At 65.7% G+C, this 55210-nt stretch carries 61 protein-coding genes and 1 tRNA gene (2 of these 62 only partly in view); 35 read left to right on the top strand and 27 right to left on the bottom strand.

Features of this window, described 5'->3' with window-relative positions:
• The 7 genes in view from J0J06_RS08720 to J0J06_RS08690 are tightly spaced (at most 53 nt apart) and all read left to right on the top strand, a layout consistent with a single transcriptional unit that may run on beyond the window.
• Positions 1–702: the 3' portion of an enoyl-CoA hydratase/isomerase family protein gene (locus J0J06_RS08720; protein ID WP_294041123.1), read on the top strand. The gene continues 336 nt to the left of window position 1, outside the view; the window shows 702 of its 1038 coding nt (coding positions 337–1038); its start codon lies beyond the left edge, outside the window; the stop codon is at positions 700–702.
• The gene (locus tag J0J06_RS08715; RefSeq protein ID WP_294041122.1) at positions 699–1475 is read left to right on the top strand and encodes an enoyl-CoA hydratase; all 777 of its coding nucleotides are present in this window, start codon (positions 699–701) and stop codon (positions 1473–1475) included. Before J0J06_RS08720 ends, J0J06_RS08715 begins: the two co-directional genes overlap by 4 nt.
• Before the next feature lie 7 nt (positions 1476–1482).
• Positions 1483–1752, top strand: coding sequence for a hypothetical protein (locus J0J06_RS08710; protein ID WP_294041121.1), 270 nt, complete (start codon positions 1483–1485; stop codon positions 1750–1752).
• Positions 1752–2636 carry a 3-hydroxyisobutyrate dehydrogenase gene (gene mmsB, locus J0J06_RS08705; RefSeq protein WP_294041120.1) on the top strand — a complete coding sequence of 295 codons (885 nt, stop codon included), beginning with the start codon at positions 1752–1754 and terminating at the stop codon, positions 2634–2636. The genes J0J06_RS08710 and mmsB overlap by 1 nt, the downstream gene beginning before the upstream one ends.
• Positions 2633–3088 (top strand): GreA/GreB family elongation factor, encoded by a 456-nt coding sequence (locus J0J06_RS08700; RefSeq protein ID WP_294041118.1) that lies wholly within the window; start codon positions 2633–2635, stop codon positions 3086–3088. The genes mmsB and J0J06_RS08700 overlap by 4 nt, the downstream gene beginning before the upstream one ends.
• Positions 3089–3141: 53 nt before the next feature.
• Positions 3142–4746, top strand: coding sequence for an MFS transporter (locus J0J06_RS08695; protein WP_294041117.1), 1605 nt, complete (start codon positions 3142–3144; stop codon positions 4744–4746).
• A 33-nt stretch (positions 4747–4779) separates the two neighbouring features.
• Complete coding sequence (locus tag J0J06_RS08690; protein ID WP_294041115.1) at positions 4780–5802, top strand: alanine racemase; 1023 nt, start codon at positions 4780–4782, stop codon at positions 5800–5802.
• A gap of 1 nt (position 5803) precedes the next feature.
• Here the strand turns inward: J0J06_RS08690 and J0J06_RS08685 are convergent, their stop codons facing one another.
• Entirely contained in the window at positions 5804–6979 is a 1176-nt protein-coding gene (locus tag J0J06_RS08685; RefSeq protein ID WP_294041113.1) for an acetyl-CoA C-acetyltransferase, read from the bottom strand.
• A gap of 188 nt (positions 6980–7167) precedes the next feature.
• On the opposite strand from J0J06_RS08685, the gene phaR reads away from it, so the two are divergent.
• Together phaR and J0J06_RS08675 are read left to right on the top strand one after the other, a co-directional pair.
• Positions 7168–7713: a polyhydroxyalkanoate synthesis repressor PhaR gene (phaR, locus tag J0J06_RS08680; protein ID WP_294041111.1), complete on the top strand. Its 546-nt coding sequence runs from the start codon at positions 7168–7170 to the stop codon at positions 7711–7713.
• A 4-nt stretch (positions 7714–7717) separates the two neighbouring features.
• On the top strand, positions 7718–7915 hold the full coding sequence (locus J0J06_RS08675; protein WP_294041110.1) for a hypothetical protein: 198 nt from the start codon (positions 7718–7720) through the stop codon (positions 7913–7915).
• Positions 7916–8003: 88 nt separating this feature from the next.
• Here the strand turns inward: J0J06_RS08675 and J0J06_RS08670 are convergent, their stop codons facing one another.
• From J0J06_RS08670 to J0J06_RS08660, 3 genes are all read right to left on the bottom strand, one after another.
• The gene (locus J0J06_RS08670; RefSeq protein WP_294041108.1) at positions 8004–9200 is read right to left on the bottom strand and encodes an aspartyl protease family protein; all 1197 of its coding nucleotides are present in this window, start codon (positions 9198–9200) and stop codon (positions 8004–8006) included.
• A 218-nt stretch (positions 9201–9418) separates the two neighbouring features.
• The gene (locus J0J06_RS08665) at positions 9419–10954 is read right to left on the bottom strand and encodes a CpaF family protein (protein ID WP_294041106.1); all 1536 of its coding nucleotides are present in this window, start codon (positions 10952–10954) and stop codon (positions 9419–9421) included.
• A gap of 102 nt (positions 10955–11056) precedes the next feature.
• A complete protein-coding gene (locus tag J0J06_RS08660) occupies positions 11057–12928 on the bottom strand; it encodes an ABC-F family ATP-binding cassette domain-containing protein (protein WP_294041104.1) in 1872 nt (623 codons plus the stop codon).
• 132 nt (positions 12929–13060) lie between these two features.
• On the opposite strand from J0J06_RS08660, the gene J0J06_RS08655 reads away from it, so the two are divergent.
• Positions 13061–13966: an alpha-L-glutamate ligase gene (locus J0J06_RS08655; RefSeq protein ID WP_294041102.1), complete on the top strand. Its 906-nt coding sequence runs from the start codon at positions 13061–13063 to the stop codon at positions 13964–13966.
• A gap of 43 nt (positions 13967–14009) precedes the next feature.
• On the opposite strand, the gene J0J06_RS08650 is transcribed toward J0J06_RS08655, so the two are convergent.
• From J0J06_RS08650 to J0J06_RS08625, 6 genes are all read right to left on the bottom strand, one after another.
• Entirely contained in the window at positions 14010–14417 is a 408-nt protein-coding gene (locus tag J0J06_RS08650; protein WP_294041100.1) for a response regulator, read from the bottom strand.
• Entirely contained in the window at positions 14414–14890 is a 477-nt protein-coding gene (locus J0J06_RS08645; RefSeq protein WP_294041098.1) for a JAB domain-containing protein, read from the bottom strand. Before J0J06_RS08645 ends, J0J06_RS08650 begins: the two co-directional genes overlap by 4 nt.
• Positions 14891–14973: 83 nt before the next feature.
• Positions 14974–15426, bottom strand: coding sequence for a hypothetical protein (locus J0J06_RS08640; protein ID WP_294041096.1), 453 nt, complete (start codon positions 15424–15426; stop codon positions 14974–14976).
• Positions 15427–15469: 43 nt separating this feature from the next.
• Entirely contained in the window at positions 15470–15841 is a 372-nt protein-coding gene (locus tag J0J06_RS08635; protein ID WP_294041094.1) for a hypothetical protein, read from the bottom strand.
• A gap of 56 nt (positions 15842–15897) precedes the next feature.
• Positions 15898–16542 carry a helix-turn-helix transcriptional regulator gene (locus J0J06_RS08630; protein WP_294041092.1) on the bottom strand — a complete coding sequence of 215 codons (645 nt, stop codon included), beginning with the start codon at positions 16540–16542 and terminating at the stop codon, positions 15898–15900.
• A 90-nt stretch (positions 16543–16632) separates the two neighbouring features.
• Positions 16633–16709: transfer RNA gene (locus tag J0J06_RS08625), tRNA-Pro, on the bottom strand.
• Positions 16710–16878: 169 nt separating this feature from the next.
• On the opposite strand from J0J06_RS08625, the gene yajC reads away from it, so the two are divergent.
• Genes yajC through J0J06_RS08600 form a run of 5 tightly spaced genes read left to right on the top strand, consistent with a single transcriptional unit; the run spans position 16879 to position 21559 of the window.
• Positions 16879–17217: a preprotein translocase subunit YajC gene (gene yajC / locus J0J06_RS08620; RefSeq protein WP_294041090.1), complete on the top strand. Its 339-nt coding sequence runs from the start codon at positions 16879–16881 to the stop codon at positions 17215–17217.
• The gene (gene secD / locus J0J06_RS08615; RefSeq protein ID WP_294041088.1) at positions 17217–18893 is read left to right on the top strand and encodes a protein translocase subunit SecD; all 1677 of its coding nucleotides are present in this window, start codon (positions 17217–17219) and stop codon (positions 18891–18893) included. Before yajC ends, secD begins: the two co-directional genes overlap by 1 nt.
• Positions 18894–18905: 12 nt before the next feature.
• Complete coding sequence (secF, locus tag J0J06_RS08610; RefSeq protein ID WP_294041086.1) at positions 18906–19874, top strand: protein translocase subunit SecF; 969 nt, start codon at positions 18906–18908, stop codon at positions 19872–19874.
• The gene (locus tag J0J06_RS08605) at positions 19874–20248 is read left to right on the top strand and encodes an MTH938/NDUFAF3 family protein (RefSeq protein ID WP_294041084.1); all 375 of its coding nucleotides are present in this window, start codon (positions 19874–19876) and stop codon (positions 20246–20248) included. Before secF ends, J0J06_RS08605 begins: the two co-directional genes overlap by 1 nt.
• A gap of 57 nt (positions 20249–20305) precedes the next feature.
• A complete protein-coding gene (locus tag J0J06_RS08600) occupies positions 20306–21559 on the top strand; it encodes a DUF3089 domain-containing protein (protein ID WP_294041082.1) in 1254 nt (417 codons plus the stop codon).
• A 15-nt stretch (positions 21560–21574) separates the two neighbouring features.
• Here the strand turns inward: J0J06_RS08600 and J0J06_RS08595 are convergent, their stop codons facing one another.
• Together J0J06_RS08595 and J0J06_RS08590 are read right to left on the bottom strand one after the other, a co-directional pair.
• The gene (locus tag J0J06_RS08595) at positions 21575–22744 is read right to left on the bottom strand and encodes a glycosyltransferase (protein WP_294041080.1); all 1170 of its coding nucleotides are present in this window, start codon (positions 22742–22744) and stop codon (positions 21575–21577) included.
• Between the two features lie 56 nt (positions 22745–22800).
• Positions 22801–23625 carry a class I mannose-6-phosphate isomerase gene (locus tag J0J06_RS08590; RefSeq protein ID WP_294041078.1) on the bottom strand — a complete coding sequence of 275 codons (825 nt, stop codon included), beginning with the start codon at positions 23623–23625 and terminating at the stop codon, positions 22801–22803.
• 129 nt (positions 23626–23754) lie between these two features.
• On the opposite strand from J0J06_RS08590, the gene J0J06_RS08585 reads away from it, so the two are divergent.
• The 3 genes from J0J06_RS08585 to J0J06_RS08575 are packed head-to-tail and all read left to right on the top strand — an operon-like array spanning position 23755 to position 26709.
• Entirely contained in the window at positions 23755–24699 is a 945-nt protein-coding gene (locus tag J0J06_RS08585) for an outer membrane protein assembly factor BamD (protein WP_294041076.1), read from the top strand.
• Between the two features lie 40 nt (positions 24700–24739).
• The gene (recN, locus tag J0J06_RS08580) at positions 24740–26404 is read left to right on the top strand and encodes a DNA repair protein RecN (RefSeq protein WP_294041074.1); all 1665 of its coding nucleotides are present in this window, start codon (positions 24740–24742) and stop codon (positions 26402–26404) included.
• Entirely contained in the window at positions 26401–26709 is a 309-nt protein-coding gene (locus tag J0J06_RS08575) for a hypothetical protein (RefSeq protein WP_294041072.1), read from the top strand. Before recN ends, J0J06_RS08575 begins: the two co-directional genes overlap by 4 nt.
• On the opposite strand, the gene J0J06_RS08570 is transcribed toward J0J06_RS08575, so the two are convergent.
• Complete coding sequence (locus J0J06_RS08570; protein WP_294041070.1) at positions 26706–27023, bottom strand: hypothetical protein; 318 nt, start codon at positions 27021–27023, stop codon at positions 26706–26708. The genes J0J06_RS08575 and J0J06_RS08570 overlap by 4 nt on opposite strands.
• Positions 27024–27123: 100 nt before the next feature.
• On the opposite strand from J0J06_RS08570, the gene ligA reads away from it, so the two are divergent.
• Together ligA and J0J06_RS08560 are read left to right on the top strand one after the other, a co-directional pair.
• On the top strand, positions 27124–29202 hold the full coding sequence (ligA, locus tag J0J06_RS08565; protein ID WP_294042440.1) for an NAD-dependent DNA ligase LigA: 2079 nt from the start codon (positions 27124–27126) through the stop codon (positions 29200–29202).
• 159 nt (positions 29203–29361) lie between these two features.
• Positions 29362–32127, top strand: a complete 2766-nt coding sequence (locus J0J06_RS08560) for a TonB-dependent receptor (protein ID WP_294041069.1) — start codon at positions 29362–29364, stop codon at positions 32125–32127.
• A 65-nt stretch (positions 32128–32192) separates the two neighbouring features.
• Here the strand turns inward: J0J06_RS08560 and J0J06_RS08555 are convergent, their stop codons facing one another.
• Together J0J06_RS08555 and J0J06_RS08550 are read right to left on the bottom strand one after the other, a co-directional pair.
• Positions 32193–34496, bottom strand: coding sequence for a TonB-dependent receptor (locus J0J06_RS08555; RefSeq protein ID WP_294041067.1), 2304 nt, complete (start codon positions 34494–34496; stop codon positions 32193–32195).
• A 50-nt stretch (positions 34497–34546) separates the two neighbouring features.
• Positions 34547–34975: a hypothetical protein gene (locus tag J0J06_RS08550; RefSeq protein ID WP_294041065.1), complete on the bottom strand. Its 429-nt coding sequence runs from the start codon at positions 34973–34975 to the stop codon at positions 34547–34549.
• Between the two features lie 113 nt (positions 34976–35088).
• Between J0J06_RS08550 and J0J06_RS08545 the strand changes: the two genes are divergently transcribed.
• From J0J06_RS08545 to J0J06_RS08530, 4 genes are read left to right on the top strand one after another with little or no spacing between them, the layout of a single operon-like run.
• Positions 35089–36267 (top strand): histidine kinase, encoded by a 1179-nt coding sequence (locus tag J0J06_RS08545; RefSeq protein WP_294041063.1) that lies wholly within the window; start codon positions 35089–35091, stop codon positions 36265–36267.
• Positions 36264–37064: a LytTR family DNA-binding domain-containing protein gene (locus tag J0J06_RS08540; RefSeq protein ID WP_294041061.1), complete on the top strand. Its 801-nt coding sequence runs from the start codon at positions 36264–36266 to the stop codon at positions 37062–37064. The genes J0J06_RS08545 and J0J06_RS08540 overlap by 4 nt, the downstream gene beginning before the upstream one ends.
• 15 nt (positions 37065–37079) lie before the next feature.
• A complete protein-coding gene (locus J0J06_RS08535; RefSeq protein ID WP_294041059.1) occupies positions 37080–37829 on the top strand; it encodes an isocitrate lyase/phosphoenolpyruvate mutase family protein in 750 nt (249 codons plus the stop codon).
• Between the two features lie 52 nt (positions 37830–37881).
• Complete coding sequence (locus tag J0J06_RS08530) at positions 37882–38238, top strand: hypothetical protein (protein WP_294041057.1); 357 nt, start codon at positions 37882–37884, stop codon at positions 38236–38238.
• On the opposite strand, the gene pyrE is transcribed toward J0J06_RS08530, so the two are convergent.
• The 5 genes from pyrE to nusB all read right to left on the bottom strand — a co-directional run bounded on the left by pyrE (position 38235) and on the right by nusB (position 42636).
• Positions 38235–38825, bottom strand: coding sequence for an orotate phosphoribosyltransferase (gene pyrE, locus J0J06_RS08525; RefSeq protein WP_294041055.1), 591 nt, complete (start codon positions 38823–38825; stop codon positions 38235–38237). The genes J0J06_RS08530 and pyrE overlap by 4 nt on opposite strands.
• A 73-nt stretch (positions 38826–38898) precedes the next feature.
• Positions 38899–41010 carry a sodium-translocating pyrophosphatase gene (locus J0J06_RS08520; protein WP_294041053.1) on the bottom strand — a complete coding sequence of 704 codons (2112 nt, stop codon included), beginning with the start codon at positions 41008–41010 and terminating at the stop codon, positions 38899–38901.
• A 99-nt stretch (positions 41011–41109) separates the two neighbouring features.
• Complete coding sequence (gene thiL / locus J0J06_RS08515; protein ID WP_294041051.1) at positions 41110–42003, bottom strand: thiamine-phosphate kinase; 894 nt, start codon at positions 42001–42003, stop codon at positions 41110–41112.
• Complete coding sequence (locus J0J06_RS08510; protein ID WP_366931202.1) at positions 42000–42269, bottom strand: DUF4169 family protein; 270 nt, start codon at positions 42267–42269, stop codon at positions 42000–42002. Before J0J06_RS08510 ends, thiL begins: the two co-directional genes overlap by 4 nt.
• A complete protein-coding gene (gene nusB / locus J0J06_RS08505) occupies positions 42178–42636 on the bottom strand; it encodes a transcription antitermination factor NusB (RefSeq protein WP_294041049.1) in 459 nt (152 codons plus the stop codon). The genes J0J06_RS08510 and nusB overlap by 92 nt, the downstream gene beginning before the upstream one ends.
• A gap of 29 nt (positions 42637–42665) precedes the next feature.
• Here nusB and J0J06_RS08500 point away from each other — a divergent pair, with 29 nt between their 5' ends.
• Positions 42666–43124: a hypothetical protein gene (locus J0J06_RS08500; RefSeq protein ID WP_294041047.1), complete on the top strand. Its 459-nt coding sequence runs from the start codon at positions 42666–42668 to the stop codon at positions 43122–43124.
• Here the strand turns inward: J0J06_RS08500 and hisD are convergent.
• Together hisD and hisG are read right to left on the bottom strand one after the other, a co-directional pair.
• Complete coding sequence (hisD, locus tag J0J06_RS08495) at positions 43121–44410, bottom strand: histidinol dehydrogenase (protein WP_294041046.1); 1290 nt, start codon at positions 44408–44410, stop codon at positions 43121–43123. The genes J0J06_RS08500 and hisD overlap by 4 nt on opposite strands.
• Positions 44407–45057, bottom strand: a complete 651-nt coding sequence (gene hisG, locus J0J06_RS08490) for an ATP phosphoribosyltransferase (RefSeq protein WP_294041044.1) — start codon at positions 45055–45057, stop codon at positions 44407–44409. The genes hisD and hisG overlap by 4 nt, the downstream gene beginning before the upstream one ends.
• 59 nt (positions 45058–45116) lie before the next feature.
• Between hisG and J0J06_RS08485 the strand changes: the two genes are divergently transcribed.
• On the top strand, positions 45117–46220 hold the full coding sequence (locus J0J06_RS08485; protein ID WP_294041042.1) for a DUF2332 family protein: 1104 nt from the start codon (positions 45117–45119) through the stop codon (positions 46218–46220).
• Here J0J06_RS08485 and J0J06_RS08480 read toward each other — a convergent pair.
• Positions 46217–47116, bottom strand: a complete 900-nt coding sequence (locus J0J06_RS08480; protein ID WP_294041040.1) for an alpha/beta hydrolase — start codon at positions 47114–47116, stop codon at positions 46217–46219. The genes J0J06_RS08485 and J0J06_RS08480 overlap by 4 nt on opposite strands.
• A 167-nt stretch (positions 47117–47283) precedes the next feature.
• Here J0J06_RS08480 and J0J06_RS08475 point away from each other — a divergent pair, with 167 nt between their 5' ends.
• Together J0J06_RS08475 and J0J06_RS08470 are read left to right on the top strand one after the other, a co-directional pair.
• Positions 47284–47709, top strand: coding sequence for a DUF5990 family protein (locus tag J0J06_RS08475; RefSeq protein ID WP_294041039.1), 426 nt, complete (start codon positions 47284–47286; stop codon positions 47707–47709).
• A gap of 62 nt (positions 47710–47771) precedes the next feature.
• A complete protein-coding gene (locus tag J0J06_RS08470) occupies positions 47772–48851 on the top strand; it encodes a type I restriction enzyme HsdR N-terminal domain-containing protein (protein WP_294041038.1) in 1080 nt (359 codons plus the stop codon).
• Between the two features lie 36 nt (positions 48852–48887).
• On the opposite strand, the gene J0J06_RS08465 is transcribed toward J0J06_RS08470, so the two are convergent.
• From J0J06_RS08465 to J0J06_RS08455, 3 genes are all read right to left on the bottom strand, one after another.
• Positions 48888–49790, bottom strand: coding sequence for a pirin family protein (locus tag J0J06_RS08465; protein WP_294041035.1), 903 nt, complete (start codon positions 49788–49790; stop codon positions 48888–48890).
• A complete protein-coding gene (locus tag J0J06_RS08460) occupies positions 49787–50227 on the bottom strand; it encodes an NUDIX domain-containing protein (RefSeq protein ID WP_294041033.1) in 441 nt (146 codons plus the stop codon). Before J0J06_RS08460 ends, J0J06_RS08465 begins: the two co-directional genes overlap by 4 nt.
• An 81-nt stretch (positions 50228–50308) precedes the next feature.
• On the bottom strand, positions 50309–50605 hold the full coding sequence (locus J0J06_RS08455) for a BolA family transcriptional regulator (protein ID WP_294041032.1): 297 nt from the start codon (positions 50603–50605) through the stop codon (positions 50309–50311).
• A 44-nt stretch (positions 50606–50649) separates the two neighbouring features.
• On the opposite strand from J0J06_RS08455, the gene J0J06_RS08450 reads away from it, so the two are divergent.
• From J0J06_RS08450 to J0J06_RS08420, 7 genes are all read left to right on the top strand, one after another.
• Positions 50650–51267 (top strand): J domain-containing protein, encoded by a 618-nt coding sequence (locus J0J06_RS08450; RefSeq protein WP_294041031.1) that lies wholly within the window; start codon positions 50650–50652, stop codon positions 51265–51267.
• Positions 51268–51385: 118 nt separating this feature from the next.
• Positions 51386–51730, top strand: a complete 345-nt coding sequence (locus J0J06_RS08445) for a PilZ domain-containing protein (RefSeq protein WP_294041029.1) — start codon at positions 51386–51388, stop codon at positions 51728–51730.
• 84 nt (positions 51731–51814) lie between these two features.
• Entirely contained in the window at positions 51815–53023 is a 1209-nt protein-coding gene (locus tag J0J06_RS08440; protein WP_294041027.1) for an aminotransferase class I/II-fold pyridoxal phosphate-dependent enzyme, read from the top strand.
• Positions 53024–53031: 8 nt separating this feature from the next.
• Positions 53032–53430, top strand: coding sequence for a Co2+/Mg2+ efflux protein ApaG (apaG, locus tag J0J06_RS08435; protein ID WP_294042436.1), 399 nt, complete (start codon positions 53032–53034; stop codon positions 53428–53430).
• Positions 53427–54218: a LysR family transcriptional regulator gene (locus J0J06_RS08430; RefSeq protein ID WP_294041025.1), complete on the top strand. Its 792-nt coding sequence runs from the start codon at positions 53427–53429 to the stop codon at positions 54216–54218. The genes apaG and J0J06_RS08430 overlap by 4 nt, the downstream gene beginning before the upstream one ends.
• Positions 54215–54772 (top strand): GNAT family protein, encoded by a 558-nt coding sequence (locus tag J0J06_RS08425; protein ID WP_366931201.1) that lies wholly within the window; start codon positions 54215–54217, stop codon positions 54770–54772. Before J0J06_RS08430 ends, J0J06_RS08425 begins: the two co-directional genes overlap by 4 nt.
• Positions 54745–55011 carry a hypothetical protein gene (locus J0J06_RS08420; RefSeq protein ID WP_294041024.1) on the top strand — a complete coding sequence of 89 codons (267 nt, stop codon included), beginning with the start codon at positions 54745–54747 and terminating at the stop codon, positions 55009–55011. Before J0J06_RS08425 ends, J0J06_RS08420 begins: the two co-directional genes overlap by 28 nt.
• A 3-nt stretch (positions 55012–55014) precedes the next feature.
• Here J0J06_RS08420 and J0J06_RS08415 read toward each other — a convergent pair whose 3' ends face one another.
• Positions 55015–55210 carry the 3' end of a serine hydrolase gene (locus J0J06_RS08415; RefSeq protein ID WP_294041022.1) on the bottom strand. Its footprint extends 1109 nt past the window's final position, so only the last 196 of its 1305 coding nucleotides appear in the window; the start codon falls outside the window, past its right edge; its stop codon occupies positions 55015–55017.

Raw genomic sequence — 55210 nt, 5'->3', positions numbered from 1 at the left:
GGCGTCGGGATCAGCCAGCCCGCGCGGTATCGCGTCGCGACGGAGAATACGCGGCTGGCGATGCCGGAAACCGGGATCGGCCTGTTCCCCGATGTCGGTGGCGGCTGGTATCTGTCGCGGCTGCCGGGGCGGATGGGGCAGTATCTCGCGCTGACCGGGCATCGGCTCGACGGGGCGGAGTGCCTCAACCTCGGGCTTGCGAGCGACTATTTGACCAGCGATACGCTTGACGCGGCCAAGGCGGGGATCATAGCCACGCCGACCGAGATTGACGACATCCTGACCGACCTGGCCGCGCCGGTTCCCGAGGCGAAGATCGTCGCGAGGCAGATGGCGATCGACGAACTGTTCGCGTCCGACCGGCTCGAGGACATTTACGACGCGCTGAACGCGGGCGATGCCTGGGCGCACGAAACGCTCAAGATACTCAAGACCAAGTCGCCGCAGACGATGAAAGTCTCGCTTCGCCTGCTCGCGGAAGGCGTCGGGATGCGCGACTTCGCCGCAGAGATGACGCAGGAATATGCGGTCGGCGCGCGCGTCGTGGTGCGTCATGATTTTCTGGAGGGGGTGCGCGCCGTCATTGTCGACAAGGACAATGCACCGGTCTGGAACCCGGCCACGCCGGAGGGCGTCACCGACGACCTGATCAACGCGATCTTCACTCCCCTTCCCCCCGAACAGGCATGGACCCCGGCATGAACTACGAAACGATTCTGGTCGAACAGCGCGCGGGCGGCGTCACCCTCATCACGCTCAACCGGCCGCAGGCGCTCAACGCGCTCAACAATCAGGTGCTCGGCGAACTCGTTGCGGCGTGCCAGGCGTTCGACGCCGACCCGTCGCAGGGCTGTGCCGTGCTCACCGGCAGCGAGAAGGCATTCGCGGCCGGGGCTGACATCAAGGAGATGCAGCCGCAATCGTTTGGCGACATGTACGGCAGCAACTATTTCGCCGGGTGGGAGGCGTTCACGCGGACGCGGAAACCCGTGATCGCCGCGGTCGCCGGCTTCGCGCTCGGCGGCGGGTGCGAACTGGCGATGATGTGCGACTTCATCCTCGCCGCCGACACAGCGAAGTTCGGCCAGCCCGAGATCAAGCTCGGCGTGGCGCCGGGCATGGGCGGGTCGCAACGCCTGACGCGCGCCGTAGGAAAATCGAAGGCGATGGAGATGTGCCTGACCGGCCGCTTCATGGATGCGGAGGAAGCGGAGCGTGCAGGCCTCGTGTCACGCATCATCCCCGCCGCCGACCTGGTCGAGGAGGCGTTGAAGGTCGCGACGCAGATCGCCGGCATGGCCCCGCTCGCGGTCAAGGCGAACAAGGAAATGGTCAACGCCGCGTTCGAGACGATGCTCGGCCAGGGCGTCCAGTTCGAACGCCGGCTATTCCATGGCCTGTTCGGGACAGAGGACCAAAAGGAAGGCATGACCGCGTTCGTCGAGAAGCGTCAGGGGACGTGGAAGGGTAAATAACATGGGAATGGGCATGATTGTCGTCGGCTGCACGCTGCTGGGCAGTCTGATCGGGATGCTCATTGCGCTCAGCGGGCGTAGACGGATTTTCGTCGGATTTGCGATCGGCCTCGTTACTGTATTGGTCATTGCCCAGTTGGGCTTTCAGCCAGTTGAGTTTGGTGATCCGTTCTTTGCGGGGTCACAGGTCCGCCTAGCCGCCATTGCCAGTTTACCTGTCCTGATTTCTGCGGTTTTTGGATTTTTGCTTCGTAAGCGATTTGAGAGAGTAAGTTGATGGCGCGCGTCGCATTCATCGGGCTGGGCAATATGGGCGGCGGGATGGCCGCGAACCTGGCAAAGAAGGGCCATGACGTCCGCGCGTTCGATCTGTCGGCGGAGGCGCTGGACAAGGCGAAGGCGGCGGGGTGCCTACCTGTCACTAGCGCCACGGAGGCGTGCGACGGGGCTGAGGCGGTGGTGACGATGCTGCCCGCCGGCAAGCATGTCGAGGGCGTCTATGCCGACAGCGTGTTCGGCGCGGCGCCGGTATCGGCGATCCTGATGGATTGCTCGACGATCGACGTCGCGACCGCCAAGCGCGTCGGCGAAGCGGCGCTCGCCAAGGGCCTGACGATGGTCGACGCACCGGTCTCCGGCGGGATCGCCGCGGCCAATGCCGGCACGTTGACTTTCATGGTCGGCGGCAGCGCGGAAGGCTTCGAGCGCGCCGAGCCGTTCCTGTCCGCGATGGGCAAGGCGGTGATCCATGCCGGCGCGAGTGGGGCGGGGCAAGCGGCCAAGATCTGCAACAACATGGTGCTGGGCGCGGAGATGATCGCGACGTGCGAGGCGTTCGTGCTCGCCGACAAGCTCGGCCTCGATCCGCAGAAATTCTTCGAGATCGCCAGCGTCTCGTCCGGACAGAGCTGGTCGCTGACGAGCTACGCGCCGTGGCCGGGTGTCGGGCCGGAAACCCCCGCCGACCGCGATTATCAAGGCGGCTTCGCGACCGCGCTGATGCTCAAGGATTTGCGGCTGGCGATGGAGGCGGCCTCATCAGTCAACGCCGATACCCCGATGGGCGCGAAGGCGGCGGAACTGTACCAAGCGTTCAATGACGCCGGGAACGGCGGGCTCGATTTCTCCGCGATCATCCGCGCGCTGGGCAAAGAGGGATGAGTGTCGCCTTCCGCCGCGAGTCGGACGAGGAGCATAAGGAACCGCGCTTCGAACTGCCGATCCCGCCGGGGCCGAACCTCGTTACCGAAGGCGGCCCCGCGCTGATCGACGCGCGCATCGCCTCACTCGAGGCCGAATCGGCCACCGCCGAGGAGCCGCGCCGCGAGGAGATCGCCCGGAGCTTGCGCTACTGGCACACGCGCCGCGTCACTGCGATCGTCGCGCCGCCGCCACCCACCGACGAAATCGCGTTCGGCAGCCGCGTGCGCATCCGGATGGACGGAGCCACGCGCGACATCCGAATCGTCGGCGATGATGAGGCTGATCCAGCCACCGGCCTGATCGCTTTTTCCGCTCCGCTCGCGCGCGCATTGATCGGCGCGGAGGAGGGTGAAACCGTTTCGCTGCCCGGCCGTGACGAGGCGATCGAGGTGGTCGCGATCATCGCATAGCTTGCCGCGGCTGCGCTTCGCGCTAATCCTTCACTGAAATGGGGGAGTGACGCATGGCGACGATGGCACCGGAAGAGTTGCGGCCCGATCCGAGTCCTGCCGACGTGCGGCTGGTGATCGCGGCATCGTCGCTCGGTACGCCGTTCGAGTGGTACGACTTCTTCATCTACGGAACGCTGGCCGTCATCATCGGCAAGACCTTCGTGCCTTCGGACAACGAGACCGTGCGCATGGTGCTGGTCTGGGCGGGATTCGCGGTCGGGTTCGGGTTCCGGCCGTTCGGCGCGGCGCTGTTCGGGTTCCTTGGCGACCGGCTCGGGCGCAAATATACTTTCCTCGTCACGATCACGCTGATGGGCATCGCGACCGCGGGCGTTGGCCTGATCCCTCCCGCCACGCAGATTGGCCTATGGGCACCGGGCATCATCATCTTCCTGCGCGTGCTGCAGGGCCTGGCGCTGGGCGGGGAGTACGGCGGAGCGGCGATCTATGTCGCGGAGCATTCGCCGCCGGGGAAAAGCGGGTTCTACACCAGCTTCATCCAGGCGTGCGTCGCGGGCGGTTTCATCCTCAGCCTCGCGGTGGTGCTGCTCACCAAGCTGGTGGTCAGTGACGTGACCTGGGCGGCCTGGGCCTGGCGTTTCCCGTTCCTGTTCTCGCTGGTCTTGCTCGCGGTGTCGCTGTGGATGCGGCTCAAACTCTCCGAAAGTCCTATTTTCCAGGCGATGAAGGAAGCGGGCGAGACCGCGAAGAACCCGTTCGTCGAAAGCCTGACCTATCCGGGCAACCTCAAGCGGTTGTTCGTCGCGTTGTTCGGGGTCGCGGCGGGGCTGACCGTGATCTGGTACACGGCGTTGTTCTCGACATTGTCGTTCCTGACCACGACGATGCGGGTCGAGGAAACCACCGCGCAATTGATCGTCGGGTTTGGCGGATTTTGCGGGCTGTTCTGGTTCATCCTGTTCGGCCGCATTTCCGACCGTGTGGGGCGAAAGGGGCCGATCGTGATCGGCTATGCGCTGACCTTGGTCATGCTGTTCCCGATTTTCTGGGTGATCGGCGGGTCGGCCAATCCGGCACTCGTCCATGCCAACAAGCGCGCGCCGGTGATCGTCAGCGGGCCGAACTGCGACTACAGCCTGACCAACATGATCCTGTCGAAGAAACAGGAGAATGAATGCGCGGTCCTGCTCGATTATTTCTCCAAGAAGGGCGTCGCCTATACCAAGGGGACCACGCCCGCTGTGGTCGTGCTGATCGGGGGCGAAGCGGTGCCCGACACCAGCCCCGCTGGACTCGATGCCGCGCTCACGGCGGCGGGCTATAACCTCGACAAGGTGCGGCCGACGGCGTGGGGTGTGGTCGCGATCCTGATCGCGATGCTGGTGATGAGCGCGCTGGCGGGCGCGACCTACGGTCCGGTCGCCGCGTTGCTGACGGAAATGTTCCCCCCGCGCATCCGGTACAGCTCGATGTCGGTGCCCTATCACATCGGGACGGGTTATTTCGGTGGGTTCCTGCCGCTGATCAGCCAGTTGATCGTCGCCAAGACCGGCGATCCCTATGCCGGTCTGTGGTACACGTGGTTCGTTGTGCTGATGGCGCTGATCGTGGCGTTGTGGGGGCTGAGCTGGAAGACGACGAAGCCGTACGCCTAGCCTTGGCGGGCCGGCACCGCTAGGCACCGCGCGATGAACGCCCCCCTCCGCTTGCGCCGCGACGCCGACGCTCTGGTCGCCAACTGGCGCGCACTGGCGCGGATGAGCGGTCGCGCGGCTTGCGGTGCGGCGATCAAGGCGGACGGCTACGGTCTCGGCGCGGCATGGGCAGCGGCGGCGCTGGCGGCGGCGGGGTGCCGGGATTTCTTCGTCGCGACCTGGACGGAGGCGGTGGCGCTGGCGCCGCTCGGTCTGCCCGGACTGGCCGTGCTCCATGGCGTTCGCGACGAGGATCTGGACGTCGCGCTGTCGGGTGCCGCCACGCCGGTACTCAACACCGCGATGCAGGTCGCCCGCTGGAAGGCCGCTGGCGGCGGGGCCTGCCATGTGATGCTCGACACGGGGATGAATCGGCTTGGGCTCGGTGAGGGCGATCTCGCGTCCGGGGTGCTCGATGGCCTGACGATCGACGTGCTGATGAGCCACCTCGCCTCGGCCGACGAGGATTCGCCCAAGAACAGCGATCAGCGCGGGCGGTTCGTCGCGATGGCCGAGGGTGTCGCCGCGAGCCGGCTCAGCCTCGCCAATTCCGCCGGCATCGCGCTCGGCGCGGACTACCCCTTCGACCTGACCCGGCCGGGCCTGGCGCTATACGGCGGCACGCCCCGGCCCGAACTGGCGGGCATCATCGCGCAGGTCGCGTTCCCGCAAGCGCAAGTGCTGCAGCGCCGCCACGTGCCGGCGGGGGAAACGGTGGGGTACAATGCCACCTGGACCGCACCCGCCGATACCGATGTCGCGATCCTGAATATCGGCTATGCGGACGGCTATTGGCGCGGCTTTTCGGGGCGCGGCCAGGCGTTTCACGATGGCGAGGCATTGCCCGTTGTCGGCCGCGTATCGATGGATCTCACGGCGATCGACGTGACGGGTCGCGCCATCGCGGAGGGAGACTGGCTCGACATCGACTACGACCTGCCACGCGCCGCCGCAGCGTCGGGCATGTCGCAATACGAACTGCTGACCGGCCTCGGCGGCCGGTTCGATCGGACCTAGCTCAGTCGCGCTCGATGCACATGGCGATGCCCATGCCGCCGCCGATGCAGAGAGTCGCCAGGCCCTTCTTCGCGTCGCGCTTCGCCATTTCGTAGATCAAGGTGGTCAGGATGCGCGCGCCGCTAGCGCCGATGGGGTGGCCAATCGCGATCGCGCCGCCATTGACGTTGACCTTGTCGGGATCGAGTCCGAGGTTGCGCCCGACCGCCAGCGCCTGAGCCGCGAAAGCCTCATTGGCCTCGATCAGGTCGAGGTCGGCGACAGTCCAGCCGGCCTTTTCCAGTGCCTTCTTCGACGCCGGGACCGGGCCGAGACCCATGACGGCGGGATCGACGCCCGCCGACGCCCAGCTCGCGATCCGCGCAAGGACCGGACTGCCGCGCCGTTCGGCTTCGTCGCGAGTCATCACGACCAGCGCCGCCGCGCCGTCATTGAGCCCGCTGGCATTGCCCGCGGTCACGCTGCCGTCCTTCTTGAAGGCGGGACGCAATCCGGTCGCCGCCTCGATCGTCGCACCGGCGCGGATGTACTCGTCCTGATCGACGACGGTGTCGCCCTTGCGGCCTTTTACCGTCACGGCGGCGATCTCATCGACGAAGCGGCCCGCAGCGCGCGCCTTTTCGGCCAGGTTCTGCGAGCGCGTCGCGAACGTATCCTGATCCTCGCGCGACACTTGGCATTGTTCGGCGACATTCTCCGCAGTTATGCCCATGTGATAACCGTTGAAGGCGTCCCACAAGCCGTCCTTGATCATCGTGTCGATGAATTCGAGCGACCCCATTTTCTGCCCGCCGCGCAGGTTCTGGGCGTGCGGGCTGAGCGACATGCTTTCCTGCCCGCCGGCGACCACGATGGTGGCGTCGCCGTTCGCCACGGCCTGCGCCGCCAGCGCGACCGCGCGGAGACCCGAACCGCACACCTGGTTGACGCCCCAGGCGGGAACTTCCTTCGGCACGCCGGCCGCCATCGACGCCTGGCGCGCGGGATTCTGGCCTTGGGCGGCGGTCAGCACCTGGCCAAGAATGACTTCCGAAACGTCCTCACCCGATACACCCGCCTGCGCCAGTGCGGCCTCGATCGCGACGCGTCCGAGTTCGTGCGCGGGGGTCGCGGCGAACGCGCCCATGAAGCTGCCCACCGGGGTGCGCTTGGCGGCGGTGATGACGATGTCGGACATGGGGCGACTCCTGATACGATTTCGCGGCGCTCATAGCGCGCCGCCGCATGGATCGCCAGCGCACCGCACAATCGTGTTTTTCCTGCACCAATGCTGCGATTATTTTGCGCAGCACGAAGCCCTTGTGTTGCAGTGCATCACGCGACCGCGTAGCGTCACGCAAACGTTTTTGGGACAAGGGCGCCATCATGACCAAGAAAGCCACCGGCGACGGTCCGGTGATCATCAAGAAATATGCGAACCGGCGGCTCTATAATACCGAGAGTTCATCGTACATCACGCTCGATCACCTTGCCGCGATGACTCGCGAGGGGCGCGACTTCAAGGTGCTCGACGCCAAGACCGACGAAGACATCACGCACAACGTGCTAACCCAGATCATCATGGAGGAGGAGCAGCGCGGCCAAACCATGCTGCCGGTCAATTTCCTCCGCCAATTGATCGCCATGTACGGCGATTCGATGCAAGCGATGGTGCCGGGCTATCTGGAGGCGTCGATGGACAGCTTCCGCCGCAACCAGGAACAGTTCAAGTCTGCGGTCGAGGGCGCCTTCGCCAACTCGCCCTTCGCGGAGATCGCCAAGCGCAACATGCAGATGTTCGAGGCGGCCACCCAGGCGTTCAAGCCCGGCGCGAAGCCCGCCGAGCCCGCTGCGGGCCAGGGTGAGGACGTCGCGTCGCTGAAGGCCGAACTCGCGCGGTTGCAGGAAAAGATCGAGAAGCTCGGCCACTGAGGCCATGGACCTGACGGGCAAGCAGATCGCCGAGGTGGCGGTCGGGATTGCGCTCGGCGTCGCATTGCTCGCGGCGATTGCCGACTGGCGGCACCGCCGGCGCGACGACCTCGACCGCGTGGCATGGTTCGACTGGCGATCGGTTCAGGTCTTCGCGCTGATCGCCGCGATCGTCGCGTTCAGCTTTGCGATGAATCTCTAAGCCATCAGCGTTCTACGGCGAAGGCCGGAGTGTTGGTAGCGTCACGCTTCGATCGCCTACGCTCCGGCCTTCGCCGGAGCACGGGGTGCTAATAAAACCGCGCCAGCGTCAGCGCCCTGGTCGACCCGCCACAAAGCCGCAAGCGCACCACGCGCCCCGGGTTCCCGGCCGGCCACATCGCTATGGGATCGGAGCGATAGCCGGCCGAGACGGAAATGCCGTCGATACCGCAAATCTCTTCGCCAGGCTGCCAGCCGCCAGCGGCCGCCGGGCTGCCGCGCATGACGTGCAGCACGCGCAGGCGGTCCTGTTCGGTACGGACCAACAGCCCGCTGGTCGAGCGCAAGGGCGCACGATCGGTGTCGGCATTTGCGGCCAGCACCATCCGTCCGGCTAGCGGATCGAGCAGTACGCGAAAGCGCTGGAGGAAGCCCGCGCCGATTCGCCCCGACGCGCCCATCCGCGCGGAGAAGCCGCCGTTCGCCTCGATCGTGGTTTCGGCCTGGCGGAGCGTCGCGTCGCCCACGGCGATTTCGGGCAGCACGGTGAAGTCGGACTGGACCGGACCGGCGACGCTGTAGGATACGGTGGTCGTCGTGGGGGTGCGCCGCGCACCGATCGCTGCCCAAGCCTCCGCCGAGACCGCGAGTGTCGCGCCGTCGCCAGTATCGACGATCATCGGGCGCAGCCGCGCGCCGTCGATCCGCGTCTCGCTGATATAGAGGCCGGTACGCTCGGCGATCGACAGCGGCGCGCTTTGCCCGGCGAACGGCAACCGTCCGCTGGGCAACAGGCGGAAGCGGCGCTGCGCGAAGTCGATGTCCAGCGCGTAGTGCCGCAACAGGTCTCCGCCGATCACCGCGTCGATCGCGTCGCTGCCGCCGGTCGCGCTGTCGGGCAAATCGAGCACGCCGAGCCACCCGCCGGTCTTTGTCAGTCCTCCGATCGTGAGCGTCCGGCCATCGACCGCGCCCATCGCGACCGCCCCGCCGATAGCGGTCGCGGTACCACGGGGGGCGATGCTCAAGCGTGCGGCGTTTGCCCAGCGGCGCGAGATCACGGTCTGGTTGAACCCGGTATCGAGCAACGCGTTCGCCGCGCGACCGTCGATCGTCATGCGGAAACGGATCTGGTTGCCGGGAGTTAGGTCGAACGGCACCCACTGTGCCTCGGCATCGGGCGCCAGGACGCTGTGGTCTGCCATCGGCGCGGGCAGCCCGGGCGTCATCGCCGCTGCCAACGGGGCGGGCAACAGGATCGCAAGCGGGAGCAGCCAGCGGTGCATCGCACAGGCTTACGCGGCCTGCGCAAAAGTAAAAACGCCGTTAACCCTGATTGATCGTTAACGCATCGCGCCGCGGCAAAGCGTCGATTCCGTTAAGCTTGATCGAAACAAACCCGCGCTCCGGCGCAGGCCGGAGCCTCGGTCGGCAGAGGTACGGTTGCCTAGGCTCCGGCCTGCGCCGGAGCACAGTCCATCGGATTTCAGTTTGCCGCGTGCAGTTAAAGACAGGCCTCAAGAAACGCCTGATCGAACCCGAACTGGCGCGCTTTCTCTAGCGTGTAGGGGCGCAGGCCCATCGCGCGATATTCACCGACGATCTTGCCGTCCGCGCTCTCGTCGAGATATTCGAACTTGAACAGCTCCTGCGTCACGATGACGGGACCTTCCATACCGATTACCTCGGTGATGTTGGTGACGCGACGCGAGCCGTCGCGCAGGCGCTTGACCTGGACGATCATGTCGACCGAGTCGGCGATCTGGCGCGAAATGGCTTCCTTCGGAATCTTGATATCGCCCATCAACACCATGTTCTCCATACGACCGAGGCATTCGCGCGGGCTGTTGGAGTGGAGCGTACACATCGAGCCGTCGTGACCGGTATTCATCGCGGCGAGCAGGTCGAAACACTCGCTCCCGCGAATTTCGCCGAGGATGATACGGTCCGGGCGCATACGCAGCGCGTTCTTGACGAGGTCGCGGATGGTGATTTCGCCCTGACCTTCGAGGTTGGCGGGGCGCGTTTCGAGCGGCAGCCAGTGCGGCTGCTGCAGGCGAAGTTCGGCCGCGTCCTCGATCGTCAGCACGCGCTCGCCCGGGTCGATCATCTTCGACAGGGCGTTGAGCATCGTCGTCTTGCCCGAGCCGGTACCGCCCGAAATGACGATGTTGAATCGGCACGCGCCCGCGATTTTCAGTGCGGTCGCCATCTTAGTGCTCATCGATCCGAATCCGGCCATCATGTCGAGCGTGATCGGCTTGTCGGAAAACTTACGAATCGAGATCGCGGTGCCACGCAGCGACAGCGGCGGGACGATCACGTTGACGCGGGAGCCGTCCTTCAGGCGGGCGTCGGCCAGCGGCGTCGTCTGGTCGACGCGCCGACCGACCGAGTTGCAGATGCGCTGCGCGATCTGGAACAGATGCTCCTCGTCGCGGAACTGGATCTGGGCGAGTTCGAGCTGACCCTTGCGTTCGACGAAGGTCTGGTCGGGACCGTTGACCATGATGTCGGAGATGTTCGGATCGGAGAGCAGTTCCTCGAGCGGGCCGAGGCCGAGCAGCTCATCCACCAGCACCTTTTCCAGCGCGAACTGTTCGCGGCGGTTGAGCGTCAGCTTCAGTTCGGCCAGCACTTCGCCGATGATCGGGCGGAATTCCTCGGCCAGCTCGTCCTTGTTGAGCGTGGCGGCGGCTTCCGGATCAACGCGTTCGAGCAGGCGCGGCAACACCTGTTCCTTGATCTTGTGGACCGACGCTTCGAAGCCTTCGGCGCGTGAGCTGCCCGAATCGGCGCTGGCGTTCTGGCGATCGGCGAGGCGCTGCATCGCGTCCATGGCGCCGCCCGGCATGCCGCCCTGCGAATTGGAGTCGGGTGCGGGGGTGCTGCTCTGATCGACGGGAAGCGGCGGAAACTGTTCGGCAACGTCGGGTTCGGACCGCGCGGGCGAGCCGCCCTGCATCGGCTTGGCGACGCCGAACGCCGGCCGTCCGGCCGGTCCCGCGCCCGTTCCACTACGGCGCCCAAACGCGCTCATGCCATTGATCCCTTCATAGTTGGGACCGTTCGTAGGGGGGAGGCGTTGACAAATTGCTAACCAACGCGGGCCGCGGGATAACTGGCGCCCTTACCTGCAGCGCTACGCCGCGATGGCTTCCAGCGCCTCGCTTGCTTCCATCCACGCCGCTTCCGCCGCTTCGATCTTCTCTTCCACCTCGGCGCGACGTTTCATCAGGTCGGTCATCGTCAGTTTGGCGAGCGCCGCATCGGCCGATGACGGATCGAACATCGCGCGATCGATCGCGCTGCGTTCGGCATTGAGCTTCGCTAGCTGCTCTTCCGCCGCCTTCGCCGCGTTGCGCAGACCCTGGCTCGCCTCGCGCGCTTCCGCGGCGGCGCGGCGCGCGTCCTTCTTGTTGAGCTTCGTCACTTCCTTCGCGGTGTCGGATGCGTCCTTCGCGAGCACGAAGGCGATGTAATCGTCCAGACTGCCGTCGAATTCCTTCGCGGTGCCGCTATCGACCAGCACCAGCCGGTCGGCGGTCATTTCCAGCATGTGGCGATCGTGGCTGACGATCACGACGGCGCCCGAATAGGCGTTGAGCGCTTGGATCAGCGCCTCGCGGGCGTCGACGTCCAAGTGGTTGGTCGGCTCGTCGAGGATCAGCATGTGCGGCGCGTCACGCGTGATGAGCGCGAGCGCGAGACGAGCGCGCTCGCCGCCCGACAGTTTGCCGACCTTGGTCGTCGCCTTGTCGCCCGAAAAGCCGAACCGTCCGAGCTGGCCGCGGACGGCCCCCGGCGTCGCACCCTTCATCTGGACGGTCATGTGCTGGAGCGGTGTCTCGCCGGCGTCGAGTTCCTCGACCTGATATTGCGTGAAGTAGCCGACGCGCATCTTGCCGGTCGCGTTCATCGCGCCGTCCATCGGCGTCAGTTGCGCCGCGAGCAGGCGCGCGAGCGTGGTCTTGCCGTTGCCGTTGCGGCCGAGCAACGCGATGCGGTCGTCGGGGTCGAGCCGCAAATTGAGGCGCTGCAGGATCGGCGTCTCGCCATAGCCGACGCTCGCCATGTCGAGCGTGATCAGCGGCGGGCGCAGTTCGTTGGGGTCGGGGAAGTCGAAGCTGAGCGACGGATCATCGACGAGTTCGGCGATCGGCTGCATCCGCGCGAGCGCCTTGGCCCGGCTTTGCGCCTGCTTCGCGGTGGAGGCGCGGGCGGAGTTGCGGGCGATGTAATCCTGGAGCTTCTCGCGTTCGGCCTGCTGCTTCGCGCGCGCGGAGGCGATCTGCGCCTGACGCTCGGCGCGCTGGCGCTCGAACGAATCGTAGCCGCCCGGATAGAGCCACAGTTTGCCGCGTTCGAGGTGCAGGATGTGGTCGACCACGTTATTGAGGAAATCGCGCTCGTGGCTGACCAGCACGATCGTCGCGGGATAGGATTTGAGAAAATCCTCGAGCCACAGCACCGCTTCGAGGTCGAGGTGGTTCGAAGGCTCGTCGAGCAGCAGCAGGTCGGGTTGCGAGAACAGGAGCGAGGCGAGCGCGACGCGCATCTTCCACCCGCCCGAGAAGCTGTCGAGCGGGCGATGCTGCGCCGCTTCGTCGAACCCCAACCCAACCAAAATACGCGCGGCGCGGCTGGGCGCGGCGTGCGCGTCGATCGCGTTGAGGCGCTCATGGATTTCGCCTAGCCGGTCGGGATCGTGACTGGTCTCGCTCTCGGTCATCAGCGCGGCGCGCTCGGTGTCGGCGGCCAGTACGGTCTCGAACGGCGTCGCGTCGCCCGACGGCGCTTCCTGTGCGATATAGCCGAGCCGGCTGCCGCGCGGCATCGCCGCCTCGCCGGTGTCGGGCTCGAGCATCCCCGCGATCACGCGCACCAGCGTCGTCTTGCCCGCGCCGTTGCGGCCGATCAGCCCGACGCGGCTGCGCGGCGGCAGCTTGGCGGTCGCGCCATCGAGGATCGTCCGCCCGCCGAGGCGGACCGTGATGTCGCTGAGGGAAAGCATGGCGCGTCCCTGTAGGGGAGGCTCGCCGTCGCCGCCACCCCTTCGTCGTTCGAGCCACGACGGTATCGTTTTGGGATAAATGCGGCGTTTGGCCGTGATGACGGTGGCGTGGCGCGGGTCTAAGGGGCGCGAATGATCGAACTCGCGATTTTGTACGAACACCCCCAATGGTTTGCCCCCCTGTTCGCCGCACTCGACAACCGCGGCATCAATTATGCGGCCTTCGGGCCCGAAGGTAACTGGAGCCCTGGCTATGGCGCGATTCCCGCGCCGGTCGTCTTCAACCGCATCGCCATGTCGAGCGTCACGCGCGAGGCGGAGCATCCAATCTTTCACACCATGGCGCTGCTCGATCATTGGCGGCGGTCGGGCGCACGCGTGATCAACGGCGCAGACGTGATGGCGATCGACGCGTCGAAGGCGCGGCAACTGGCGCTGATCGCCAGCCTGGGCCTGGCGATCCCCGAAACGCGCGTCGTGCATCGCACGGTCGATGTCGAACCGGCGGCGGCGACCCTGCATTTCCCCCTGGTGGTGAAGGCCAATGTCGGCGGCGTGGGCGCGGGAATCGTCAAGTTTGACACGCCAGCCGACCTGCACCGGGCGGTGAACGAGCGGGGACTGCCCAAAAGTGTCGATGGGGTGTTGCTGGTGCAGGACTACGTTCCCGCGCGCGACGGCAAGATCATGCGGATCGAAACGCTCGACCGCGAATATCTCTACGCGATCGAGATCGCCGGGGGCGGCGCGTTCGACCTGTGCCCGGCCGACGCCTGCGTCCCCGGCTCGCCAATCGCGATGACCGCGATCGAGCCGGATCGCGGGCTGATCGAGGCAGCGGAGCGGATCGCGGGCGACATGAAACTCGACGTCGGGGGGGTCGAGTTTATGATCGACGATCGCGACGGCACGCCACGCTTCTACGACATAAACGCCTTGTCCAATTTCGTCGCGAAGCCGCTAGACGTTCTCGGCTGGGATCCGCACGACAAATTGGTCGACTTCCTCGACATGGTCACCGCCAACAGCTTCGTATGAAACGCGAAAGCTCTGGTCTGCGCTTCGCCAGGCCGGCGACGGGCTAGCTGGCGCTGCGCTGCGTGGCCGCCGGGCTGAACGGCCGGAGCGATTCGATCACACGATCGGGCAATGCGACGGGGTCGAACGGCTTGGCGATCGATCCTTGCGCGCCGACCGAGCGATAGGCGCGCCGGTCGCTGTCGCCGTCTCGAGGCGACAGGATCAGCACCGGGATCGCCGCCGACGACGACCATTGGCGCACTGTCGCGACCAGCGCACCGGCGCTCATGTCCGCGAACTTCATGTCGAGCAGGATCACGTCGAATGCCTCGGTCCCGTGCCGAAGCGTATCGGCGGCGCCGAGCCGCGACACCGCGCTGACGGCGAATTGCGGGTGCAGGTCGAGCGCGAGCGCGACGATCGCGCGCGTATCGGGATCGTCGTCGACCAGGAGCGTGCGGATCGTCATGCCGCCAGCGCCCGAGTCGCCGCGCGGACGCTGGCCAAGCCGCTGCGCGTCACGATCAAATGGTCGATCAGCGTGATGCCGAGCGCGTCGAGCGCCGCCTCCAGCGCGATCGTCTGGGCGATGTCGGCGCGGCTGCTTTCGCGCAAGCCCGACGGATGGTTATGCGCAACGATGACATTCATCGCGCCCACTTCGAGCGCTCGCGCAGCAATCGTCCGAACGCAGAACGGCGTTCCGCTCGGCGTACCGCTGGCGTGCAACTCGTCGGCGATCAGGCGGTCATACGCGTTGAGATAGAGGATGCGCACATGTTCGACGGCCTCGTCGGCAAGGTGCACCATCAGATAGTCGCGCAGCACGCGTGAGTTGGGCAGCACCGGCCGCCGGTCAAGATCGGCGCGCGTAACGTCGCGCAGTATCTGCCGGACCGCTTGCAGCAAGGCGACGAGCCGGGGGTCGCCCGTCGTGCGCAATTGCCGTCCGGGCCGCGCCGCGATCAGCAGCGGTAACGAGCCGAACTCTTCGATCAGCGTGGTGGCGAGCGCCCCCTTGCCGGTCAGTCCGGCGGCGGCGAAGAGTTGCTCCAGGACGGCTCCGCCCCCAGACGTTTCACCCGGTTGTGGTGACGCACCGTGCCAAGCAGCAGCAGGATCAACATCGGATAGGCCCAGACCACGTTGCTGATCCAATAGAGCAGCGGGAGCATGCGCGGATCGGCCAGTTTGAGCAGGTGTCCGACGACCTGGAACACCTGCATCGCGGCCATCGCGATCGGCCAGTAACGATTGGCCTTCATCGCGATGATCAGGAGCAGGACCAGCATCGTCATATCGACGCCGAACAGCCCCATTTCGATGCCGCGCCAGCGCAGGCCAGTTGAATAGGCCGCCGCACCAGCCGGGACGGCGGCCAGGAAAATCACCGCGACAAAACGCTCGGGCTGCGCGCCACGCCACAAGGCATAGCCGCACACCCCGAGCCACAGGACCAGGAAGAGCAAAGCGATCATCGATGTCGATGGGCACCACGATCGGTACTCTCGTCAAGTCGGATTACGCGGCCACCTTCAAAGCCGGACGCGCCGGCGTCTCGTCTTCGGTGGTGATGCCTGGGCAGGGCCATACCGGACCCCACTCCTCGGCAGTCGCGCCGAGCATCTTGGCGGTGCGGCCATATTCACGATGCGCTTCTCCGAGCAGCCGGCGGCTATCGACATGCGCGGTCAGCGCCTCGGTCAGTTTGGCGAGTGCCGGTTGGGCCATCGCCGCGGGCAGTTTGGCGTCGCCATAGGTTTCGATCGTGGTCGAGACGAGCTGCGACAATTTGACGATCGAGCTGTCCATGTCGCGCTCGGCGGCGAGCACCGCGGCCGAAACAGTCAGGATGGCATCGTAGTGAGGGTGATTGGTAGGGTCGACGCGCATAAATCCTCCACCGCGCCGGTCATCGACAGGCACGTTCGATCAAGGGTGACGCGGCGTCAGTATGAAAGCGAGCGGAGGAACGTCGCCAGGCCGTAAAGCGCGCCCACTCCGGCGCTGACCGCGAAAAAGGCAAAGCCAATGATCACGGTGGCCGCCAGGATCAATACCCCCCTGGCACTGGTTGATAGGTCACTCGGTCTCGCCCCTTCGATAACGTCACGGAGCATACCGGACCAGCCGGTGCGCCCCGTGACGCCGCCGAAGCGCCGCTGATCGAGGACGGCATCGTTTAGGGAAGGGGAGAGGCCGCCCTCGATCGCCGTCGACCATGAGGGGTGCCGTGACGCCGCCGCCAGCCCCAGATTTTCGCATGCTAGATTCTGGGGGGTAGTTTTCGGAAGGCCCTGGGCGTCTTCATATTCGGCGAACAACAGCGCGGCATGCTTGCGGTCGCGCGCGCCGGGCTTGGCTCGAGCGGATCCCAGATAGGTGTCGACGGTGCCGGCCGCGATGCCCAGGTCGCGCGCGATCTCGCCCGATCCCTGCAACGCGCGCACGCCGCGCAGGCAATCGCGCTCACGCGGCGTCAGCGAAGCGAAGGAGGCGTCGTCCATAACCGCGATTAAACCATTTTTTTCATTCGAATCACAGCGAGTATCGGTTGGATTCAGGCACGCTGTACTATCGCGCTGCCCCGACAAGGGACAATCGTCATTCACAGCGGCGACGCCGTATCAGCCGTTCGCGAAATTGTGATGCTATCGGCGCTGCCAATTACCACTTCGCGAAAATGGTCGGGGCGACAGGATTCGAACCTGCGACCCCCACACCCCCAGTGTGATGCGCTACCAGGCTGCGCTACGCCCCGACCGGTCCCCGGCTATACCGCCGAGGAAGCGGGGCCTCTAGGCTCTCGGGCGGAGCGATGCAAGCATGCGCGTGTTGCGTGGGCGGCGTCATGATGATAGCGCGCGGCGCTTATCGTCGGCCTGCCCGTTTTCAGGCACATGCCGGCTTACGCCCAATTCAGGACGACCATGCTTATTCCTCCCGCTTACGCCCAGACCGCCGGCGCCGCTCCCGATGCGACCGCCAGCATGATTTCGACCATCGGGCCGTTGCTGCTCGTGTTCGTCGCCTTCTATTTCCTGATGCTGCGCCCGCAGCAGCGGCGGGTGAAGATGCTGCAGAACGCGATCGCCAACCTGAAGAAGAACGATCAGGTCGTCACGTCGGGCGGAATCCTGGGCAAGGTCGTCAAGGTTGATGATCAATATGCCGAGATCGAGATCGCGCCGACGGTCAAGATCAAGGTCGTCCGCGCGACGATCGCCGAAGTGCTGAGCCCGACCTCGGCCAAGCCGGCGAACGACTGATGCTCGATTTCCCGCGTTGGAAGGTGTGGTCGATCATCGGCGTGCTCGCCGCTCTGTGCGCGCTCGCGATCCCCAGCTTCCTGCCTGAAAGCACGGTCAAGAACTGGCCGTTCCATCCGCGCATCAACCTTGGCCTCGACCTTGCGGGCGGCAGCTATCTGCTGCTCGAGGCCGACACAAACGACTTGATCACGACTCGGCTCGGTCAGAAGAAGCAGGAAGTCGCCACCGATATGCGCCGCGCCAAGATCGGCGTCGGTGATATTTCGACCGATGGCGGCAAGATCACCTTCATGCTGCGCGACATCGGCCAGCTAGAGGCGGCGCGGCAATTGCTGTCGCAAAAGACCAACGGCGTCGGTAACACCGGCCAGCGCGACTGGGACATCTCGGTCGTCAATTCATCGACCTTCGTCGTGACGCCGACCAAGGCAGGGATCGATGCCGCGATCGACAGCGCGATGGACGGCGCGACCGAAGTCGTCCGCCGCCGCATCGACTCGCTCGGCACGCGCGAACCGACGATCATCAAGCAGGGATCGACCCGCATCGTCGTGCAGGTACCGGGTCTTCAGGATCCGACCGCGCTAAAGGCGTTGCTCGGCAAGACCGCGAAGCTCGAATTCAAGCTGGTAGATATAAATGCCGACGCGGCGCAATTGTCGAAAGGCATCGCGCCGATCGGCGACATCGCGTTGCCTTATCCCGAGGCGGTACGGTTCGCCGCGCCATATATCGGACGCCTCACCGCGCCGATGACGTTCCCGGCCGACCCGAATAATCCCAAGACGAACTGGCCCGTCGGTTCCCCCGTCATCGCGGTGCGTGACGAAGCGATCATTACCGGTAGCGACCTAACCGATGCTCGCGCGGAAACCGATACAGAAAACCCCGGTGCCTGGGCGGTCGGCTTCCAGTTCAACACGCAGGGCGGCAAGAGCTTTGCGAAGACGACGCAAGCCAATGTCGGCAAGCCGTTCGCGATCATCCTAGACGGCACGGTCATCTCCGCACCGAACATCCAGACGCCGATTCTGGGCGGCAGCGGTCGCATCACCGGCAGCTTCGACGCGAAAGCCGCGAACGACCTCGCGATCCAGCTCAAGTCGGGCGCGCTGCCCGTCGCTCTCAAGGTGGTCGAGGAACGCACCGTCGGTCCCGACCTTGGCGAAGCGTCGATCCGCGCCGGCATCCAGGCGTCGATCATTGCGGTCGTGCTGGTCGTGCTGTTCATGCTGGTGACCTATGGCCGGTTCGGCGTCTATGCGAACTGGGCCGTCGTCATCAACGTGCTGGTCATCATGGGCGTGCTTGCCCTGATAAATGGTACGCTGACGCTGCCGGGTATCGCCGGCTTCGTGCTGACGATCGGTACGGCAGTCGACGCCAACGTGCTGATCAACGAGCGGATTCGTGAGGAGCGGCGGCGCGGGCGCAGCGTCATCCAGTCGGTCGAACTGGGCTACAAGGAAGCCAGCCGCACGATCTTCGAGGCGAACATGACCCACGCCATTTCGGGCGTGATCATGTTCCTGCTCGGCTCGGGTCCGATCAAGGGCTTCGCGGTCGTGCTGCTGATCGGCATCGCGACGTCCGTGTTCACCGCGGTCACCTTCACCCGGATGCTCGTCGTCCTCTGGCTGCGGAAGAATCGCCCGCAGACTATCAATATTTAAGGGGCCGCGACGATGCGTCTGCTCAAGATCATCCCCGACAACACCAATTTCGATTTCGTCCGCCTGCGGTATTGGGCGTTCGGGCTGACGACGCTGCTGACGCTGGCAGCGATCGCGCTCGTGCCGCTCAAGGGGCTCAATCTCGGCGTCGACTTCGTCGGCGGCATCATGATCGAGGAAACCTTCGCGACCGCGCCCGACCAGAACAAGGTGCGCTCGGTGGTCGACCGCCTCGGCTTCGGCGACGCGCAATTGCAGACGGTGGGCAGCGACAAGACGCTGTCGATCCGCCTGCCGCGCCCCGAAAGCGCCGACGCCGCCGCCACCAATAAGGTGGTCGAATCGGTGAAGGCGGCGCTGACCGCAAACTTCCCGGGCGCCAAATTCTCGAAGCAGGACGCGGTGTCGGGCAAGGTGTCGGGCGAACTGGTCCGCAACGGCTTGCTCGCCGTGGCGCTTGCGGTGATCGGCATCTGTCTCTTTGCGATCTTCCGCTTCGAATGGCAGTTCGGCGTCTCGACGGGCGTCGCGATCGTCCACGACGTGCTGATGACGATCGGCTTCTTCGCGCTGACGCAGCTTGAGTTCGACCTCAATATCGTCGCCGCCGTGCTGACGATCATCGGCTATTCGATCAACGACAAGATCGTGATCGACGACCGCATCCGCGAGAACATGCGCCGATACCGCAAGATGGACATGCGCGAGATCATCAACCTGTCGGTCAACGAGACGCTGCCGCGCACCGTCATGACCTCGCTGACGATCCTGCTCGCGCTCGCCTCGCTGCTTATCTTCGGCGGACACGTGCTGCGCGGCTTCACCGCGGCGATGATCCTCGGCGTGATCGTCGGCACCTATTCGTCGATCTACGTGTCGTCGTCGCTGCTGATCACGTTGGGCCTGCGCGCAGAACCGGTGGCGACCACCGACAAGCCCGGCAAGAAGTCGGCGATCGACGGTGCGGAACGCGTCGGCTGATGCGCATGGACCGGACCGGCGCGGACGGGCCGGTCGTCAGCGGATTGTCGGCTGCGGGATTCCGTGTCGATGACAATATCTATCGCGCGCTGGCGATCACACCGGAGCGCGCCGACGAATGGTCCCCACCCGCGCTGGCGGCTCTGGACGAGGCTGCTCTCGCGCCGCTTCTCGCGCTTGATCCGCAACCCGAATTCCTGCTCCTGGGCACCGGCAGCACGTTGGTTCGCCCGCCGGTGACGTTGGTCCGCGCGCTCGAGGCGCGGGGCATCGGCGTCGAGGCGATGGACAGCCGTGCGGCGGCGCGCGCGTGGGCCGTGCTGCGCGGTGAGGGGCGCTGGATCGCGGGCGCTTTCTATCCCATCGAGGCTTGATCGCGCCATCTGCTAGCGGATAAGCTTTCGGGCGAATCTGGATGGGGGAGAGCGTTTATGCGATATATTCTGGCGATAGGCGCTGTATTGGCCGCCGCTTCGGCGTCGGCGCAGACGACACCACCAGTGACGACTCCTGCCGCGCCAGCACCGGCTCCCGTAGTGGCACCGGCCCCGCCGCCCCCTGCACCGCAATTCGCGCCGATTCCTGCGCCCGACTATAACACCGACGCCGGCTGGCTTTGCCGTCCTGGTCGGCAGGATGCGTGCGCGGTCGACCAGAACGTCACGGTGATCCCTGCCACCGGCAAGCCCAAGATCGTCAAATTCAAAGCCGATCCGGCGCCGACCTTCGATTGTTTCTACGTTTATCCGACCGTGTCGCTCGACCCGACGCCGAACAGCGACCTCAATATCGGGCCGGAGGAAAAGCAGGTCGCTGCTGCCCAGGCCGCGCGCTTCGCCGCCAAGTGCCGCGTGTTCGCGCCAATGTATCGCCAGGTCACGCTGACCGCGCTGCGCGACATCATGGCCGGCAAGGCCAGCGCCGCCGACCGCAAGCTCGCCTATCTCGACGTCGAGGCGGCGTGGTACAATTACCTGAAGCGCGACAATAACGGCCGTGGCGTCGTGCTGATCGGGCACAGCCAGGGCGCCGGCATCCTCAAGCAGCTCCTCGCCCAGGTGATCGAGAACGATGCCGACATGAAGCGCAAGCTGGTCGCGGCGTATCTGATCGGCACCAACGTCGCGGTGCCCCCGGGTGCGGACGTTGGCGGCGACTTCAAGCGCACCAGATTGTGCAAGTCGATGAATCAATATGGGTGCGTTGTCAGCTATGTGACCTTCCGTGCCGATGCGCCGCCCCCTGAAAACAGCCGCTTCGGCAAGATCGCCGATCAGCCGGGCATGGTCGCCGCCTGCACCAATCCCGCGGCGCTTGGTGGCGGCAAGGTGGTGACCGATGCGATCCTCGGCGCGAAAGGCGCGGGGCTGGCGAGCGCGCCGATGGGTCCGTGGACCACCGACAACGCGCCAGTGACGACGTCGTTCGTGTCGGTCCCGGGCCTGATTTCGGCGGAATGCGTGTCGAACGGCGCGTTCAATTACCTCGCGGTGACGGTCAACGCCGACCCCAAGGATACGCGCACCGACACGATCGTCGGCGACGTTGTCGTCGATGGCGCGGTCTTGAAGGATTGGGGCCTCCACCTGATCGACATGCCTGTGGAGATGGGCAATCTGGTGACGCTCAGCGAGTATCAGGCCGCGTCGTGGCGCGGCGTCCCGCTCCCCGCACCGAAGAAATAAGGCGCAAATGCTGGTTCAGCGATGCTGAACCAGCCCCGCCAGATGCTCGTACAGCGCGGCGGTGTTCGCTTCCCAGGTGAAGCGTTCAGCGCCTTCGCGGACCTTGGCGGCGGGCGTGCGGTCGGCGAGCACTGCAGTGATCCCAGAGGCGAATCCGGCGGGCGACCGACCCACCATCCGACCATAAGCGCGCTCGGTCACCACTTCGCTGGCGCCGCCAACGTCGGGCACGACGATCGGCGTCCCGCACGCGAGCGCTTCGACCCAAGCATTGGCGAGGCCTTCGCTCGCCGACGCCAGCGCCATCACGTCGGCGGCGCCGAGCAACGCCGCCATCTCCGCGTGTGGCACGGATCCGAGCAGGCGGACGCGGTCGCCGACACCGAGTTCGGCGATCCGGGATTCTAGCACGGGGCGATGCGCGCCCTCGCCGGCGATAATCAACGTCGCGTTGGGCAGTGCCGCGATCGCTTCGATCACGACCTCGTGTCCCTTGCGCTCGATCAGTGCACCGATCGACACGACCAGCGGCCCAGATACGTTGAACAACGCCTTTGCGACGCCACGGTCGCGCGGCGCGAACTGGCCGAGATCGACGCCGGTGTGGTGGACGCGGATGTGGTCGGCGGGCATGCCCAACGCCGCCATGTCGCGTTTCATCGCCTCCGACACGGCGAGCAGCCCGTCCGCAGCCTGGCCCGCGCGGCGCACCTGACCACCGGTCACGGTGGAGCGGCCCCAATAATGGATGTCGCCGCCGCGCGCCTTGATCGATACCGGCACACCGAAGCGCTTACCAAGCGCGACCGCAGCAGGCCCGTCGGGGAAGAAGAACGACGCGTCGATCACGTCGAACGGAAAGTCGCGACGCAGATCGGTGAGAAGCGGGGCAAGCGCCTTGGTCAGCGATGCGGCGAAAAAGCGTCCCGCCGTCCCCGGCGTCGCGACGAAGCGTGCGCGGTAGACATCGATGCCTTCCCATTGCTCGCCGAGCGGCAGTTTCGCGAGCGCGGCATGACGCCCGCGTCGGCTGAGCGGGAAGGGGGGCAGGCCCACAGGGGCGACGACGCGCAGCTCGACGTCCGGATGCGCGGCGAGTCCCAGCGTCTGGCGCTCGACGAACACGCCGAAATTACGCCGGGTGGCGTCGGGGAACAGGGTGGAAAGCGTCAGGACGCGCAGCATGCGGCTTCCTTAGCGCGGGGTGGTTAATAGCCTCTCGACCCCTGCCGAGCGACTCGTCAGATCCTTTTATCGCCGGGATAGGCGAACAACAGGTCGCTTCCCGCGGCGGCATGAAGGCGCACGGCCCCCGTCACGGTCACGCATTCGCCCGCGCGCCACGCGACCCCATCGACTACGCCTTCTCCCTTCAGTGGCGTCAGCCAACCGGTCACGCCATCAGGCAGCGCAATGTCGCGGTCGCCACCGGCCCAGCGTTCCAGCACGAACTTCGGTCCCTCACACAGGACCGTACGGCCCTCGCTCACTTCGCCGACGATCGGCTGAGGCGTGAAGGGATTAGGATCGGCGATCGCGAGGCCCTGATCGAGATGGAGTTCGCGGTCGCTGCCGTAATCGTAGAGGCGATAGGTCAGGTCGACATTCTGCTGCACCTCGACCAGCGTGATTCCCCCGCCGATCGCGTGGATCGTGCCCGCGGGCGAATAGAGGAAATCGCCCGCCTTGACCGGTTTCCAGTCGAGCATGTCGACGATCGACCCGTCCTCGGCGCCCTTGCGCAGCGCCGCGCGCGTGGTCGGCTCCTTCGTCCCTAGCGCGATCGTCGCGCCCGGATCGGCGGCCAGGATCACCCAGCATTCGTCCTTGCCGCGCGGATAGCCCGCGGCCTGCGCAGCGGCGTCGGTCGGGTGATCCTGCACCGACAGACTTTCACCCGGGAACAGATATTTGATCAGCAGTTCGGGCGTGCCGGCATCCGGCGTCTGGAACCATATCTCGCCGATCGGCGGCGCATCGGGCGCGGGATTGGCGAATCCGGGCCACAGGTCGTGCCGGCCCCACGGCTTTTCGACGCGCTTGGTGGCGAGCAAGGTTGCGGTCATTCGATTGGCCCTCCCTGTATTCGGTAAAGCGCGCCAACGCGCGGGCGGGACGTTGCGATCCTTGCCGTGAAAAAGCCACAAGCAAAAACCATTGTTCGCATCCCCGACGCTCGGCTAAGGCGACTTTCAATGCGTAATCTTCCGTCTCGCTCGCTCGCACTCGCGCTGATCGCCGTCCTTGCAATCCCCGTCGCGGGGTGCGCCGGTCGCGGCGGCCTCAAGAAGGGCGACGTGCCCTATGTCGCGCGCGACGTCGGCACGCTCTATTCGCTCGCCAAGCGCCGGCTCGACCAGGGCCGCTACAAGGAAGCTGCGGTGCTGTTCGACGAAGTCGAGCGCCAGCACCCCTATTCGGTCTGGGCGCGCCGCGCGCAGTTGATGAGCGCGTTCAGCTATTACATGGACCAGAGCTACACCGAATCAATCCAGTCGGCTCAGCGCTTCATCTCGGTCCATCCGGGCAATCGCGACGCGCCTTATGCCTATTACCTCGTCGCGCTCGGCTATTACGAACAGATCGCCGACGTGACGCGCGACCAGAAGATCACCCAGCAGGCGCAGGATGCCTTGGGCGAACTGGTACGCCGCTATCCCAATTCCAAATACGCCGCCGACGCGCGGCTGAAGATCGACCTGGTCCGCGATCACCTGGCCGGCAAGGAAATGGAGATCGGGCGATTCTATGAGACGCGCGGTCAGTGGCTTGCCGCGACGCTGCGCTTCCGTACGGTGATCGATCAGTATCAGACCACGACGCACGTGCCGGAGGCGCTGATGCGGTTGACCGAAACCTATCTCGCGCTCGGCGTGCCGGAGGAGGCGCAAAAGGCGGCGGCGGTGCTCGGCGCCAACTATCCAGGCACCGAGTGGTACAAACGTGCCTATGATCTGATGCAAAAGCATCCCTGGACGCCGGCCAAGCCGCTGGGCCCGGGCGAGCTGCCGGTACCCTTGGGCATGAAGGATGCACAACCCGTAGCTCCCGGGACCCCGGGCATCGCGCCGAAGGACCAGGGCGCGGGATCGACCGGGACCAGCAACACCGGCGGCGCGGGCAGCGGGCCGCCGAAATAAGCGATGACCCGGCGGCGGACTTGCCGGTAAGACAGCCGCTATGCTGACCGCGCTCGCCATTCGTGACGTCGTGCTGATCGAGGCGCTGGAGCTCGAGTTCGGCGGTGGGCTCGGCGTGCTGACGGGTGAGACCGGCGCGGGCAAGTCGATCCTGCTCGACGCACTTGGGTTGGCGCTGGGCGCACGCGCCGACAGCGGACTGGTGCGGCAGGGCGCGGCGCAGGCGGTGGTCACGGCGAGCTTCGACACGCCGCATGCCGACGGTCCGATCGCGGCATTGCTGGCCGACAACGGCTTCGACGTCGAAGCCGGCGAACCGCTGATCATCCGGCGCATCGTCAAGGCCGACGGCGGCAGCCGCGGGTTCGTCAACGACCAGCCGGCGTCGGCGGGATTGCTGCGCGATCTGGCGCAGCATCTGGTCGAAGTGCACGGCCAGCACGACGACAGGGGTTTGCTCGCGCCGAGCGGGCATCGTGCGCTTCTGGATGCGTTCGGAAAATGCCGCGCGGGCAGTGTCGCCGACGCACACCGGGCATGGCGCGAGGCGGAACAGGCGTTGCGCGACGCGCGGGATCAGGTCGACGCCGCGGCGCGCGACCGCGACTATCTGGAACATGCGGTGGGAGAATTGCGTCAACTCGCTCCCGAACCTGGCGAGGAGGAAGCGCTGGCCGATCGCCGCCGCACGATGCAGCGCGCGGAAAGGATCGCCGATGATATGACCTCGCTGGACACATGGCTCGGTGGGTCGGACGGCGGAATGGCGCAGCTTCGCCAGGTGGCGCGCGCGCTGGAACGGATTGCCGACGCGCACCCGGCGCTCGCCGAGGCGCTGGCCGCGATCGACCGTGCGATCAACGAGGGCGCGCTGGCCGAGGATTCTATCCACGCGGCCCGCCAAGCGCTGATGTTTGATCCCCGGGCGCTGGAGGAAGACGAGGCGCGGCTGTTCGACCTTCGTGCGATGGCGCGGAAGCATCGCGTCCAGCCCGGCGAGCTCGCTGCGCTGACCGACGGGATGGCGGCGCGGCTGGCGACGATCGAGGCGGGGGAGGAGGGGCTGGCCGCGCTCGCCGCAAAGGTGGCGGAAACGCGCGCCCAATACGAAGCCGCCGCCGACGCGCTGTCGGCGGAGCGCCACGTTGCCGCCGAACGGCTCGACCGCGCGGTGGCAGGCGAACTCGCCCCACTCAAGCTCGACGCCGCGCGGTTCCGCACCGTGGTCGCGGCGCTGCCGGAGGAACAATGGGGCGCGGGCGGCAAGGATCGCGTCGAGTTCGAGATTTCGACCAACCCCGGCGCGCCGTTCGCGGCGCTGACCAGGATCGCGTCTGGCGGCGAATTGTCGCGCTTCATCCTGGCGCTCAAGGTTGCGCTGGCGGAGGAAGGCGGGGCGGCGACGATGGTGTTCGACGAGATCGACCGCGGCGTCGGCGGCGCGGTGGCCTCGGCGATCGGCGAGCGGCTCGCGCGGCTGGCCGAGCGCACGCAAGTGCTGGTCGTGACGCACAGCCCGCAAGTCGCGGCGCGTGGCGAGCGCCATTTCTTCATCGCCAAGTCGTCCGACGGCACCGTCACGCGCACCGGCGTCCACGCGCTCGACGAGCGCGAGCGGCGCGAGGAGATCGCCCGCATGTTGTCGGGCGCGACGATCACCGACGAGGCGCGCGCGCAGGCCGAACGGTTGCTGGAGGCAGCGTGATGACACCGGCACAGCGCCGCGAGGGACGCATCGGCTTCACGATGTTGCCCGTCGGCATCGTGCTCGTCGCGGCGGCGATGATCGGCAGTATCGCGGTGTTCGCGCTCGCCTTGTTCCACTTGGCGACGCAGGACGCGAACTGGGGCTGGTATGTCGGATGGAGCGTGTTGGCTCTGGCGCTTGGCGTGCGCAATCTCGTGCGCTCACTGCAGACCATGGCGGCGCTCGACGTCGGCGGGACGTTGGTGACGATCGCCCTGTCGGTGGGGATCGTCGCCACCTATCCGGGCTGGTGGCTGTCCTAGAAGGACTGTTTGAGCGTTATCATCGCCGCCGGGGCGCAGATTCCGGCAACGCAGCGCTGCACCGCACGCCCGTCGATCGTCCCGTTGCCCAGCTTTGCCGTCATCGGCGGCAGCGGCTTGCCATTGGGCGGCGGGCCGAGCGGGCGCAGGCGGTACTGGTCACTGTCCTTCCTGCCGCACACCACGATGTCATCCCCCGTTGGATCGCAACTCGGCACGACTCGCAACGTCGTGGGCAAGACGGGTCCGGCCGCGGGCAAGGGCGGCGGCGCGGCTGCGATCGTCTGCACCGCCATCAATATCGCAACCAGCATCGCGCCCGCCTCCTGTCCGACGCCTCGTTACTAGCGTCAAATCGCAGCCGAAATGGGGCGGCGCTTGATCGCCGGGCGCGGCACGGATAGCGGACGACGGATGGCGGAGACGTTACCCTCGACCGACGCAGACGCAGCGGCCGAACTCGACCGCCTCGCCGCCGAGATCGCGCACCACAACAAACTCTATCATGCCGACGACGCGCCGGAGATTTCGGACGCCGACTACGACGCGCTGATGCGCCGCAACAGCGCGATCGAGGCGGCGTTCCCGCACCTGGTCCGCGCCGATTCGCCGAGCGTGAAGGTCGGCGCGACGCCGACGGGGAGCCTCGCCAAGGTCGCTCATGCTCGGCCGATGTTCAGCCTCGACAATGCGTTCGACGACGAGGAGGTCCGCGACTGGCTGGGGCGAGTGCGCCGTTTCCTGAATCTCGCCGAAGATGCCGAGGTGCCGATCACGGCCGAGCCCAAGATCGACGGCCTGTCCTGCTCGATCCGCTATGAGAATTGGCGGCTGGTGCGTGCGCTGACGCGCGGCGATGGGCAGGTCGGCGAGGATGTGACGGCCAACGTCCGCACGATCGGAGACATTCCGGCGGCACTGCCCCCCGGGGCGCCCGCAGTGTTCGAGGTGCGCGGCGAAATCTACATGGAAAAGGCTGCGTTCGCCGCGCTCAACGCGCGCTTGCTGACAGAGGCGGAAGACCCCGAAAAGGCGCGCCAGTTCGCCAATCCGCGCAACGCGGCCGCCGGGTCACTGCGTCAGAAGGACGCGAACGTCACCGCCTCGCGGCCTTTGCGGTTCTTCGCGTGGGGCTGGGGCGAGGCGAGCGACGTGCCGGGCGAGACGCAAAGCGCGGTGATCGCGGCGATCCGCGATTGGGGCTTTCCGGTGACGCGGCAATTCCAGCCTGGTGGCGATCTCGACGCCGCGCTTGCGGTCTACAAGGCGATCGAGGCCGAGCGCGCCGATTTGCCGTTCGACATTGACGGGGTGGTGTACAAGGTCGACCGGCTCGACTGGCAAGCCCGCTTGGGGTTTGTTGGGCGTTCCCCGCGCTGGGGCCTCGCGCACAAATTCCCCGCCGAACGTGCCCAGACGACTCTGCTCGACATCGATATACAGGTCGGCCGGACGGGGAAGCTGACCCCGGTCGCCAAGCTCGAGCCGGTGACGGTCGGCGGCGTGGTTGTGCGCAACGCGACGTTGCACAATGCCGACGAAATCGCGCGGCTGGGGGTGCGGCCCGGCGACCGCGTCGTGCTGCAACGCGCGGGAGACGTGATACCGCAGATCGTCGAGAATCTGACTCGCGACGATGCGCGCGCGCCATGGACCTTTCCCGACCATTGCCCCGAATGCCGCAGCGAAGCGGTAGCGGAGGAGGGCGAGGTCGACGTGCGCTGCACCGGCGGCCTGATCTGCCCGGCGCAGCGGCTCGAGCGGCTCAAGCATTTCGTGTCGCGCGGCGCGCTCGACATTGATGGGCTGGGCGAGAAGACCTTGTTCGAATTCCTCGATCTTGGCTGGATCCGCGAGCCTGCCGACATCTTCCGGCTGGCCGCGCACCGAGACGAGCTTGTCGGGCGCGATGGGTGGCAGGCCAAGTCGGTCGATGCGTTGCTCGCGGCGATCAACGCGCGGCGGACCCCGGATGCCGCGCGATTGCTGTTCGGACTCGGCATCCGCCATGTGGGCGCGATCACCGCGCGCGATCTGATGAAGATGTTCGTCGAGTTGCCAGCGTTGCGGGCTGCGGCGGAGGCTGTGCGCGCAGGGGATGCCGAGGCCATCGAGCGCTTCGCGCTGATCGACGGGGTCGGGCCGGTCGTGGTCGAGGCGCTCGGCGATTTCTTCCACGAGCCGCACAATCAACAGTTATGGGATGACTTGCTCAACGAAGTCGCGCCGCCTCCCTTCGTCGTCGAAACGCGCGAGTCGCGTGTTAGCGGTAAGACCGTCGTGTTCACCGGCGCCCTCGAAACGCTGAGCCGCGACGAGGCCAAGGCGCAGGCGGAGTCCCTCGGCGCGCGCGTCGCCGGATCGGTGTCCGCCAAGACGGACCTGGTGGTCGCCGGGCCGGGCGCCGGGTCGAAGCTGAAAAAGGCCGCCGAACTAGGAATAGAGGTGATCGACGAGGCCGGTTGGGCCGCAATCGTCTCCGCAGCCGGTTAAATAGTCGGTGATGCTTTTTTGCAACGCAACATGTTGAATCCGAGACCGTTCGCACCCTCGACTTGCACTGTCATGTAACCGAAATATTGTACGCTCATTGGCGCGGGGAAGGTGTGCGGATTCGGCGCATCGGGCGACAAGCGCTCATAGGGGAATATCATGCGAACTCAATTGCTTCTTGGCGTAGCTGCGGCTGCGATCATGCTTCCGGGCGCGGCCTACGCGCAATCGACCGGCTCGTCGGACTTCGAAGGCGACATCGTCATTACCTCGACTCGCGTGTCTGACAGCTCGATCATCATTCCGGATGTGCCCAAGAGCCGCGTCGGCATCGGCGCCGAACTGATCAGCCGCCAGCGTCCGGGCCAGACCGTCAACGAAATGATCAATCTGTTGCCGGGGGTCAGCTTTCAGAACAACGACGCGACCGGCGCGGCCGGCGGCACGTTCACCATCCGCGGTTTCGACTCCTCGCGCATTTCGCAGACGCTGGACGGCATTCCGCTGAACGACACCGGCAACTACGCGATCTATTCGAACCAGCAGCAGGATCCCGAGACGCTGGATTCGGTCAACGTCAACCTCGGCACGACCGACGTCGATAGCCCCACCGCATCGGCGGTCGGCGGCACCGTCGCGATCCGCACGCGCGTTCCGTCGAAGGATTTCGGCGTGATGCTGAGCAGCTATTACGGCCAGTATGCGGGTCGTGACGATCCGCTCAATCGCTCGCTGTTCCGCATGTTCGGCATGCTCGATACCGGCGACATCCTGAACACTGGCGTCCGTGCGTTCGTGTCGGCCTCGCGCCTGGAAGCGGACAATCCGTTCAGCAACTACAGCCGCCTGCGCAAGACGCAGATCAACGCGCGCATCTACAAGCCGATCGGCACCAACGGCGACTTCGTGTCGATCGCCGGCCAGTGGAACGAAAACCGCAACAACTTCCTGGGTTCGGTGCCGCTGCGTACCGATGCGAGCGCGACGCGCGTCGTCGGTCCGAACTCGTCGAACCGCGCACCCCTTACTGCGGCCGAGCGCTTCTATTCGATCAATTATCCCTGCGTAATCGGTGGTCCGACCCCGCCTAGCGGTTCGACCGCCGGTGCCGCATGCGGCACGGAGTTCGACCGGCGCTATAACCCCTCGAACACCGGCAACATCCGCTTCGGCTCGCGCTTCACGCTGGCCGAGGGTCTCGTGTTCACGGTCGACGCCAGCTACCAGAAGGTGAAGGCGAACGGCGGCGGCACGGTGACGTTGTACGAAGGCTGCGGCGCGGCCGGTAACACCGCGCGTGTCGCCTGCACCGCGGGCACCTTCACCGGCGTGATCAATACTACCAACAATACCGGTAACAGTTCGCCGGGCGGCTTTGCCTATTATACCGGTCGCGACCTGAACGGCGACGGCGTGATCACCCCGAACACGTCGATCACCGGTATGGCGCCGAGCCAGACTGGCACGAACCGCTATGGTGTTGTCGCGGGTCTCGCTTACGACCTGAATGAAAACAACCGCGTCCGTCTGACCTATACGCTGGACTATGGCCGCCATCGGCAGACGGGTGAGGCCGGCTTCCTGCAGGCGAACGGCGAGCCGATCGACGTCTTCCCAATCAACAACGGCATCAAGGATGCGACCGGGGCGCTGATCGAAAAGCGCGACCGTAAGTCCTTGGCGATCCTGAATCAGGTTTCTGGCGAGTATCGCGGCAAGTTCAACGACCTGACCGTTGTGCTTGGCGTTCGAGCGCCGTTCTTCCGTCGCGACCTGACTCAGAACTGCTTCACGGTTGCAGCAAACGGCAACGTCGCCTGCGTCTCGCCGACCCAGGTTGCTGCCTATGCCGCCGCATTCCCTTACACGTATTTCGGTCCGGGCGTGACGACCGTCGGCACGGTGACGCGTCCAACGACGGGTTCCTGCGCGGTCACCACGCGTGCGTGCGTCGTTGGCTTCGCACCGCCGCAGAACCGCGTGTTCAACTACAATCGCGTCCTGCCGAACCTCGGCCTGAATTACGATCTCGGCGGCGGGTCGAGCGTGTACTTTAGCTATGCCAAGGGCTTGTCGGTTCCGGGTACGGACAATCTGTACAACGCATTTTATTATGCTCGCGGTGCTGCGCAGGCTTCACCGGTACCGGAATCGACCGACAGCTTCGACCTCGGCTATCGTTATACGACTAGCAAGGTTCAGGCGCAGTTGGCCGGATGGTACACCAAGTTCCACAACCGTACCGCGTCGGTCTATGACGTGGAAAGCGACACCAGCATCTACCGCAACCTCGGCACGGTCGATAAGTACGGCATCGACGCGTCGATCGCGTACAAGCCGGTCAGCAACGTCCTGCTCTATGTCTTTGGGTCGTATCTGCACTCGAAGATCAAGAGCAACATCGAATCAGGCGTGTTGTCCAACGGAACGGTTCTGTACTTCCAGACGGCTGGAAAGCGGGAAGGCGGTTCGCCTGACTTCACGTTCGGCGGGCGTGCGCAGGCAACGCTGGGTCTCTTCGACATCGGTATCCAAGCCAAGTACACCGGTGCTCGCTTCGTCAACGACGAAAACCTGCCGGTCGTGACCTGCAACGTCACTGTGGTTGCCGGGCTCTGCCCGACTGCAGCGAATGTGCCGACTGCGAACGTCAACACAGCTGCGGCTGAGACGCAGATCTACGGCGCGAAGATCCCTGGCTACACGGTCGTCGATCTCGACATCCGCTTCAACCTGGGCCGTCTGATGGGCGACAACCGCAAGACCTACTTCCAGCTCAACGTCGGCAACCTGTTCGACAAGGTCTATATCGGCGGTCTGAGCGGTTCGAGCGGGTTCGTCGGTCTGCCAAGCCGCTATACGATCGGCAACGCCGTCATCGGTACGCCGCGCTCGATCACCGGTTCGCTGGTCTTCGCTTTCTAAGACCGGTTCACCGATCAGAAAAAAAGGCCGTCGTCCCTTATGGGACGGCGGCCTTTTTCTTGTTGCTATAGCCGGATCGTCAGGTCCGCATGAAACGTCCGCTGCGGGAACGGATGGAACAGGAAGTATCTGTCGTTGTTGACGTTATCGACGCCGATCCCGAGCGTGTAGCTCTTCGCGACGCTGAATTGCGCGCGCAGATCGACGACCAGGTATTTGTAGAACCCCTGATAGGTGTTCCCGACAACGTCGCTATTGTCGAGCGACCCGTACATCCGGCTCGCATAGCGCCCCGCCGCGGTCAGCGCGACGCCGTCGACGGGGCGCCACGTCGCGACTGCGGTCGCCTTCCATTCGGGGACGGTGGGAATGCGCTTGCCGATCGATGCCGGGAAGGCGGCGTTCGCGCGCGTCGTCGCGTCGGCGTAAGTCGCACTGCCCGACAGGTCGAAGCGGGGGAGCAGATCGGTGCGCGCGAATGCGAACTCGATGCCGCGCGCGCGAGTGCGATCGACATTCTGCACGAAGGTCGCGACGGTCGGCCCGCCGTTGAGGAGCCCGCTCTGCGAGATCAGGGCGTCCTTCACCGCCTCGCTGAACAGCGATAGCCGGACGAACCCCTTCGCATCCTTGCGCTCCAGTGCGAGCTCGAACGACCGCGCGCGTTCCGGGCGCAAGTTCGGATCGGGGACGGCGGCGACCGGCGTGGTGACGATCTGGTAGAGTTCGCCGACGGTCGGGAAACGCCACGCCTGGCCGAACGACAATTGCGCGCGCCAGCCCTTGGCCGGCTCCCAGGCCAGCGACGCCTTGGGCGAGAAGGTCGATGCCGACCGTTCGGGCTGGATCGCGGAAATCGCCGGGGACAGCGAGAAATTGACCCCGTCCGACGCGCGCCACCATTCGTACCGCCCGCCGAGCGACAGCGTGACGGTGGGCGTCACCTTCAACGCATCCTGCGCCCACAGCGCGGCGGTCCGCGTCTTGCCACGCGATTGCAGGTTGAGCGTCCCCGGCGCCCCGGCGATCCAATCGGTGGTCGCATAACGGTTGCTCGCGATGCGGAACTGGTCCCAATGCGCGCCGAAGCTCAGCGCGTTGGTTCCGGCATCGTCCGACCGCCACACCGCCTTCGCATCGACTGTGGTCCAGCCAGTGCCGTTCAGCCGAGTGATCGTCCCCGCACCGCCGCTCGTCGCAGCCGGCAGCGCGGTCGTCGCGATCCGTTGTTCGTCGCGATCGATGGTATATCGCGTGCCGATCACCTGCCAGTCGAACCGCGTGCTGCTTCCCGTGGCGGACAAAGCGTGCGACCAGTGTCGCTGATCGGTGACATAGACGCCGTTCGAAAAGGCGCTCGCCGCAACGGTGTACGCGCGCCCGTCGATGTTGAGCGATCCGGCATAGACCGGCGTGCCGGTCGCGGGATTGGTCAGGAAGCTCTCGACGCTCGAGTTGGTGCGATTCAGGAACAACCCGCCGACATAGGTCAGTCGGATGCGGTCGGTCAGGTCGAACGCGGCCTTCAGCTTGACGCGGTCCTGCCCCTGTTCCTCGGTCCCGCTGGTGCCGAGCACGCGGATCGGCTGGCCGGTGCGATTGAGATCAGGCAGTGCGCCGGTCACGACGGTGCCAGTTGCGCTCGTCGTCGTCGGCACGGTCGCGGTGACGTAGCCGAGCGGCTGGCCGCGGCTGGTGACGTGATCGTAGCTCGCGAACAGCGCCAGCCGCCCGAACCGGTCGCCGACCGTAACCCCGGCCTGATAGGCCGCGAAGGTGTCGCTGCGGCCATACAGGTCGTAGGTTTGCAAGCTGGTCCCTGCGGTAGCCGTTGCTTCGAGCTCGTCGGGCAGCCGTGTCGTGATGTTGACGACCGCGCCGATCGAATTGCCCGGATAGGCCGCGGAGAACGGGCCGTAGAGCACGTCGATCCGCGCGATCTCCTGCGGGCTGACCGCGCTCCAGCGCGGACTCGCCGAGGTATTGTTGTTGCCGATCAGCGCCGACAGCAGGGCGCCGTCGGCGTAGATCAGACTGCGCGCGCTAGCGCCGAGCCCGGCTGTGCGCGTCGCCAGCGGCGCTTGCGTGTCGCCGATGTGGCGCTTGCGGACGATCAGGCTGGGCAGGTATTTGACCGTATCCTCGACGTTCATCGCGTTCGTGGTGCGCGCGATCGTGTCGGCGTCGGTCGAGGCGGTCGCGTTCGGGGCGTTCTCGATCGACTGCTTCTGGCGTTGCGCCGTGATGAGGATGTCGTCCCGGCGGTCGTCCGCCGTTACGGGGTCGTCGCTCGCCCATGCGGGCAAGGCGGTAGTGGTCGCCAACACGGCAAGCGACGCGCGCAGCAGCGCGCTTCTTGAAATGGTCACGATGATTTCCCTTGCTGAAACACGAAAAGCCGCGAGGTCGCGGCGGTGGTTCAGGCGAGGGCTGGTGGTCCGGTGGCAGGGGGCGGCGGCGCGGCGAGGCCGCGGCCCGGCGCGCTGACGGCGCGGTCGACAAGGGGGGCGGTGCGTGTCGGCCGCAGCGGCGCGACGATCGCGGGCAAGGGCGGTGTCGCATCGGCGAGCCCGATCCCGGCGAACGCGCACGGATGATCGGCAGCTTGCCCCTTGGCGGGCGCTTCGTGATGCATCTTTCCGTGCGCCATCGGCATAGACATCGACGCGGCCGGAGCCGGCTCGGCCGGTCCCATGCCGTCGCACAGCACGAATTCGATGCCGCCGGATGCCTTTGCGACGGGCATCCATCCGTCGGGCGTGAGCCCGCGCGCCATCAGAACGCCCACGACCAGTACCAGCCAGGCGAGCCGGCTGGGCAAGGTGGGGACTGGGCGACGACGTGTCATTGCGGCCGCCCCTACCGCATATTGGTTAATGTTCCAGCCCCCGAGTGAGGCACGGTCCGTGACGCGCCCCTGTCTTTCAGTCGCGGCGCCAATGAGTATAAGGACGCCGCTCCATGGCCAGCCTGCCCACTCCCGCCGATCCGCCCGCCGTGGCGGCCAAGACGCCGTTCTGGCGTCCGGGGTTTCTGTCGCGCCCGTTCTTCGAGGATCGCAGCAAGGCGTTCTGGCGGCTGCAGGGCGTGGGCTGGGGCGGCTACATGCTGTTGCGCTCGGTCTCGGCCTTTTCGATCGCCAACTCGCTCTCGCTGCAATATTTCCTGCAAATCCTGCTGCAGGCGATCGTCGGCTATTGCGTCACCGTCTTGCTGTCGACGCTATATGCCCATTACCGGCAGATGCCGCGATTTCAGGAGATCGTCCTCACGCTGCTGACGTTGGGTGCTGCGACCCTGCTGGCGGCGACGATCAACGCCTGGGCTTTGAGTTTCCAGCCTGCCGCGGGGGCGAGCATGGCGGTGGCGGCGCCCGGCGTGACACTGAAGAGTATCGCCAGCCAGCTGTTCCTGACCTTCACCGTGCTCGGCGGGTGGACCGCGCTCTATTTCGGGATCAATTTCTACCTGATCGTCGAGGAACAGAACGACCAGCTCGAACGGCTGGGAACGCAGGCGTCGTCGGCGCAGCTCGCGATGCTGCGCTATCAGCTCAACCCGCATTTCCTGTTCAACACGCTCAATTCGATCTCGACGCTGGTGCTCCTGAAGGAAACCGAGCGCGCCAATGCGATGTTGTCGCGACTCGCCGACTTCTTGCGCTTCACGCTGATCTACGAGCCGACCGCGCATGTAACGGTCGCGCAGGAGGTGCAGACGCTGAAGCTCTATCTAGAGATCGAGAAGATGCGGTTCGAGAATCGGCTGCGTCCGGTGTTCGAGATCGATCCGCGCGCCGAGCGCGCGCGCTTGCCCTCTTTGCTGCTGCAACCGCTGGTCGAAAACGCGATCAAATATGCGGTCACGCCGAGCGAGGAGGGGGCGGAGATCGCGGTTTCGGCACGGCTCGTCGGCGAACGCGTGCGGATTGCCGTGTCGGACACTGGTCCCGGCTTGATCGAGAACAAGTTAGGTCCAAGCCTTTCAACCGGCGTGGGGCTCGCCAATATAAGAGATCGGTTGGTTCAGGCGTACGGGCCCGACCACCGTTTTGACAGTCGATCGACGCCAGGGGGCGGCTTTGTCGTGGAGATCGAGATTCCGTACCAACTGGACGATCCGAATAGAGAGGCCGCATGACGATTCGAACGATTTTGGTGGATGACGAGACGCTGGCGATCCAGGGACTCGAACTCCGCCTTCAGCCGCACGACGATGTCGAGATCATCGACCGGTGCGCCAACGGCCGCGAGGCGATCCGCAGCATCAAGACCAACAAGCCGGATCTTGTCTTCCTCGACATCCAGATGCCGGGCTTCGATGGATTTTCCGTGGTGCAGGGGTTGATGGAGGTCGAGCCGCCGCTATTCGTGTTCTGCACCGCCTATTCGGATCACGCGTTGCGCGCGTTCGAAGCGGACGCGGTGGATTATCTGGTCAAGCCGGTCGAGGAATCTCGTCTTGCCGACACGCTCGACCGTGTGCGCCAGCGGCTGACCGAGAAACGCGGCGCGGAAGAAGTCGAGAAATACAAGGAAGCACTCGCCGAAGTGGCGCCAGAGACCGCCGGCGAAATCTCCGACGGCGGCGGCGATCACGCGGCGAATCGCTTCGAAAAGCTCATCAACATCAAGGATCGCGGCAAGATCTTCCGCGTCGACGTTGATACGATCGAAGTGGTCGAGGCGGCGGGCGATTACATGTGCATCAAGACCGGCGACAACACGCTGATCCTGCGCCAGACGATGAAGGACCTCGAGAAACGCCTCGACCCGCGGCGGTTCCAGCGCGTCCACCGCTCGACGATCGTCAACCTCGACCTGGTTCGGCAAGTGAAGCCGCATACCAACGGCGAATGCTTCCTGGTGCTCGATTCGGGCGGGCAGGTGAAGGTCAGCCGCAGCTATCGCGACGTGGTGGCGCGGTTCGTTCACTGAACGGGGAGAAGCGGGATGGGCAGTCAGTTCGAAACCTTCGCAGCGCTGCACGTCCCGGGAGACCCACTGATCATCTACAATTGCTGGGACCCGGGCAGCGCGGTCGCGATCGCCAAAGCGGGCGCGAAGGCGATCGCGACGGGCAGCCACGGCGCTGCCGAATCGCTCGGCTTCCATGACGGCGAGCAGGTGCCGCTCGATATGGTGTTCGACAATGCCAGGCGGATCATGGGCGTGGTCGACGTGCCGATGTCGATCGATTTCGAAAGCGGCTATGCGCGCGAGGCGGCGGGGATTACGCCGAACCTGGCGGCACTCGCCGCGACCGGCGCGGTCGGGTGCAATTTCGAGGATTCGGTGATCGGCGGTGAGGGCGTCTATCCGATCGACGAAGCGGCGGCGCGGGTGGCGGCGGCGCGCAAGGGCGCCGGGGATGCGTTCTACATCAATGCGCGCGTGGACCTCTATCTGCGCAATCCGGCCGAAAAGCACGATGCGTCGCTGCTCGACGAGACCGTCGATCGCGCGGCAGCCTATATGGCGGCGGGGGCGAGCGGGATTTTCGTGCCGGGCCTGCGCGACCCGGCGAAGGTCGGCGAAATCGTGAAGCGCTCCGGTGCGCCGATCAACATCATTCCCGGCGATCAGCCGATTAAGCCGTTCGCCGACGCCGGGGTTGCGCGCATCAGCTATGGCGGCGGCCCGTGGTTCGCGGCGATGGCATGGCTGGAGGAACAAGCGCGCGCCGCGATAGAGTGGAAGTAGCTTGGGCGCCCGCTTTGAATACATAGTGTCATTGCGGGCGAGGCACCCGTCGATGCCCGCTGCGGCGCTGCGCGTCGCTTTGCCGTTTCCGCCAAGTCGCGAGTGGACGGCAGGCGAGCAGCGCGCCACACCCGAAGGCCAGCTGCTGGAAGGCGTTTATCGCGACAGCTATTGCGCCTGTGCCGTGGGCAAGGGCGAAGATGGCGAGCTTGCCAGATTGCTCAACCGCACGCTCGACGAACTGGAAGGCCGCCGCGACGTGCTGCTCGACTTGCGCGCGCAGGGAGCAACGTTCGCGTTCTTCGTGACGTGGGCACCGAAAGGCGATTCTGGCGAGACGTTCGATGCCGATTTGTTGGGCCAGATGGCTGAGCTCGGCATCGCGCTTGAGTTGAACGTGCTGCCTTAGTCGATCGGCTGCCGATCTTCCGCGGTCACGCCTAAATCGCTCGCGGTGAACAAGGTGTGGAGCGTTATCCCGCGCTCGCCCAGCATCTCGGTCGCGCCCTGTTCGCGGTCGAGGATAACGATCGCGTCGGTCATCACGCCGCCGGCCGCCGCGATCTGGTCGGCTGCCTTCAGGATCGAGCCCCCACTGGTCGCGACATCGTCGATCAGCACAACATTCTTATCCTGAAGCGTCTCGCCGCCGGCATCGTCGAGCCCCTCGACCATCAGCGACGTGCCGTGTGCCTTCGCCGCCTTCCTCACGAACACCGCGCCGATCGGCCGTCCGGCATCCCAGCTCGCCGCGGCGATCCCGCCGAGCAGCGGCACCGCGCCCATCTCCAGCCCGGCGACATAGTCTGCCTTCAGCCCGTCGAGCACCGACAACAGCCCGCGTGCGCATTGCGCGGCGCCCTCGGGCGTCATCATCGTCGCCTTCATGTTGAAATAGATCCGGCTGCGCTTGCCCGACACCAGCAGGAAGTCGCCGCGCTTGAAGGTGCGGGTGGCGAGCAGCGCGCGCAGCGCGTCGCGGTCATAGGCGGCCATGGCGTACTCCCGATAAGGAAAGGGCGCCGCCGTCGCCGGCAGCGCCCTCCCTTCGATCAGAAGTGGCTTGGGATCAACCCGCCCCGTGCGCCGCCAAAGCCGCGAGCAGGAGGAGCGCCACGATGTTCGTGATCTTGATCATCGGGTTCACCGCCGGGCCCGCCGTATCCTTGTACGGGTCGCCCACCGTGTCGCCGGTGACCGCGGCCTTATGCGCTTCGCTGCCCTTGCCGCCGTAATTGCCGTCTTCGATATACTTCTTGGCATTGTCCCATGCGCCGCCGCCCGAGGTCATCGAGATGGCAACGAACAGGCCGGAAACGATCACGCCCATCAGCATCGCGCCGACCGCGACGAAGCCCTGTTCGCGGCTGGCGACGGCCTGGATGATGAAGAACACCGCGACCGGGCTCAGCACCGGGAGCAGCGAGGGGACGATCATTTCCTTGATCGCCGCCCGCGTCACGATGTCGACCGTGCGGGCATAGTTGGGACGGCTGGTCCCTTCCATGATGCCCTTGTCGGCGGCGAACTGCGCGCGAACGTCCTCGACCACCGATCCGGCGGCACGACCCACGGCGGTCATGCCGAACGCGCCGAACAGATACGGCAGCAACGCGCCCAGCAGGAGCCCAACGATGACGTACGGATTGCTGAGGTCGAAGCGGACCTCGCCGATGCCGAGCTGCGTCGCATAGCTCTTCAGGTCGGTCGTATAGGCGCCGAACAGCACGAGCGCTGCCAGCGCCGCCGAGCCGATCGCATAGCCCTTGGTCACTGCCTTAGTCGTGTTGCCCACCGCATCGAGCGCGTCGGTGCGGTGGCGCACGTCTTCGGGCAGGCCCGCCATCTCGGCGATGCCGCCCGCATTGTCCGTCACTGGACCATAAGCGTCGAGCGCGACGACCATGCCGGCCAGCGCGATCAGGCTGGTCGCGGCGAACGCCACGCCCACGATCCCGGCGAGCTGGAACGCCGCGACGATCGCGATGACCAGCACGATAGTCGGCAGCGCGGTCGATTCGAGGCTGATCGCCAGACCCTGGATGACATTGGTGCCGTGGCCGGTCGACGACGCCTTGGCGATCGACTTGACCGGACGATAGTTGGTGCCGGTGTAATATTCGGTGATCCAGACCAGCAGGCCGGTGACGACCAGGCCGATCATCATGCACCAGAACAGCTTGGCGCCGGTGAACGCCGTCGGGCCATCGCCGATCTGCGTGGCCATGTCGCCGAGCACGTGTTGCGTCACGAAGAAGATCGCCGGGATCGACAGGATCACCGTCGTCCAGAACCCCTTGTACATCGCGCCCATGATCGACTGCTTCGAACCGAGGCGGACGAGATAGGTGCCGATGATCGAGGTGATGATGCACACGCCGCCCACGATCAACGGCAGCGTCATCAGCTGGAGCAGATTGTCAGCATTGGGCATCAACAGCGCGATCGAGACCATCGTTAGGCCGATCGTCACTACGTACGTTTCGAACAAATCGGCCGCCATGCCGGCGCAGTCGCCGACGTTGTCGCCGACGTTGTCGGCGATGGTGGCGGGGTTGCGGGGGTCGTCCTCCGGGATGCCCGCCTCGACCTTGCCGACCAGGTCGGCGCCGACATCTGCCGCCTTGGTGAAGATGCCGCCGCCAAGACGCGCGAAGATCGAAATCAGCGACGCACCGAACGCGAGCGCGGTCAGCGCCTCGACCACCTTATGGTCACCGGGCTGGAGGCCCGACGGGCCGGTCAGGTACCAGAAGATGCCCGAAATGGAGAGCAAGCCGAGGCCAGCCACGAGCATGCCGGTGATTGCGCCCGAGCGGAACGCCAGCGTCAGGCCGCCTTGCAGCGAACCGCGCGCGGCTTCCGCCGTGCGGACGTTGGCGCGTACCGAGATGTTCATCCCGATATAGCCGGCGATCCCGGACAGTACCGCGCCGATCAGGAACCCGACCGTCGACAGCCCGCCAAGCGTAAAGAACAGGATCGCGGCGACGATAACGCCGACGATCGCAATGGTGGTGTATTGCCGGCCGAGATAGGCCTTGGCGCCTTCCTGAATAGCCGAGGCGATGTCCTGCATCTTCTCGTTGCCGGCGGGCGCGCGCAGCACCTGCATACTGGTGATGATGCCATAGGCCACGGCGATCAGGCCGCAGACGATGGCCGCATACACGATCGTCATCCTCTTTTTCCCCTGCTGCACGCGTGACGGGACCGCCCGCGCATTTCCCTAGGTGAGGGCAGGGTATAGAGGCGCGAGCGGCTTGCGCAAGCTATCGGATCAATGGCGGAATCCGAGGGTGGCGGGAAGAGGAACCGGCCGTCCCTGCCACATCAGCGTGATGCCCGACCCCGCGGTGAAGCGCCCGACCCGGAACGCACCGACCGGCGGCTCCTTCTCCTTGGGTAAAGCGAACAGCAGTTCATAGTCGTCACCAGCGGTTGCGGCCGCAACATGGGCATCGCGGTCGGCACCTGCAAATGCAAGGTAGTCGGCTGACAGCGGCAGCGCGGCAAGGTCGACCGTAACGGCCAGTCCCGACGCGGCGGCCATCCGGCTCGCATCGATCAGCAGACCGTCGGATATGTCCATCATCGCGTTGACGACGAGTGCCAGCTTGCGCCCCTCAGCGAGGCGCGGGGTTGGGCGGCGGTAAGCGGCGAGCAGCGCGCGCGGCCCCGCTTCGCCCCGCGCGATCCGGAGGCCGGCGCCCGCGTTGCCGATGTTGCCAGTCACCCATAGCGCGTCGCCCGCCTTCGCGCCGGATCGCGGCGGGCCGGGCGCGTCGCGACCGATCGCCGTAAGCGTCAGCACGCGCGGCGCACCGGTGGGCAGCAACACCGTATCGCCGCCGAGCAGGGGGCATGACAATGTCGTTAAGGCCCCGGCCAATCCGACGAGGAAGGACTCGTCCCAGCTATCGTCGCCTAGCGGATAGTTGAGCAGCACACCTTCGGGAATTGCACCCTTCGCGGCGAGATCGGACAGGCTCACCGCCACCAGTTTCCACGCGACGTCGCCGGGCGGATCATCGGGCAGGAAATGCACGCCCTCGACGATCGTATCGGTGGTAATCGTCAGGCCCGCGAGCTTGGCGGTGTCGTCGGTCAAACCTGAAGCGCCGGGATGGAGCGGCAGCCGGCGCAGGGCGGCGAGAAACTCGTCCTCCCTCATGGCTCGCGTTTCGCACCGTCGACGTCGCGGCGAAAGCGGTCGGCTTCCGCCTTGGTGGCCGCTTTTTCCACTTTGGTCCGCCCGAAAGCGATCCTGTTGGCATCAGCCGCTGTCCGCGCCGCCTCCCGCGCCTTCACCTTGCGCGCGCGGTTGAGGTTGACGATCTCTGCCAGCTCAGCCTCGCGCGTCCTTCGCCACCGCGTCGAGCAGCCCGTTGACGAACCCCGCCTCACGGCGTTCGTAGAACGCCTTGGCGACGTCGACATATTCGCTGATGACTGTGCCCGTCGCGGTGTCGGCGCGCGCGAGCAGTTCGTAGGTCGCAGCGCGCAGCAATGCTCGCATCGGCTTGTCGAGCCGGTCGAACGACCAGTCGCTCGACAGTTTGGCGGCGATCAGCCGGTCTATCTCATCCGTGCGCGCCAGCACCCCAGTCACGACGTCGTCGAAATAGGCTTCATCGGCGGGGGCGTATTCGACATCCTCGATCGTCGCGCCAAGGCGATGGTTGTGGAATTCGTGGAGCAGTGACGCGAGCGCCGTGCCCTCCATCTCATGCTGATAGAGCGCTTGCGTGGCGGCGAGCCGCGCGGCGGCGCGGGCGGTGGATCGGGCGGACGTTCGGCGTGACATTGACGCGCAGATAGGTAGGTTCGTCGGCGATGGCAAAGCGTCTCGTCATTCTAGCTGGTCTTGCGGCGTTCGCGTGGCCCGCTGTCGCTTCGGCTTGCTCGATCGTTGTCGACCATGAACCGACTTTCTGGGAGAACAAGGCGCGTGCCAAAGAGCTTTTGGCGCAAGCGACCTTGGTAGTCGATGGCGAGGTAATCGAGCCTGAAACGGAGACCACACCTGCCAAGATCAAGGTCGTGCGCTGGTTTCGTGGTCCCAAGGTCGATTATTTCTTCAGTAAAGGCGGTGGAGGGGACTGCACTGACCGCTTTGAGGTGAAGGGTGAGCGGCAGCGTTTCGTCATGTTCGGTGGGCCCGAAGTTTACGATACGTTCATGGGCTTCGAACCCTCGCCTCAGCGAGCGATAGACCGGCTTCTCGGATCCGATCGGCGGAAGGATTGGCCCTACTATAACCCTGACTTTCCACCCCAGATGAGGAAGCGCTAGCTCTTTAAGCGTAAGGCCACCGAGCGCGCATGGGCGGGCAGGCCTTCGGCATCGGCCAGCGTCACGGCGGCAGGACCGATCGCTCCGAGCGCCGCCCCATCGAGCGACAGGAAGCTGGTGCGTTTCATGAAATCGAGCACCGACAGCCCGCTGGAAAAGCGTGCGCGGCGGCCGGTGGGGAGGACGTGGTTCGGCCCGGCCACGTAATCGCCCACCGCTTCGGGCGTGTAGCGGCCGAGGAACACCGATCCTGCATGCTTGACCATGTCGAACAGCGCGTTCGCGTCGTCACACGCCAGTTCGAGATGTTCGGGGGCTAGCCGGTTCACCAGCGGCACAGCTTCGAAGAGGTCGGCGGTGACGATGATAGCGCCGTTCGCGTCCCAACTGGCGCGCGCGACCTTGGCGGTGGCGAGTTCGCCGATCTGGAGATCGACAGCATCCGCTACCGCGCGCGCAAGCGCGGCGTCGTCGGTGAACAGGATCGACTGGCTCGACGGGTCGTGTTCGGCCTGGCTGAGCAGGTCGGCGGCGATCCACTGCGGGTCGTTCTTGCCGTCCGCGACGACGACGATCTCGCTGGGCCCGGCGACCATGTCGATCCCGACCACGCCGTAGAGCTGGCGCTTGGCCTCCGCGACCCAGGCGTTGCCGGGGCCGCACACCACATCGACCGGCGCGATCCGCCCAGTACCGTAAGCGAGCGCCGCGACGGCTTGCGCGCCGCCGATCCGCCAGACCTCATCGACGCCGGCAATATGCGCGGCGGCGAGCACCAGCGGATTGATCTCGCCGTCCGGGGTCGGGGTGACCATCACTAGCCGCTCGACCCCCGCGACCCTAGCGGGGATCGCGTTCATCAGCACTGAGCTCGGATAGGCCGCGCGGCCGCCGGGCACGTAGATCCCCGCAGCATCGACCGCCCGCCACCGAGCGCCAAGCCGCGCACCGACGGCATCCACTTCATCGCGATCATCGGGCTTCTGCTTGGCGTGATAGGTTGTGATCCGTTCGGCCGCGAGTTCGAGCGCGGCGCGCAGGTCTGGAGCCAGCGAGTCATAAGCGGCGAGCCATTCCGCCTTCTCGATCCGCCAGCCGGTTTCGTTGAGGTCGTGCCGGTCGAACTTCTTGGTAAAGGCCTGGACCGCCGCATCGCCCTCGTCGCGGACGCTGGAAACGATTGTGCGGACGTCGCGCGACACGTCGGCATCAGTTTCGCGCCGCGCATCGACCAGCGCCTGAAACTGGCGGTCGAAGCCGGGTTCGGAGGTCGAGAGCTTGATCATGCCATGACCGCCCGCCGGAACGCGTCGACCAACGGCACCAATTCGGGCCGGGTCTTGAACGCCGCGCGGTTGACGATCAGGCGGCTGGTCACGTCCATGATCCGCTCGACCTCGACCAGGCCGTTTTCCTTGAGTGTGCGACCCGACGAGACGAGATCGACGATCCGCGGGGCGAGGCCGAGCGTCGGCGCCAGTTCCATCGCGCCGTTCAGCTTGACGCATTCGGCCTGCACCCCGCGCGCCTCGAAATGGCGCTGCGTAAGGTAGGGGTATTTGGTCGCGACGCGGACATGACTCCACCCGCGCGGGTCGTCGGTCGCGGCCAAGTCGGCGGGTTCGGCTACCGACAGCCGGCAATGGCCGATGCCGAGATCGACCGGCGCATAAAGCTCGGGATAGTCGAACTCCGCCAGCACGTCCGATCCTACGATGCCGAGCTGCGCCGCGCCGTGCGCGACGAAGGTCGCCACGTCGAAGGCGCGGACGCGAATCAGGTCGATACCGGGGTCGCTGGTCGCGAACCGCAACGCGCGGCTGTCCTCGTCGGCGAACGCCGCTTCGGGCTCGATCCCGGCGCGCGCGAGCAACGGCGCGGCCTCGGCGAGGATGCGGCCCTTGGGCACGGCGATGACGATCGGCTGCGACATTTGGCGGGGCTTTACTTGCGGGCTTGCGAAGGAGCAATGCGTGCGCGTCGGAGGTGTGTATGGCCGGTGAGGAAAACAATCGCGGCGCGTTCCGCATCCAGGAATTTTACTGCCGCCAGATGGACGCGCCGATGTACGCGCGACTGTGCGTCGCGGTGGCCGAAGGGCTGACGCGCGAGAGCAAGACGGGCGCGCGAATCCTCGACTGGCCGGGCGAGCCGACGCGCGACGCCCTCCCTCTCCGGTTCTTCGGCGGACTTCATGCGCTGGTGAGGGCGGGGAAGGATGCGGGGCTGGCAGCCGTGTTCGGGGGCGACGTGATCGAGCCGGCCGCAATCGCCGCCGTGCTCAACGCCGCGTTGGTCGCGCATGATGACGAGATCCTGCCATGGCTCGACGGCCCGCCGCAGACCAACGAGCCGGGACGGTCGGGGGCGTTGATCCTGGGATTGATGGAGATTGCGCGGCGGCATGGGCCGAAGATCGACCTGCTGGAGATCGGATCGAGCGCGGGACTCAATCTGTTGATCGACCGCTATGGCTTCGACCTTGGCGGGACGCGGATGGGACCGCCCGATGCGCCGGTGACGATTGCGCCGGAATGGGAAGGCACGTCCCCCGCGCCGGTCGACCTCGACATCGTGTCGGTGCGCGGCTGCGATATTCAGCCGCTCGACGCGACCGATCCGGTGGTCGAGGAGCGGCTGCTCGCTTATGTCTGGCCGGAGACGCCCGCTCGGGGCGAGCGGCTGAAGGCGGCGATCGCGATGCAGCGCGCCAAGCCGGTCGATGTGGTGCAGGCCGATGCCGCCGACTGGATCGAGGCGCGGCTGGCCGAGCCGCAGCAGCCGGGCGTAACGCGCGTCCTGATGCATTCGGTGGTGTGGCAGTATCTGCCCGAGCCGGTTGCCGACCGCATCCGCGCGGCGATGAAGGCGGCGAGCGAGCGGGCGACCGCCGAGCACCCGTTCGGCTGGGTGATGATGGAGCCCGACCGCAACCTGGGCAAACAGATCGTCCGGGTGCGGAGCTGGCCGGGAGATGGCGAGTGGCGAATCCTCGCCACCGCGCATGCCCATGGCACCTGGATCAGCACCGAACCGCTGAACAACGCTGGGGAGGAATACGGCCTGCCCGACTCGGCCAAGGTCAACGCCGGCTAGGCGCCCTGCGCCTCCAGCCACTTGCGCATCGCAGCGGTCACCTGGTTCGGGGCTTCCCACGGCGCGAAATGGCCGACGCCGTCGAGGCGGTCGATCGTGAGATCGGGGATCAGCGCGTCTAATCCCTCCAACTGGCTCGGCAGTAATGCCTTGTCGCCCATCCCCCAGATAACGAGCGTCGGCATCTTGAGTGGTGGGAACGGGCCGTCGAGGAACGCCGGACGCTCAGGCGTCGCGTCCATCGCCGGTACTTGGACCGCGCTGGCGCGATACCAGTTGAGCATCGCGGTCATCGCGCCGGGCTGACTCCATTGCTCGAGATAGATCGGCTTTTCGTCCGCGACCTTCGAGAAATCGGTGTGACGCAGGAAATTCTTGTCGAAGAATTCATTGAACCCGACGCGTTCGAGATAAACTTCGAACTCGGGATTGCGGAACGCTGTAATGTACTGGCTCGCCTCGCGCTGCGCCATGTCGTCGAACAGCGTCTTCTGGAAGACGAAGGGGTGCGGCGCGTTGACGATGATCAGCCGCGCGATGCGGTCGGGATGGTTGAGCGCCGCCATCCACGCGATCGCCCCGCCCCAATCGTGCCCCACCAACGTGAAGCGTTCGATGTCGAAGCGGTCCGCCAGCGCGATCAAGTCGGCGACGGGCTTGTCGGGCGTGTAATTCTCGACGCCCTCTGGCTTGGACGATCTGGCGAAACCGCGCTGGTCGGGGGCGAGGACGAAATGGTCCTTCGCCAGATCGGCGATCTGGTGGCGCCAGGTGCGGTGCGATTCGGGAAAGCCGTGGAGCAGGATGATCGCAGGGTTGGTCGCATGGCCCGCCACCGCGAAGTCGAGTTCCACGCCCGTCGACAGCGCCACACGTTGCAGGTCGAATTCGCTCATTCCGCTCTCCCCATTCCGCGCTAAGGTCACACCAAGGTCACACTGGCGCTCCCGTTTCGCAGCCCTGTTTTCCCGGCGACGCCTGCCGGATTTGCCTTGGCGCGCAGCAACGGTGTCGGACGTGATGGTACATTGCAAGCGGCGATTGCCGCGCCGATACTCGGTAAATGGCGCGGGCCGACCAGATTGAAATTCGCATGCGGATCGTGATCGAAAATCCGGTTCCCGGCGTGCTGCTCAGCCTGCAGACCGGCGATAGCGGCGTGCTCGACCCGAAGCGATCGCGAACGGGTGAGCCGCTGGCGTTCGACTTCCCGGTGCGGGTCGCGCCCGGTCCCAAATTCTTCGGCGACCAGGTGCGCCGCGAAGGGCCGACGCGGCGCTTCGTCTATATCCGCATCGGCACGGCGGCGGACGACCACACATCGGCATGGTCGCGCCGGATGAAGATCGACATTCACGACACGCCGCAGGACTTGCTCGACCGCGCGGTGGCGGGGGAAGGGGTGGTAGAGCTGACGGTGAACGGGACGGGCAAGGATGGGTCGCCGGCTTGCGCGACGATGATGGTGACGGGGCGGCGGATTGCGTAATTTTCAGGTTTGCCGAGGACGCGCGATCTTGTCGGTCGGGGTAGAAATGACAGGGGCTATAGATGCCAAAATTTGATGAGATGAATGAAACTGACGTCCGAGAGATAGTGGTACGACCGCTGTTAAGCAGGCTCGGCTACGAGCATGGGACGGAAAACACGATCCGAACGGAACAGTCCTTTCGATATGCCAAGGCATTTCTGGGTCGAAAAAATCCAGGAAAAGACCCCCCTTTGGTTGGGCGCGCAGACTACATTTTAGAAGTGGCGTCTGTAGGTCGCTGGGTTGTGGAAGTGAAATCGCCCAGCGAGACGCTAGATCAAGACACGGTTGAACAGGCGCATACTTACGCAGCTCATCCAGAAGTTGCTGCATTGTTTTTTATGATCACGAATGGCCGATCTTTCCGCCTGTATCGAACCAGCTCGCTAAGCGCGCCGATAATGGCTTGGGAGTTCGCCGATAACGAAGAGATTTTTCTAGCGCTCTGCAATCTAGTGGGCCCCGATGCTCTCCGCCGGAAAATCGAACTCCTAACCCCAGATGTTGAAAAACCGCTTGGCAAAGGACTGGGGTCCCGCGTGCAAATTATCGGTGGGTGGTTTCAGTACGAGGATCACGTTTCCAATCACCCTTTGATGAGCATAGCCGTGCAGGACATCAATGGCTTGAGACTGCCAATCACAGGAGGAGAGGTGAGCAGAGCGTCCGATGGCCGTCTGCACGCGAAGCTCCGAACGGCGAAGGCTATGCCGATGGCAGGCGAGCTGTCCGACCTTTTGGAAATGGAAGACGGTTACGACTTTTATGCGCCCGATGAACTGATCTCTACAGATCAGCGCAAGCCCACCATTTTTCAGAATCTTCTATATACAAATGCGCCTGCTGGCACCCAGATGAAAATTCCGGGAATTGGGCCGATCGCAGCGCCGTTTGAGTTCCGGTTTGCGGCGACTACGGCAGCGGTAGGCTTTGTCGAGGGAGACCTATTCAAAGGTACTATGGCTCTCGACTATCAGTTCGCGTTTGTCGGGATGGCGCCTATGATCAAAGCTGGATTGGAAGCACAATTTGGCCCTCTCCCGGCCCACCCTCAAGCAAGCGGTGGTGGGTATTTCGAGGTGCAATTGCTAGTTCTGTAACCTCAAAAATCGGCGTGGCACTGGCGAAAAAGCTGCTCACGGATATGTCGCGGTCATCGGCACCTCGGGGATGGGAATCCATTCCTTCTCGTCGCCCGGCACCTTGGCGAAGTGGCCCGCTTTCCAGTCCGCCTTGGCCTGGTCGATCCGGTCCTTGCGCGAGCTCACGAAGTTCCACCACACGTAGCGCTCGGTCCTGAACGCCTCGCCGCCGCACAGCATCACGCGGCCGCCGGTCGCCGAACGCAAGGTCATCGCGACGCCGGGTTGCAGGACGTAGAGCGTGTTGAGCGCCATCGGCATGCCGTCGATGCTCGCCTCGCCCAGCGCGAGGTACACGGCGCGTTCGTCGGCGCCCTTGTCGACGGGCACACTCGCGCCGGGTTCGAGCAATATGTCGGCGTAGATCGTCTCGGCATAGGTCGTCGTCGGCGCGGCCTTGCCCCACAGATCGCCCATGATGATCCGCGCGGTGGCACCGTGGCCGTCGATCACCGGCAGCGCGGCCTTTGCGACATGCTCGAACGCCGGGTCCATTTCCTCCTTGTCCTCGGGCATGCCGAGCCAGGTCTGGATGCCCGACAGTTCGGGGCCGTGCGCGCGCTCGTCACCGGGCGAGCGCTCGCTGTGCGCGATGCCGTGGCCGGCGGTCATCAAATTGACCGCGCCGGGCTCGATCCGCGCAAACGTGCCGAGCGAATCGCGATGGTCGATCGCGCCGACGAACAGATAGGTCACGGTCGACAGGTTGATGTGCGGGTGCGGGCGGACGTCGATGCCGGTGCCGACGTCGAGATGCGCCGGGCCCATCTGGTCGAAGAAGATGAACGGGCCGACCATCTGGTGCGGCTTCGATGGCAATGTGCGGTGGACCTTGAACCCGCCGAGGTCGTGCGTGGTCGGGGTGATCGTGCGCAGGATCAGGTCGTCGTTGGTCATCGGAGTGCTTCCTCCAGCATCTGGGGCAGGTCTTCGGGAAAATATCGTTCGCCGAGCGTGGCGAGGTCGGCAGGCGCCACCCAGCGCCAGCGCTGCATCACGCGCCGTTCGAGTTCGGTATGGCCGGAGGGGTCGATCTCGCGCGTGTCGGTGCGGACCAGGAAATAGCGTTCGTCGGCGGTAACCTCGACGCCCTCGATCGTCAGGAAGTCGACCTCGCGGCGAAAGATTTCGGGGCCGGGATCGGCGACGATGCCGGTTTCCTCATGGAGTTCGCGGCGCGCGGCCTCTTCGTAACTCTCGCCTGGATCGACCGCGCCGCCGACCGTGCACCAGAAGGGCGGGCGGCCGTCCTCCGGCGTGAAGCGGAACAGCAGCACGCGGTCCTCGCCATCGACCAGCAGGATGCGTGCGGCGGGGCGGGGCGTGCGGGACATGGCCGGCAGATAGCGCAGCGCCGCTCGCCGCGCATCAGCCTTCCGCGAAACGCTTCGTTTATGTCCGGCGCGTGCCGGTCACTAACTCCACACGCGCGGATCGGATTCGCCAGGTGCACGGGCGCGGATTTCGAGCGCGTGGATGCGGGTTGCCAGCAGATCGGCGAGCGTGTTGTTGACCAGCCGCTGGCGCTCGATACGGCTCAGCCCGGTGAAGCGGTCGCTCGCCACCACGACGGTCCAGTGCGTTTCGCCGCTGCCGTCGTCGCCCATATGCCCGGCATGATGGTGGCTGGTGTTAATGACGTGGAGCACGACCGGCGCGAGCGCTTTGGTCAGGCGGGCGTGGATTTCATCGGAGAGGGGCGTGGAAGTCATGGTGCGCTCGCCTATATAAGATGCTTTTCCCGGAGCCAGCCTGCTTGTCGCGTCGTGATCCCGAAAATGGGCCGAAGGACCGTCCGAACGCCAGATTTCACGGCCGTGTCGCGGCGGACGGGCGCGTCTGCGCGGAGCCTGGGTGCGCGCAGCCCGGCGAATTCCGCGCGCCGCTGACCGAGGGCTTCGCGTCGGGCCGCGACGGGCCGGGCGAATATCGCTACCTTTGCCTCGATCATGTCCGCGCGTTCAATTCGCGGTACAATTTCTTCAACGGCATGAACCCCGACGAAATCCACGAGGCGCAGCGGCCCTATGCCGGATGGGAACGCGAGACGCGCGCCTTCGCGCATGCCGGCGCCGACCGCCCGCCGCGCTGGGCCGATTTCGCCGATCCGCTCGACGCGATTGGCGCGCGCTTTCGCGAGCGCGTGGTGCAGGAACGCGCCGACGGCAAGCCGCTGTCGCAAGCCGATCGTCATGCGCTGCGCGTGCTCGGGCTGAGCCACGATGCCGACCGCAAGGGGCTGAGAACGCGCTATTCTGAACTGGTGCGCAAATTTCACCCGGACAGAAACGGGGGCGACCGCAGCATGGAAAGGGCGCTGCAGGAAGTGATCGCGGCATATCAGCAGCTGAAGCGCTCGCCGGCGTTCGCCTGAATCTGCAGCCTTCGCGCATTCGGCAACTGGCTAACGTAGCCTTAGCTCTCTTTTTGCGGAACGAAGCCTGTCACCGGCGGCTTTTTGGCGCGATAGATCGGGCGAAGGGGGAATTCTCGTGAATTCATTGGCTGGCGTGCAGGAAATGCGCGCGACTCAGCGCTATAAGCTGTTTCAGCCGACGGAGATGACCGTCAATGGCCGGACGCGGCGCGTCCATCTCCTGAATCTTTCGGCGGGCGGCGCACTGATCTTCGCGCCAGACCCGCCGCTCCCCGGCGCGATCGTCCAGCTGAAATGCGGGGTCCATTCCCTCCGTGCGCGCGTGGCATGGCGGGCGGATCGCCGGTTCGGGGTCGCTTTCCTCGCCCCGCTTGCCGAGGCTGACGTGCGCAAAATCGTCGCCGACCAGGATGCCCTGGTGGCATCTGCGGGGCACCGGATGGATGCACCCAGCAAGTAAATGGGCCGCCTGATAGTCGATCGACGCGGGTAATGCCGCTAGAAGGTTGACCTTGGCCCCTCGTTCCCCGCAAAGCCCGTCGCGATGAAACGCCGTACCGGACAGGATCGCGCGATCACGCAACGCTGGCGCCCCGCGACGCAGGCGGTGCGCGGCGGCACTGCGCGGTCGGAATTCGGGGAAACCAGCGAAGCGCTCTTCCTGACCTCGGGCTATGCGTACGATTGCGCGGAGGATGCCGCGGCGCGCTTCCGGGGCGATCAGGTCGGGATGACCTATTCGCGGTTGCAGAACCCGACGGTCGAAATGCTCGAGCAACGCGTCGCGCTGATGGAGGGGACGGAGGCTGCGCGCGCCACCGCGACCGGCATGGCGGCGATGACCGCGGCATTGCTCTGCCAGCTCCAGACCGGCGACCATGTCGTGGCTGGGCGCGCGGCGTTCGGGTCGTGCCGCTGGCTGGTCGACACCTTGCTGCCCAAGTTCGGGATCGGCGCGACGGTGGTCGATGCGCGCGACCCGCAAGCCTTCATCGACGCGACGCGGCCCGAGACCAAAATCTATTTCTTCGAAACCCCCGCCAACCCGACGATGGACATCGTCGATCTGGCCGCCGTGTGCCGTATCGCCAGGGAGCGCGGGATCGTGTCGGTGGTCGACAACGCCTTCGCGACGCCCGCTTTGCAGCGTCCGGTCGAATTCGGCGCGGACGTCGTCGCGCATTCAGCGACCAAGATGATGGATGGTCAGGGCCGCGTGCTCGCTGGGGTCGTGTGCGGGACCGAGGATTTCATCAACAACACGCTGCTGCCCTTTCACCGCAACACCGGCCCGACGCTGTCGCCGTTCAACGCCTGGGTGGTGTTGAAGGGACTGGAGACGCTCGATTTGCGCATCCGGCGGCAAAGCGAGAACAGCTTGAAGGTCGGGCGATTCCTGGAAGGGCGCGTGCCGCGCATCCTTCACCCCGGCTTGGCAAGTCATCCGCAGCACAACCTCGCGATGAGTCAGATGGAAGCGGCCGGGTCGATCTTCGCGTTCGAGGTCGATGGCGGGCGCGAACAGGCGCACGGGCTGCTCGATGCACTGACCCTGATCGATATTTCGAACAATATCGGCGATTCGCGCTCGCTGATGACGCATCCCAGCTCGACCACGCATTCGGGGGTCGACGAAGCCAAGCGGCTCGAAATGGGCGTGACCGAGGGGATGCTGCGGATCAACGTGGGTCTCGAAGACCCCCAGGACCTGATCGACGACCTCGATCAGGCGCTCCGGAAGGTCGGGCTTTGAGCGACGCGATGAAGGCGCTGTTCCCCTATGTCGCGGAAACGCGCGGCGTGGTGGTACGCGTCTCGGTCAGCTTCCTGCCCGAACAGTCGGAGCCGGCGCGGGGACGATGGTTCTGGGCGTATCACGTGCGGATCGAGAATAATGGCTCGGCCACCGTCCAGCTGCTGACGCGCCACTGGGTCATCACGGACGGGCGCGGCGCGCGCCATTCGGTCGAGGGCGAGGGCGTGGTCGGCGAACAGCCGGTGATCGCGCCGGGCGCGTCGTTCGACTATGTCTCGGGCTGCCCGCTCGCGACGCCGAGCGGGGCGATGCAGGGCAGCTATCACATGATTGCCGAGGACGGATCGGCGTTCGACGTCGACATCCCGCGCTTCGCGTTGCTCGCGCCGGCGGTGGGGGCGTGAAGCGGACCCACCTTCCGTTGAATGGTCTGCGCGTGCTCGACGCGGCGGCGCGGCATCTGTCGTTCACGCGCGCGGCGGACGAACTGGCGGTGACGCCGGCGGCGGTCGGCCAGCAAGTCCGCGCGCTCGAGGATACTCTGGGGGTCGTGCTGTTTCGCCGCACCACCAAGGGCCTCGAACTGACGCCCGAGGGTGAGGCGGGGCTCGACGCGCTGCGCCAGGGGTTCCTGCAGTTCGAGGAAGCCGTGCGTGCGATGCAGGCCGGGCAGTCGTCCAAGTCGCTGACCATCGCCGCTCCGCGCGACGTGCTGCATTGCTGGCTGATGCCGCGCCTTGCGGAGATTTCGCGCGACGACGGCGAACTTCGTTTCGTGCTGATCGCCGCCGACGAGGAACTCGACTTCACCCAGGCCAATCTCGACCTCGCCGTGCGCTGGGGCGAAGGGCCGGGCGAGCATGAGGGTGAGGCGCTCGAATCGGACGGCATGGTGACGATCGCACGGCCCGGCGGTGGCGCGGATACGCGGATTTCGTGGCCCGGCTGCCTTAACGACGATTCGGTGTCGCTGGTCCGCGTCGCCGACGCCGGCCTCGCGATCGACGCGGCGGCGGAGGGGCTGGGGCGCGCGACCGTCCCCGAACTCCTCGCCCGCCGCGATCTCGCCAGTGGCCGCGTCGTCGCGGTCGGAGAGCCGAAGCCCTATCGCCTCGGCTACTGGCTGGTCGCCCCGCTTCCGCAATGGCGGCAGAAGAAGGTCAAGGCGCTCGTGGAGGCGCTGGGGGCGTGAGCCTGCCGGTGATGGAGACCAAGCGGCTAGTGTTGCGCGCGCTCCGGGTCGATGACGCCGAAGCGCTGCATCCGATGTACTCCGACGTCGATGCCAACACCTATGGTTCGCGCCCTGCGACCGTGTCGATCGAGGAAACGCGCGACCGCGTGACCAAGGCGATCGCCGATACCGCGTGGCGCGCTTGGGCGATCACGTTGAAAGGTGACGACACGGCGCTCGGTACGGCGGTGATAGGCACCGTGGCGAGCTACGAGAAGCGCCAGGGCAAGGTGACCGAGATCGGCTACATCCTGTCTCGGCCCTATTGGGGGCGGGGCTATGTCACCGAAGCGGTCGCGGCGCTGATCGACTTATTGTTTTCCGAAGGCCAGCGCCGGGTGGTCGCCGATACCGACCCTGACAATGCGCCGTCGATCGCGGTGGTGAAGCGGCTCGGCTTCACGCTCGAAGCGACATTGCGCGCCGAGTGGGAGACGCATATCGGCGTCCGAGACAGCCTGATCTGGGGCTTGCTGGAGGACGAATGGAAGGCCGCCCGCCCCCGAACCTGAGCGATCCGGCGGAACTCGCCGCCTATCGCCGGGAATTGCGTGACGTGGTGCGCGGCCTCCGGCTCGGCAGTGTCGGCGTGACGATTTTCGGCGCGGCCATCGCGTTGCTGCGCGCGCAGGTGTGGCCGGCGATCCCGGTGCTGGTGCCGCTCGTGGTGATCGCGCTCGGCGTGATGCTGATGATCACCGCGATCGCGTTTCGCACCGCCTACCACGCGCGGCGGATGCGGGGGGACTAGGCCCTAGGGCATCGCCGCCGCGAGGATCAAAGCGCGGGTCATCATCTGGGCGAACACGCCGGTATCGACGCCGGCGTCCTTGCGAGACCAATTGCCGACGATCGCCATCCAGCGCCCGTCCTTGCGCCGCACAAGGTAGTTGAGCGTCAGCACGCCCGGCTCCGACCCGCCCTTGAACCCGACATAATCGAACTTCGCG

The organism is Sphingomonas sp. (genome assembly GCF_017304615.1).
Classification (GTDB): Bacteria; Pseudomonadota; Alphaproteobacteria; order Sphingomonadales; family Sphingomonadaceae; genus Sphingomonas.
Note: the sequence above shows the minus strand (reverse complement) of the source record. Positions and strands in the feature narration are given on the sequence as shown.

Coding starts and splice junctions, on each gene's coding strand:
- J0J06_RS08715 (WP_294041122.1), top strand. CDS start 699: ATGAACTACGAAACGATTCTGGTCGAACAGCGCGCGGGCGGCGTCACC.
- J0J06_RS08710 (WP_294041121.1), top strand. CDS start 1,483: ATGGGCATGATTGTCGTCGGCTGCACGCTGCTGGGCAGTCTGATCGGG.
- mmsB (WP_294041120.1), top strand. CDS start 1,752: ATGGCGCGCGTCGCATTCATCGGGCTGGGCAATATGGGCGGCGGGATG.
- J0J06_RS08700 (WP_294041118.1), top strand. CDS start 2,633: ATGAGTGTCGCCTTCCGCCGCGAGTCGGACGAGGAGCATAAGGAACCG.
- J0J06_RS08695 (WP_294041117.1), top strand. CDS start 3,142: ATGGCGACGATGGCACCGGAAGAGTTGCGGCCCGATCCGAGTCCTGCC.
- J0J06_RS08690 (WP_294041115.1), top strand. CDS start 4,780: ATGAACGCCCCCCTCCGCTTGCGCCGCGACGCCGACGCTCTGGTCGCC.
- J0J06_RS08685 (WP_294041113.1), bottom strand. CDS start 6,979: ATGTCCGACATCGTCATCACCGCCGCCAAGCGCACCCCGGTGGGCAGC.
- phaR (WP_294041111.1), top strand. CDS start 7,168: ATGACCAAGAAAGCCACCGGCGACGGTCCGGTGATCATCAAGAAATAT.
- J0J06_RS08675 (WP_294041110.1), top strand. CDS start 7,718: ATGGACCTGACGGGCAAGCAGATCGCCGAGGTGGCGGTCGGGATTGCG.
- J0J06_RS08670 (WP_294041108.1), bottom strand. CDS start 9,200: ATGCACCGCTGGCTGCTCCCGCTTGCGATCCTGTTGCCCGCCCCGTTG.
- J0J06_RS08665 (WP_294041106.1), bottom strand. CDS start 10,954: ATGAGCGCGTTTGGGCGCCGTAGTGGAACGGGCGCGGGACCGGCCGGA.
- J0J06_RS08660 (WP_294041104.1), bottom strand. CDS start 12,928: ATGCTTTCCCTCAGCGACATCACGGTCCGCCTCGGCGGGCGGACGATC.
- J0J06_RS08655 (WP_294041102.1), top strand. CDS start 13,061: ATGATCGAACTCGCGATTTTGTACGAACACCCCCAATGGTTTGCCCCC.
- J0J06_RS08650 (WP_294041100.1), bottom strand. CDS start 14,417: ATGACGATCCGCACGCTCCTGGTCGACGACGATCCCGATACGCGCGCG.
- J0J06_RS08640 (WP_294041096.1), bottom strand. CDS start 15,426: ATGATCGCTTTGCTCTTCCTGGTCCTGTGGCTCGGGGTGTGCGGCTAT.
- J0J06_RS08635 (WP_294041094.1), bottom strand. CDS start 15,841: ATGCGCGTCGACCCTACCAATCACCCTCACTACGATGCCATCCTGACT.
- yajC (WP_294041090.1), top strand. CDS start 16,879: ATGCTTATTCCTCCCGCTTACGCCCAGACCGCCGGCGCCGCTCCCGAT.
- secD (WP_294041088.1), top strand. CDS start 17,217: ATGCTCGATTTCCCGCGTTGGAAGGTGTGGTCGATCATCGGCGTGCTC.
- secF (WP_294041086.1), top strand. CDS start 18,906: ATGCGTCTGCTCAAGATCATCCCCGACAACACCAATTTCGATTTCGTC.
- J0J06_RS08605 (WP_294041084.1), top strand. CDS start 19,874: ATGCGCATGGACCGGACCGGCGCGGACGGGCCGGTCGTCAGCGGATTG.
- J0J06_RS08600 (WP_294041082.1), top strand. CDS start 20,306: ATGCGATATATTCTGGCGATAGGCGCTGTATTGGCCGCCGCTTCGGCG.
- J0J06_RS08595 (WP_294041080.1), bottom strand. CDS start 22,744: ATGCTGCGCGTCCTGACGCTTTCCACCCTGTTCCCCGACGCCACCCGG.
- J0J06_RS08590 (WP_294041078.1), bottom strand. CDS start 23,625: ATGACCGCAACCTTGCTCGCCACCAAGCGCGTCGAAAAGCCGTGGGGC.
- J0J06_RS08585 (WP_294041076.1), top strand. CDS start 23,755: ATGCGTAATCTTCCGTCTCGCTCGCTCGCACTCGCGCTGATCGCCGTC.
- recN (WP_294041074.1), top strand. CDS start 24,740: ATGCTGACCGCGCTCGCCATTCGTGACGTCGTGCTGATCGAGGCGCTG.
- J0J06_RS08570 (WP_294041070.1), bottom strand. CDS start 27,023: ATGCTGGTTGCGATATTGATGGCGGTGCAGACGATCGCAGCCGCGCCG.
- ligA (WP_294042440.1), top strand. CDS start 27,124: ATGGCGGAGACGTTACCCTCGACCGACGCAGACGCAGCGGCCGAACTC.
- J0J06_RS08560 (WP_294041069.1), top strand. CDS start 29,362: ATGCGAACTCAATTGCTTCTTGGCGTAGCTGCGGCTGCGATCATGCTT.
- J0J06_RS08550 (WP_294041065.1), bottom strand. CDS start 34,975: ATGACACGTCGTCGCCCAGTCCCCACCTTGCCCAGCCGGCTCGCCTGG.
- J0J06_RS08545 (WP_294041063.1), top strand. CDS start 35,089: ATGGCCAGCCTGCCCACTCCCGCCGATCCGCCCGCCGTGGCGGCCAAG.
- J0J06_RS08540 (WP_294041061.1), top strand. CDS start 36,264: ATGACGATTCGAACGATTTTGGTGGATGACGAGACGCTGGCGATCCAG.
- J0J06_RS08535 (WP_294041059.1), top strand. CDS start 37,080: ATGGGCAGTCAGTTCGAAACCTTCGCAGCGCTGCACGTCCCGGGAGAC.
- J0J06_RS08530 (WP_294041057.1), top strand. CDS start 37,882: ATGCCCGCTGCGGCGCTGCGCGTCGCTTTGCCGTTTCCGCCAAGTCGC.
- pyrE (WP_294041055.1), bottom strand. CDS start 38,825: ATGGCCGCCTATGACCGCGACGCGCTGCGCGCGCTGCTCGCCACCCGC.
- J0J06_RS08520 (WP_294041053.1), bottom strand. CDS start 41,010: ATGACGATCGTGTATGCGGCCATCGTCTGCGGCCTGATCGCCGTGGCC.
- thiL (WP_294041051.1), bottom strand. CDS start 42,003: ATGAGGGAGGACGAGTTTCTCGCCGCCCTGCGCCGGCTGCCGCTCCAT.
- J0J06_RS08510 (WP_366931202.1), bottom strand. CDS start 42,269: ATGTCGACGTCGCCAAGGCGTTCTACGAACGCCGTGAGGCGGGGTTCG.
- nusB (WP_294041049.1), bottom strand. CDS start 42,636: ATGTCACGCCGAACGTCCGCCCGATCCACCGCCCGCGCCGCCGCGCGG.
- J0J06_RS08500 (WP_294041047.1), top strand. CDS start 42,666: ATGGCAAAGCGTCTCGTCATTCTAGCTGGTCTTGCGGCGTTCGCGTGG.
- hisD (WP_294041046.1), bottom strand. CDS start 44,410: ATGATCAAGCTCTCGACCTCCGAACCCGGCTTCGACCGCCAGTTTCAG.
- hisG (WP_294041044.1), bottom strand. CDS start 45,057: ATGTCGCAGCCGATCGTCATCGCCGTGCCCAAGGGCCGCATCCTCGCC.
- J0J06_RS08485 (WP_294041042.1), top strand. CDS start 45,117: ATGGCCGGTGAGGAAAACAATCGCGGCGCGTTCCGCATCCAGGAATTT.
- J0J06_RS08480 (WP_294041040.1), bottom strand. CDS start 47,116: ATGAGCGAATTCGACCTGCAACGTGTGGCGCTGTCGACGGGCGTGGAA.
- J0J06_RS08475 (WP_294041039.1), top strand. CDS start 47,284: ATGGCGCGGGCCGACCAGATTGAAATTCGCATGCGGATCGTGATCGAA.
- J0J06_RS08470 (WP_294041038.1), top strand. CDS start 47,772: ATGCCAAAATTTGATGAGATGAATGAAACTGACGTCCGAGAGATAGTG.
- J0J06_RS08465 (WP_294041035.1), bottom strand. CDS start 49,790: ATGACCAACGACGACCTGATCCTGCGCACGATCACCCCGACCACGCAC.
- J0J06_RS08460 (WP_294041033.1), bottom strand. CDS start 50,227: ATGTCCCGCACGCCCCGCCCCGCCGCACGCATCCTGCTGGTCGATGGC.
- J0J06_RS08455 (WP_294041032.1), bottom strand. CDS start 50,605: ATGACTTCCACGCCCCTCTCCGATGAAATCCACGCCCGCCTGACCAAA.
- J0J06_RS08440 (WP_294041027.1), top strand. CDS start 51,815: ATGAAACGCCGTACCGGACAGGATCGCGCGATCACGCAACGCTGGCGC.
- apaG (WP_294042436.1), top strand. CDS start 53,032: ATGAAGGCGCTGTTCCCCTATGTCGCGGAAACGCGCGGCGTGGTGGTA.
- J0J06_RS08420 (WP_294041024.1), top strand. CDS start 54,745: ATGGAAGGCCGCCCGCCCCCGAACCTGAGCGATCCGGCGGAACTCGCC.